Annotated in this window: 57 protein-coding genes and 1 riboswitch (1 of these 58 only partly in view); of the genes, 24 read left to right on the forward strand and 33 right to left on the reverse strand. The window is 52.3% G+C overall.

All coding sequences use genetic code 11. The features are described from left to right. Positions 1-247 precede the first annotated feature (247 nt). Both JW499_RS13855 and JW499_RS13860 read right to left on the reverse strand, forming a co-directional pair. The gene (locus JW499_RS13855; protein WP_205211169.1) at positions 248-1,033 is read right to left on the reverse strand and encodes a PhzF family phenazine biosynthesis protein; all 786 of its coding nucleotides are present in this window, start codon (positions 1,031-1,033) and stop codon (positions 248-250) included. A 70-nt stretch (positions 1,034-1,103) separates the two neighbouring features. Then, positions 1,104-2,294 (reverse strand): magnesium transporter, encoded by a 1,191-nt coding sequence (locus JW499_RS13860; RefSeq protein ID WP_205211170.1) that lies wholly within the window; start codon positions 2,292-2,294, stop codon positions 1,104-1,106. A 255-nt stretch (positions 2,295-2,549) separates the two neighbouring features. On the opposite strand from JW499_RS13860, the gene hpaD reads away from it, so the two are divergent. Together hpaD and JW499_RS22850 are read left to right on the forward strand one after the other, a co-directional pair. Beyond that, positions 2,550-3,476 carry a 3,4-dihydroxyphenylacetate 2,3-dioxygenase gene (hpaD, locus tag JW499_RS13865; protein WP_205211171.1) on the forward strand — a complete coding sequence of 309 codons (927 nt, stop codon included), beginning with the start codon at positions 2,550-2,552 and terminating at the stop codon, positions 3,474-3,476. A 175-nt stretch (positions 3,477-3,651) separates the two neighbouring features. After that, positions 3,652-5,421 (forward strand): substrate-binding domain-containing protein, encoded by a 1,770-nt coding sequence (locus tag JW499_RS22850; protein WP_205211172.1) that lies wholly within the window; start codon positions 3,652-3,654, stop codon positions 5,419-5,421. A gap of 93 nt (positions 5,422-5,514) precedes the next feature. On the opposite strand, the gene JW499_RS13875 is transcribed toward JW499_RS22850, so the two are convergent. Further along, positions 5,515-5,976, reverse strand: coding sequence for a DUF3237 domain-containing protein (locus tag JW499_RS13875; RefSeq protein ID WP_205211173.1), 462 nt, complete (start codon positions 5,974-5,976; stop codon positions 5,515-5,517). 289 nt (positions 5,977-6,265) lie between these two features. Here JW499_RS13875 and JW499_RS13880 point away from each other — a divergent pair, with 289 nt between their 5' ends. Beyond that, positions 6,266-7,279 carry a TRAP transporter substrate-binding protein gene (locus JW499_RS13880; protein WP_205211174.1) on the forward strand — a complete coding sequence of 338 codons (1,014 nt, stop codon included), beginning with the start codon at positions 6,266-6,268 and terminating at the stop codon, positions 7,277-7,279. 91 nt (positions 7,280-7,370) lie between these two features. Here the strand turns inward: JW499_RS13880 and JW499_RS13885 are convergent, their stop codons facing one another. Both JW499_RS13885 and JW499_RS13890 read right to left on the reverse strand, forming a co-directional pair. Then, positions 7,371-8,348 (reverse strand): 2-dehydropantoate 2-reductase, encoded by a 978-nt coding sequence (locus tag JW499_RS13885; protein WP_205211175.1) that lies wholly within the window; start codon positions 8,346-8,348, stop codon positions 7,371-7,373. Between the two features lie 22 nt (positions 8,349-8,370). Beyond that, complete coding sequence (locus JW499_RS13890) at positions 8,371-9,141, reverse strand: class II aldolase/adducin family protein (RefSeq protein ID WP_205211176.1); 771 nt, start codon at positions 9,139-9,141, stop codon at positions 8,371-8,373. 116 nt (positions 9,142-9,257) lie between these two features. Here JW499_RS13890 and JW499_RS13895 point away from each other — a divergent pair, with 116 nt between their 5' ends. Further along, entirely contained in the window at positions 9,258-10,241 is a 984-nt protein-coding gene (locus JW499_RS13895) for a LysR family transcriptional regulator (protein ID WP_205211177.1), read from the forward strand. Here the strand turns inward: JW499_RS13895 and JW499_RS13900 are convergent. Next, positions 10,222-11,967, reverse strand: a complete 1,746-nt coding sequence (locus JW499_RS13900) for a SulP family inorganic anion transporter (RefSeq protein ID WP_232846412.1) — start codon at positions 11,965-11,967, stop codon at positions 10,222-10,224. The genes JW499_RS13895 and JW499_RS13900 overlap by 20 nt on opposite strands. Before the next feature lie 121 nt (positions 11,968-12,088). Then, entirely contained in the window at positions 12,089-12,712 is a 624-nt protein-coding gene (locus JW499_RS13905) for a TetR/AcrR family transcriptional regulator (protein WP_205211178.1), read from the reverse strand. 132 nt (positions 12,713-12,844) lie between these two features. Here JW499_RS13905 and JW499_RS13910 point away from each other — a divergent pair, with 132 nt between their 5' ends. Further along, positions 12,845-14,872 carry an NADPH-dependent 2,4-dienoyl-CoA reductase gene (locus JW499_RS13910; RefSeq protein ID WP_205211179.1) on the forward strand — a complete coding sequence of 676 codons (2,028 nt, stop codon included), beginning with the start codon at positions 12,845-12,847 and terminating at the stop codon, positions 14,870-14,872. Positions 14,873-14,908: 36 nt separating this feature from the next. On the opposite strand, the gene msrA is transcribed toward JW499_RS13910, so the two are convergent. Then, entirely contained in the window at positions 14,909-15,379 is a 471-nt protein-coding gene (msrA, locus tag JW499_RS13915; protein WP_205211180.1) for a peptide-methionine (S)-S-oxide reductase MsrA, read from the reverse strand. A 316-nt stretch (positions 15,380-15,695) separates the two neighbouring features. Between msrA and JW499_RS13920 the strand changes: the two genes are divergently transcribed. Then, positions 15,696-16,340 carry a TorF family putative porin gene (locus JW499_RS13920; protein WP_205211181.1) on the forward strand — a complete coding sequence of 215 codons (645 nt, stop codon included), beginning with the start codon at positions 15,696-15,698 and terminating at the stop codon, positions 16,338-16,340. A 161-nt stretch (positions 16,341-16,501) separates the two neighbouring features. On the opposite strand, the gene gatB is transcribed toward JW499_RS13920, so the two are convergent. The 3 genes from gatB to gatC form a co-directional block, all read right to left on the reverse strand. Beyond that, on the reverse strand, positions 16,502-17,959 hold the full coding sequence (gene gatB, locus JW499_RS13925) for an Asp-tRNA(Asn)/Glu-tRNA(Gln) amidotransferase subunit GatB (protein ID WP_205211182.1): 1,458 nt from the start codon (positions 17,957-17,959) through the stop codon (positions 16,502-16,504). Between the two features lie 83 nt (positions 17,960-18,042). Next, complete coding sequence (gene gatA / locus JW499_RS13930) at positions 18,043-19,491, reverse strand: Asp-tRNA(Asn)/Glu-tRNA(Gln) amidotransferase subunit GatA (protein ID WP_205211183.1); 1,449 nt, start codon at positions 19,489-19,491, stop codon at positions 18,043-18,045. 38 nt (positions 19,492-19,529) lie between these two features. Beyond that, the gene (gene gatC / locus JW499_RS13935) at positions 19,530-19,817 is read right to left on the reverse strand and encodes an Asp-tRNA(Asn)/Glu-tRNA(Gln) amidotransferase subunit GatC (protein ID WP_205211184.1); all 288 of its coding nucleotides are present in this window, start codon (positions 19,815-19,817) and stop codon (positions 19,530-19,532) included. Between the two features lie 156 nt (positions 19,818-19,973). On the opposite strand from gatC, the gene JW499_RS13940 reads away from it, so the two are divergent. The 6 genes from JW499_RS13940 to JW499_RS22855 all read left to right on the forward strand — a co-directional run bounded on the left by JW499_RS13940 (position 19,974) and on the right by JW499_RS22855 (position 29,014). Then, positions 19,974-21,017 carry a rod shape-determining protein gene (locus JW499_RS13940; protein WP_091357716.1) on the forward strand — a complete coding sequence of 348 codons (1,044 nt, stop codon included), beginning with the start codon at positions 19,974-19,976 and terminating at the stop codon, positions 21,015-21,017. A gap of 19 nt (positions 21,018-21,036) precedes the next feature. Then, complete coding sequence (mreC, locus tag JW499_RS13945; protein WP_269814574.1) at positions 21,037-21,993, forward strand: rod shape-determining protein MreC; 957 nt, start codon at positions 21,037-21,039, stop codon at positions 21,991-21,993. After that, on the forward strand, positions 21,986-22,474 hold the full coding sequence (mreD, locus tag JW499_RS13950; protein ID WP_091357713.1) for a rod shape-determining protein MreD: 489 nt from the start codon (positions 21,986-21,988) through the stop codon (positions 22,472-22,474). The genes mreC and mreD overlap by 8 nt, the downstream gene beginning before the upstream one ends. Before the next feature lie 16 nt (positions 22,475-22,490). Then, the gene (locus JW499_RS13955; protein WP_205211185.1) at positions 22,491-23,177 is read left to right on the forward strand and encodes a Maf family protein; all 687 of its coding nucleotides are present in this window, start codon (positions 22,491-22,493) and stop codon (positions 23,175-23,177) included. Positions 23,178-23,372: 195 nt separating this feature from the next. After that, positions 23,373-24,857 (forward strand): ribonuclease G, encoded by a 1,485-nt coding sequence (gene rng, locus JW499_RS13960; protein ID WP_205211186.1) that lies wholly within the window; start codon positions 23,373-23,375, stop codon positions 24,855-24,857. Between the two features lie 2 nt (positions 24,858-24,859). Then, positions 24,860-29,014 carry a YhdP family phospholipid transporter gene (locus JW499_RS22855; protein ID WP_205211187.1) on the forward strand — a complete coding sequence of 1,385 codons (4,155 nt, stop codon included), beginning with the start codon at positions 24,860-24,862 and terminating at the stop codon, positions 29,012-29,014. 41 nt (positions 29,015-29,055) lie between these two features. Here the strand turns inward: JW499_RS22855 and yjgA are convergent, their stop codons facing one another. From yjgA to JW499_RS14030, 13 genes are all read right to left on the reverse strand, one after another. After that, a complete protein-coding gene (gene yjgA / locus JW499_RS13970) occupies positions 29,056-29,586 on the reverse strand; it encodes a ribosome biogenesis factor YjgA (RefSeq protein ID WP_205211188.1) in 531 nt (176 codons plus the stop codon). A 23-nt stretch (positions 29,587-29,609) separates the two neighbouring features. Next, positions 29,610-30,959, reverse strand: a complete 1,350-nt coding sequence (gene mgtE, locus JW499_RS13975; protein ID WP_205211189.1) for a magnesium transporter — start codon at positions 30,957-30,959, stop codon at positions 29,610-29,612. Positions 30,960-31,089: 130 nt separating this feature from the next. Next, positions 31,090-31,359: an HPr family phosphocarrier protein gene (locus JW499_RS13980; RefSeq protein ID WP_205211190.1), complete on the reverse strand. Its 270-nt coding sequence runs from the start codon at positions 31,357-31,359 to the stop codon at positions 31,090-31,092. Between the two features lie 16 nt (positions 31,360-31,375). Further along, the gene (rapZ, locus tag JW499_RS13985) at positions 31,376-32,233 is read right to left on the reverse strand and encodes an RNase adapter RapZ (protein WP_205211191.1); all 858 of its coding nucleotides are present in this window, start codon (positions 32,231-32,233) and stop codon (positions 31,376-31,378) included. A 5-nt stretch (positions 32,234-32,238) separates the two neighbouring features. After that, positions 32,239-32,697: a PTS IIA-like nitrogen regulatory protein PtsN gene (ptsN, locus tag JW499_RS13990; protein ID WP_205211192.1), complete on the reverse strand. Its 459-nt coding sequence runs from the start codon at positions 32,695-32,697 to the stop codon at positions 32,239-32,241. Between the two features lie 9 nt (positions 32,698-32,706). After that, complete coding sequence (gene hpf / locus JW499_RS13995; RefSeq protein WP_091357689.1) at positions 32,707-32,997, reverse strand: ribosome hibernation promoting factor; 291 nt, start codon at positions 32,995-32,997, stop codon at positions 32,707-32,709. Between the two features lie 59 nt (positions 32,998-33,056). Beyond that, entirely contained in the window at positions 33,057-34,571 is a 1,515-nt protein-coding gene (locus JW499_RS14000; protein ID WP_205211193.1) for an RNA polymerase factor sigma-54, read from the reverse strand. Positions 34,572-34,590: 19 nt separating this feature from the next. Next, positions 34,591-35,316 (reverse strand): LPS export ABC transporter ATP-binding protein, encoded by a 726-nt coding sequence (gene lptB / locus JW499_RS14005; protein WP_205211194.1) that lies wholly within the window; start codon positions 35,314-35,316, stop codon positions 34,591-34,593. Continuing rightward, positions 35,313-35,882, reverse strand: coding sequence for a lipopolysaccharide transport periplasmic protein LptA (lptA, locus tag JW499_RS14010; protein WP_232846413.1), 570 nt, complete (start codon positions 35,880-35,882; stop codon positions 35,313-35,315). The genes lptB and lptA overlap by 4 nt, the downstream gene beginning before the upstream one ends. Next, a complete protein-coding gene (gene lptC / locus JW499_RS14015) occupies positions 35,872-36,441 on the reverse strand; it encodes an LPS export ABC transporter periplasmic protein LptC (RefSeq protein WP_205211195.1) in 570 nt (189 codons plus the stop codon). The genes lptA and lptC overlap by 11 nt, the downstream gene beginning before the upstream one ends. Further along, positions 36,442-37,002 carry a KdsC family phosphatase gene (locus JW499_RS14020; protein WP_232846414.1) on the reverse strand — a complete coding sequence of 187 codons (561 nt, stop codon included), beginning with the start codon at positions 37,000-37,002 and terminating at the stop codon, positions 36,442-36,444. Further along, entirely contained in the window at positions 37,002-37,976 is a 975-nt protein-coding gene (locus JW499_RS14025) for a KpsF/GutQ family sugar-phosphate isomerase (RefSeq protein ID WP_205211196.1), read from the reverse strand. Before JW499_RS14025 ends, JW499_RS14020 begins: the two co-directional genes overlap by 1 nt. Before the next feature lie 95 nt (positions 37,977-38,071). Beyond that, complete coding sequence (locus tag JW499_RS14030) at positions 38,072-39,025, reverse strand: calcium/sodium antiporter (RefSeq protein WP_205211197.1); 954 nt, start codon at positions 39,023-39,025, stop codon at positions 38,072-38,074. Positions 39,026-39,284: 259 nt separating this feature from the next. Here JW499_RS14030 and JW499_RS14035 point away from each other — a divergent pair, with 259 nt between their 5' ends. The 9 genes from JW499_RS14035 to hisD all read left to right on the forward strand — a co-directional run bounded on the left by JW499_RS14035 (position 39,285) and on the right by hisD (position 46,000). Next, positions 39,285-40,094, forward strand: a complete 810-nt coding sequence (locus JW499_RS14035; protein ID WP_205211198.1) for an ATP-binding cassette domain-containing protein — start codon at positions 39,285-39,287, stop codon at positions 40,092-40,094. Continuing rightward, on the forward strand, positions 40,094-40,885 hold the full coding sequence (mlaE, locus tag JW499_RS14040; protein WP_205211199.1) for a lipid asymmetry maintenance ABC transporter permease subunit MlaE: 792 nt from the start codon (positions 40,094-40,096) through the stop codon (positions 40,883-40,885). Before JW499_RS14035 ends, mlaE begins: the two co-directional genes overlap by 1 nt. A gap of 3 nt (positions 40,886-40,888) precedes the next feature. Next, the gene (gene mlaD, locus JW499_RS14045) at positions 40,889-41,350 is read left to right on the forward strand and encodes an outer membrane lipid asymmetry maintenance protein MlaD (RefSeq protein ID WP_205211200.1); all 462 of its coding nucleotides are present in this window, start codon (positions 40,889-40,891) and stop codon (positions 41,348-41,350) included. Positions 41,351-41,390: 40 nt separating this feature from the next. Continuing rightward, complete coding sequence (locus tag JW499_RS14050) at positions 41,391-42,029, forward strand: MlaC/ttg2D family ABC transporter substrate-binding protein (protein ID WP_232846415.1); 639 nt, start codon at positions 41,391-41,393, stop codon at positions 42,027-42,029. Further along, the gene (locus JW499_RS14055; RefSeq protein WP_091357659.1) at positions 42,029-42,325 is read left to right on the forward strand and encodes an STAS domain-containing protein; all 297 of its coding nucleotides are present in this window, start codon (positions 42,029-42,031) and stop codon (positions 42,323-42,325) included. Before JW499_RS14050 ends, JW499_RS14055 begins: the two co-directional genes overlap by 1 nt. Positions 42,326-42,443: 118 nt before the next feature. Then, entirely contained in the window at positions 42,444-42,683 is a 240-nt protein-coding gene (locus tag JW499_RS14060; RefSeq protein ID WP_205211202.1) for a BolA family protein, read from the forward strand. Positions 42,684-42,705: 22 nt separating this feature from the next. Next, entirely contained in the window at positions 42,706-43,968 is a 1,263-nt protein-coding gene (gene murA, locus JW499_RS14065) for a UDP-N-acetylglucosamine 1-carboxyvinyltransferase (protein ID WP_205211203.1), read from the forward strand. 71 nt (positions 43,969-44,039) lie between these two features. Next, positions 44,040-44,696: an ATP phosphoribosyltransferase gene (gene hisG / locus JW499_RS14070; protein WP_205211204.1), complete on the forward strand. Its 657-nt coding sequence runs from the start codon at positions 44,040-44,042 to the stop codon at positions 44,694-44,696. Continuing rightward, a complete protein-coding gene (gene hisD / locus JW499_RS14075) occupies positions 44,693-46,000 on the forward strand; it encodes a histidinol dehydrogenase (protein WP_205211205.1) in 1,308 nt (435 codons plus the stop codon). Before hisG ends, hisD begins: the two co-directional genes overlap by 4 nt. A gap of 70 nt (positions 46,001-46,070) precedes the next feature. Here hisD and JW499_RS14080 read toward each other — a convergent pair whose 3' ends face one another. Then, positions 46,071-47,240, reverse strand: coding sequence for a S1C family serine protease (locus JW499_RS14080; RefSeq protein ID WP_205211241.1), 1,170 nt, complete (start codon positions 47,238-47,240; stop codon positions 46,071-46,073). Between the two features lie 95 nt (positions 47,241-47,335). On the opposite strand from JW499_RS14080, the gene JW499_RS14085 reads away from it, so the two are divergent. Then, positions 47,336-48,097 carry a Nif3-like dinuclear metal center hexameric protein gene (locus JW499_RS14085; protein WP_205211206.1) on the forward strand — a complete coding sequence of 254 codons (762 nt, stop codon included), beginning with the start codon at positions 47,336-47,338 and terminating at the stop codon, positions 48,095-48,097. Positions 48,098-48,205: 108 nt separating this feature from the next. Here JW499_RS14085 and JW499_RS14090 read toward each other — a convergent pair whose 3' ends face one another. Both JW499_RS14090 and JW499_RS14095 read right to left on the reverse strand, forming a co-directional pair. Then, positions 48,206-48,793: a Z-ring associated ZapG family protein gene (locus tag JW499_RS14090; protein WP_205211207.1), complete on the reverse strand. Its 588-nt coding sequence runs from the start codon at positions 48,791-48,793 to the stop codon at positions 48,206-48,208. A gap of 103 nt (positions 48,794-48,896) precedes the next feature. Continuing rightward, positions 48,897-49,637 carry a FadR/GntR family transcriptional regulator gene (locus tag JW499_RS14095; protein WP_205211208.1) on the reverse strand — a complete coding sequence of 247 codons (741 nt, stop codon included), beginning with the start codon at positions 49,635-49,637 and terminating at the stop codon, positions 48,897-48,899. 243 nt (positions 49,638-49,880) lie between these two features. Between JW499_RS14095 and acuI the strand changes: the two genes are divergently transcribed. Continuing rightward, positions 49,881-50,864: an acrylyl-CoA reductase (NADPH) gene (acuI, locus tag JW499_RS14100; protein ID WP_205211209.1), complete on the forward strand. Its 984-nt coding sequence runs from the start codon at positions 49,881-49,883 to the stop codon at positions 50,862-50,864. Between the two features lie 84 nt (positions 50,865-50,948). Here acuI and JW499_RS14105 read toward each other — a convergent pair whose 3' ends face one another. Beyond that, positions 50,949-51,254, reverse strand: a complete 306-nt coding sequence (locus JW499_RS14105) for a TfoX/Sxy family protein (RefSeq protein WP_205211210.1) — start codon at positions 51,252-51,254, stop codon at positions 50,949-50,951. Next, entirely contained in the window at positions 51,251-52,438 is a 1,188-nt protein-coding gene (locus JW499_RS14110) for an NnrS family protein (RefSeq protein ID WP_205211211.1), read from the reverse strand. The genes JW499_RS14105 and JW499_RS14110 overlap by 4 nt, the downstream gene beginning before the upstream one ends. Before the next feature lie 226 nt (positions 52,439-52,664). On the opposite strand from JW499_RS14110, the gene JW499_RS14115 reads away from it, so the two are divergent. After that, on the forward strand, positions 52,665-53,474 hold the full coding sequence (locus JW499_RS14115) for a cobalamin-binding protein (protein ID WP_205211212.1): 810 nt from the start codon (positions 52,665-52,667) through the stop codon (positions 53,472-53,474). Between the two features lie 30 nt (positions 53,475-53,504). Here JW499_RS14115 and JW499_RS14120 read toward each other — a convergent pair whose 3' ends face one another. From JW499_RS14120 to ppk2, 4 genes are all read right to left on the reverse strand, one after another. Then, the gene (locus tag JW499_RS14120; RefSeq protein ID WP_232846418.1) at positions 53,505-53,816 is read right to left on the reverse strand and encodes a hypothetical protein; all 312 of its coding nucleotides are present in this window, start codon (positions 53,814-53,816) and stop codon (positions 53,505-53,507) included. Between the two features lie 36 nt (positions 53,817-53,852). Then, entirely contained in the window at positions 53,853-54,437 is a 585-nt protein-coding gene (locus JW499_RS14125; protein WP_205211213.1) for a cob(I)yrinic acid a,c-diamide adenosyltransferase, read from the reverse strand. 69 nt (positions 54,438-54,506) lie between these two features. Next, positions 54,507-56,327, reverse strand: coding sequence for a TonB-dependent receptor domain-containing protein (locus JW499_RS14130; protein ID WP_205211214.1), 1,821 nt, complete (start codon positions 56,325-56,327; stop codon positions 54,507-54,509). Between the two features lie 36 nt (positions 56,328-56,363). Continuing rightward, a riboswitch (cobalamin riboswitch) is annotated at positions 56,364-56,583 on the reverse strand. 71 nt (positions 56,584-56,654) lie between these two features. Then, positions 56,655-57,108, reverse strand: partial view of a polyphosphate kinase 2 gene (gene ppk2, locus JW499_RS14135; RefSeq protein WP_205211215.1) — the 3' portion only. It continues 404 nt past the right edge of the window; 454 of the gene's 858 nt are visible here — the last part of the coding sequence; its start codon lies beyond the right edge, outside the window; its stop codon occupies positions 56,655-56,657.

The following is a 57,108-nucleotide window of genomic DNA, read 5'->3' on the forward strand; positions in this document are numbered from 1 at the left end:
ATGATCCGGTAGTTCGCGCAAATATCAGTGAGCCAGAGTTAGCGACTCAATCAGAGCTCGAACATAAGCGTGCATTTATTCTAAGTCAAAATCGTTTCATTGTTGACAGAGGGGAGTCCACATAAGCAAGTAGCGCAAGGCCTTTGCTCTTAATAGTGAGGGGGAAACTGACTGGCCGCCTATATGATCTGATGGCCATGCAATCGCGTTTCTATGGTTTCAGTTCGGCTGACGATCTACTGGGTTACTAAATCGTTATTATGCCTTCCATATAGGTTACCGCTTTACCTGATATGTGGACTTTATCGGCTGCGTTTTTGCAGAATAACGTCCCCTCTCTGGATGATAACTGCAACGCAGTCATCTGGTTACGGGATAGCTTCTCGGCCCAGTAGGGGATAAGAGAGCAGTGGGCGGAACCTGTAACCGGATCTTCCAGGATACTCGCCTGAGGGGTAAAGAAACGAGAAACAAAATCCACACTATCGCCTTTGGCAGTAACGATAATTCCTCCCGGATCCAGATTAATCTGGTCAAGAATACTCCTGTTTGGCTGTAAGCTGCGAATATCCGCTTCGCTATCAAAGACAAGGAGATAGTCACGGGCTTTAAGTACTTCGATGGGGGGAATATGCAAGGCATCCAATATCGCCTGAGGGGCGTTATCGGTTAATGGTTTTCGGGATGGAAAAATCAACGTAATCAAATCGTTATTAATTTTGACCGGGAGTTTGCCGCTTTCTGACTGGAAAACCAGATCTGATTTGCTATAGCCTAAGTGCTTTGTTATCACATGTGCTGCTGCCAGAGTGGCATGGCCGCACAGATCCATTTCAATTTCGGGCGTGAACCAGCGGATCTCAAAACCTTCTTTATTCGGAACAAAAAAAGCAGTTTCAGCCACAGAATTTTCCATCGCTATCTGTTGCATCAGCGCGTCACTGAGCCACTCTTTCAGTGGACAAACGGCGGCTGGATTGCCTCCAAATAGCCTGTCTGTAAAGGCATCAACCTGGAAAATAGTTAACTTCACTAGTGACTCCTTAAGGGGGAGAGATGGATGGAAGGTGGCCTTAACCCTTTTGCAAAGCTCAACTTACTGATTACATCAGCAGGCTGGTGGCGAGGAATAGCATCAGGCCCATCCCCAGGATATCGGTAAAGGTGGTGAGGAAGATACTGCTGGCCATTGCCGGGTCGGCGCCAAAGCGTTTCAGGGTCACGGGGACCAGTACCCCAAAAATTCCGCTGCCGATGCAGGCCCCCACCATGGCGACTAACACCACCAGTGCAAGTATCGCAGAATTTTCTGTGCCACTGATACCCGCGTAGATCCACATCGCCAGTGCAGCGACTAAACCAACAAAGAAGCCGTTCATGGCGCCAAGAATAATCTCCTTTCGAAGCACTCTGGAGACGGATATGTTGGCCAGCTCTCCCAGCGTCATACTCCTCAGCGTGATTGCCAGCGCCTGACAGCCGGTATTACCACTTTGTCCTGCAAGCACCGGCAGAAAAACGGCAAGCACGACAATACGGGCGATGGTGTCTTCAAACATCCCGACGACAAAGGCTGCGGCAAACGCGGTAAGCAGGTTGATCTGCAACCAGGGATGGCGCATGCGAAACGATTCAAGTATGGGGGTTGTGATGCGCTCCTCTTTATCCACACCCACCATCGATCCAGCCTGAGCACTGATCTCGGTGGCGACATATTCAAACAACCGCCAGCCATAGACCAGTCCCAGTAGCGTGCCCTCTTCATCGGTTACCGGATAGAGGCGATGACGTTGTAACAGGGCCGCGTTGACCGCTTCAGGCATCTCAACATCGGGTGTGAAGGCAAACGGATCTTGCGTCATTATCTGTTCAAGGGTCTGCCCGGGACTTGCGAGCAGCAGATCGCGCATCGCCACAACCCCCAGTAGCTTCTCGTCTTCATCGGTAACGTAGATATAGGTGATGGTGATTGAGGGATCGGTTCTGACAATATGATCCAGGGCGCTGGCTACGGTATCCTGTGGTGATAAGATGCCAAAAGCCTCAGTCATTAACCGCTCCACCGTACCGCTGAGACCCTCAAGTGGATGAGGGATATCACCCTTTTCATCATCGTAATCCGCTTCTGATGCCAGGTGCGACGCTATCTTAAGTGCAACATCCACTGGAAGCTCGCTAAGCGCACGTTCAATATTGTCGGGTGTTGTCTGTGCCAGCAGAGATGCGGCGATGGCCGGGTCCATATCAGCCAGGGTGATTGCGCTGGCGTCAGTCGCTCTGTTGTCTATATTCATATCAGAAACTCTCATTGCAGATCGTCAGCAGTTTATATCTGCGCAGCTAAACAATAGCCCAGATATGTGACATGCGCTATAAGAAGGTCTTTTATAAATCCTTTTAAATTCAATGTCTTTAATGCCCATGGAGAATATTGTGGGATATAATAGTTGCAATTTAGTTAATATGTTAACAAAATAGAGCGATTGAACTGATCGCCGTCCCCCTGATTAGCTGCGGTCTGTAGATAAAAAGTTAAGAGGAAACTGAAAATGGGTAAACTGGCTCTTGTTGCGAAAATTACGCATGTTCCCAGCATGTATCTGTCTGAACTGGATGGGCCACAAAAAGGGTCCCGTCAGGCGGCAATTGACGGACATATTGAGATTGGCAAGCGCTGCCGGGAGCTGGGTGTTGATACTATCGTGGTGTTTGATACCCACTGGTTAGTCAATGCGAATTATCATATTAACTGTGCGCCTCATTTTAAAGGGAACTACACCAGTGGTGAGCTGCCTCACTTCATCTCCAATATGGAGTTTGAATATGACGGCAACCCTGAGCTGGGAAAAATTCTTGCTGATGAGTGTTGTCAGCAAGGAGTCGAAACACTGGCCCATGATAAGACCTCGCTGGGGCCGGAGTACGGCACTATCGTGCCGATGCGTTATATGAATGAAGACCGCCACTTCAAGGTTATCTCTGTTTCTGCTTTATGCACCGTTCACTATCTGAATGATTCAGCCCGTCTGGGCTGGGCGATGCGTGAGGCAATTGAAAAACATTACGATGGTACGGTGGCATTTTTTGCCAGCGGCTCGCTGTCACACCGATTTGCGCAGAATGGTCAGGCACCTGAGTTTGCCAATAAAATCTGGAGCCCGTTCCTGGAGACCCTTGATCATGAAGTGGTTGAGATGTGGAAACGGGGAGACTGGAAAACCTTCTGTGAGATGCTACCTGAATATGCAGCCAAAGGTCACGGCGAAGGCTTTATGCACGATACAGCGATGATGCTGGGTGCGCTGGGGTGGAGTGACTATGAAGGTCAGGCTGAGGTGTTGACACCTTACTTCGGTAGTTCAGGAACCGGGCAGATTAATTGTGTCTTTCCTGTCACGGCGCAGACAGGTGCCGCAGTTCCGGGCCCACAGGCATCGGTCACCGAAAGTTTTGCATCGGGTTCCAGCCGTTTGTAAGTGAATAAGTTTTGTCCGAAGGGAGGTCTCTGGCCTCCCACATCCTCTGCTCAGCCCCTCTACGGTTAACATAGTCGCCTAATCCCCCCTCGTGTTTAACTCTTTGTAATATTTACGAAATCTATTCTGAGTAGAATGCCCGGTCTTGTTGCTGTGTCACCGCCGGAGTTGTATCGTGAAAACTACCCTGTTTGACCTGATTTGGAAGCTGAAGCGTGCCCTTGAGAAAGAGGGGCATAAGCCAATTGATCTGCATAAATTTACCGAGGATAGCGAATATCGCCGTACCATTCTGTTAAATGCAGATAGTAGTCAGTTTCAGTTCAGTGCCGGAATCCGGGCCATTTATAAGGATCTGCTGACAGATGAAGCGCTGGATCTGACCAAAGAGATCGATCTGCAACAAGCCGCGGTGGATGACCCGGATAAGTTTGTGGCAGCAAACGCTGGGCCGGAATCGCCAGCAGAGGTTAATGTAACGTCTGAAGCGAAAGGGCATAGCCGAATTGTTACGGGACTGATGGCGCTGATTCTGCTGGTTGCGCTGGTATCTGGTTGGCAATATTTTCAGCTATCAGAGCGTGGTGCAGCAGAGCCTCAGGGGATGGCGTCAAACCAGGTGGACGGTCGTCTGGCTGCTGAAAAAACAATATTCAAAGAGCAGATGCTGTTTCGCTTACATGGCTCAAATACCATCGGCGAGACCCTGGCACCGGAGCTGCTGAAAGCGTTTTTGACCGACCAGGGGGCAGAGGATATCCAGCTGCGAACAACCGCGATAGATGTAGAGAATAATCTCCTGTTCCATATGCCGGGGGATAACTTTATCTCGCGCATCGAGATGCAGGCGCACGGTTCCAGTACCGGGTTCAGATCGCTTGATCAGGGCGTTGCCGATCTGGCTATGGCTTCCCGACGGATTAAAGAGGTTGAAAATGAGCTGTTGTCAGGGCGCTATGGCGATCTGAAATCTAAAGGCACCGAGCATATTATCGGAATGGATGGACTGGCGGTGATCGTCAACCCGGCCAACCCGGTCAGCCATCTGAGTACCGCGCAACTGGCGATGCTGTTTTCCGGCACGGTTGATAATTGGTCCGCGTTCGGTGGGCCGGACCTGCCGGTCAGAGTATATGCCCGGGATGCAAACTCCGGAACCTGGGATTCCTTCAAATCGATGGTACTGAAAAAGCATGATAAAAAACTATCACCCAATGCCGAACGCATTGAGTCCAGTATCGAACTGTCAGATCAGGTGAGTAAAGAACCCGGCGCGATCGGCTTTATCGGGCTTCCTTATATTCTGCGGGCAAAAGCGCTGGCGATCTCCGATGAGGCTAATGCTCAACCGATCTATCCAACCTCTTTCACCATCTCCACCGAAGATTATCCACTGGTGCGTCGACTGTATATGTATGAACCTGCAACCGTGGCGACAGGCTCTGTGGTCGATCAGTTTATCCGCTTTGTGTTGTCGGAGAAGGGGCAGGATGTGGTAAAAGAGGCTGGGTTTATCTCGCAAAATGTCTATAAAACCCGACCAGTACTGAGCAATCAGCTTCCTGCAGAATACAGACAGCTGACTCAGAATGCGGAGCGACTCTCCCTTAATTTCCGCTTTCACAGTGGCACTATCATGCTCGATAACAAAGCCCAGCGGGACCTTGACCGGGTGGTGAAATATTTTGAAGACCATCCGGGACAATCCGCTATTCTGGTGGGTTTCTCAGACAGTATCGGAGAGCCCGCCGCCAATCGGCAGATCTCTCAACAGCGGGCGCAGGCGGTGGAACAGGCGCTGCTGGCGCGGGGTATCAATGTACAGTTTGTTGAGGGGATGGGGGAAGCGGTACCCATTGCGTCGAACATAACCCGTGCCGGGCGTCAGCGTAACCGCCGGGTAGAGATCTGGGTGCGCAGTCCGGATGCTGTCGCCGGGTATTAGGTTCATCTGATTCAGGTGCTGCCCGGCTGACAAGAGGTTCTGTGGGCGGCAATATCTTTCAGGTGTTTATACAATTCTGATGAGTTCGTTTTTCTACAGCACTTCGTAGAAGTTCATCTCTACCAGATCCGGTCTGCGTATTCCGGTACCGATAAACAGACGTTCAGTGATCCACCTCATGGATGGCGCATCTGTTTCAAATGTTGGACAGCAGCGGAAATATATCTCGGCAGGATCGACGGGCTCACCTTTGATCAGGCGTTCAGTGATTTCCGGTTCTGCGACCCGAATGGCCCGGTTGTGGACATAGATCAGTTCACCACTCGCCATCTCTAATACATAGTGAGCATCCAGGTCCGCCATACGTGGTGTCAGAATTAGCTGATAATCAGCGCCGCCGGGTAAAACTTTTCCCCTCCAGCCATCACCTTGTACAGTGCCGCCAATAATAGGAATGACCCTTCGTTGTCCATGTTGTGCATGTCCAATCTCCTGCGGAGGATCAACTTTTACTTTGAGTTCTGCAAAGTATCTGAGCTGTGGTGCGGTGTTCATTGTTTTCTCGCCTTTTTGGAGATCGGTTGTGTTTAAGCTTTACTGTGATTAATGACAGCGGATAACCCCTCAGCTTATCGGAAAAATATTGAGGGGAAGTACATTCCTCGATATTCTCATACATCGCTTTTTTTATTAATATATTAATTAATATTTTGTTTGGTATGTCAACAATGAATTGTTTTATCAGTATGCGTGATGGTGGGAGGGCATCACGGGCAGGAATCTACTCCGCTGACATCTGAACCAGAATTTTTTGTTCAACGAGCAACTAATCAGGAAAAAAGAGATGAAAAAAATAACAAAATTCTTAGCCTCTGCAAGTGTATGTGCCGGAATGTTTGTGTCACTCAGTGCCGCCGCTGTTACGACGCTTAAGGTGGGAACCTGGCTACCACCCACGGCACCGCAGAATGCTATTGTCTGGCCGACCTGGGCTAAGTGGGTTGAAGAGGCCACCGAAGGCCGGGTTAAAGTTGAGCTTGAGTATGGTCTGGGGCATCCCAAGTCGATGTTTGACCTGGTGGAGGATCAGGTTATCGACGCCAGTTTTACGGTTAACGGCTATGTGCCGGGTCGTTTTTCTCTGGGTAGCATCGCTGAGCTTCCGGGCGAAAGTTCTGATGCAGAAAAAGCCTCGGTCGCGCTGTGGAAAGTGCAGGAAAAGTATTTTAATCAGGCAAATGAGTATGATGGTCTGAAGCTGTTGGGGCTGTTTGTACATGGCCCTGGACAGCTGCACACCACTTTCCCGGTTAACTCACTGGCGGACCTGAAAGATAAGAAGATCCGTATCGGTGGTGGCGTTGCCAGTGAAGTGGCTAAGCGTCTGGAGGTCACCGAGGTGGCGGCACCTGCACCAAAAATCTATGAGATGATGCAGCAGGGCGTGGTTGAAGGGGTGTTTCTGCCAGCACTGGATCTTAAATACCTGCGACTGGCAGAAGTGTCCAAATATCTGACCGTCTTCCCGGATGGGATGTATACCACGACCTTTAGTTTCTTTATTAATCCGGATTCATTTGCTGCGCTGAGTGAAAAGGATCAGCAGGCGCTGATGAGCGTTTCCGGTGAGAAACTGTCCCGTTTAGCGGGTAAAACCTGGGGTGAAGCCGATGCCAACGGTTATGCTGCAGCCAAAGAGAACGGTATTGTAATCAACCGTCTCAGTGAGAACGACCCTATGGTGGTGGAACTGAAAGCAAAAACCGCCGATATGGCGGCTCACTGGATTGAAACGGCAAAGGCGAAAAACGTTGATGGTGCTGCTGCACTGGAGATGTTCCGTTCACTGGTTAAGTAACGTCATATAAAAGGCGTTTTTAAACAGCGTTGATATGAGGGTCTGCCAGTCTGTTTCGATCTGAAGCTGTCTGACAGACCCTTTTTTGGCACTAATCAGTATGTCGCTGACTGTTGTCCAGTTGCCGGATTAAACCGTAAAGTGCAGCGATATAGGGCACCTCTTTGCCGAGCTTTTCGGCTATCTCATAGACCACACCAATAAGGGCCTCATATTCCAGAGGCCGGCCCGCTTCAATATCCTGTAGCATTGAGGTTTTGAACGCTCCGAGCTTGCGGGTGGTTACGTTTCTCTCTTCCGGTGTTTGCTCCACTACGCAGCCAATTAGTTTGCCGATCTCCAGCGCTTCGCGCATTGCTTTGCAACAAAGTTGATTGACCAGTGGGTCATCAAGGATGCGATCTGCTGTCGCACGGGTCAGGGCTGAGACCGGATTAATAGTCATATTTCCCAGTAGCTTGTACCAGATATCCTGCTGAATCCTGGGCGATATTTTGACATTGAATCTTGCTTTCTCAAGGAGTTTACCCAGTCGTAATGTGGGCTCTGACGGCGCTCCATAGGGTTCACCAATAATCAGGTTATTGCCCATGTTCAGCTGGATCACACCCGGAGACAGTGCGGTTGCAGCCAGATGCACAACACAACCGATAACCTGATGGCTGGGGATGAACTTCCTCAGGTCTCCGAGTGGGTCGATGGTGTTGAGCAGGTGGTCAGCAGGAGCTCCCGGCAGACCATCAAAGAACCACCAGGGAACCCCATTCATCGCCAGAAGAACACGGGTGTGTTCTCCGATCAGAGGTTTTAGCTGTTTGATGACTGGATTCATCGAGGGTTGTTTAACGGCGATAACGATCAGATCCTGAACGCCGAGATTATCCGGTGCGGATATCGCTGTCACCGGATAAAAACGGGCTTGATCATCTTCTGTCAGCCCGATTCCGTGCTGCTGCAATGATTGCAGAGTGTCGCCCCGGGCAATCACTGAAACTGCTATCCCCGTAGCGCTAAGCCGCGCTGCAATCAGTCCGCCGATGGCACCTGCACCGAATACACATACATTCATATCAGGAGTCCTGCAAATCAGCTTAACGTTTGAAAGATGAGTCCTGCTTTTCTACGATTCGTTTCATCGCTGCAAATACATCTTCGCCCGCACCAAACTTAGGATCAAAGTTTAGTGAGTCTCTGGTGCACTTCTTCACGATCTCTTCAGGAATCTCACGTACTTTACCCATCGCCATTGAAGCACATTGTACTTCACAGGCACGACTTACCAGCCACATCAGGGCAAATGCCTGTGCCAGGCTACCGCCGATCACGACAGGACCGTGGTTACGTAACATCAGAATTGGCTTGTCACCCGCGCTTTCAAGGATACGTGCTCCCTCGTCCAGGTGTACAGTAATCCCTTCGAATTCGTGGTAGGCCACTTTATCGTGAAGTTGAGCCGCATAAAAGTTGCTGTAGGAAAGCCCTTCTTCCAGGCAGCAAACTGCCAGGGTCGGGGTGGTGTGAACGTGCATCACGCAATGGCCATCAGGTACTTTGTCATGGATCTGGCTGTGGAAAGTGAAACCGGCAGGGTTGATCGGCCAGTCAGAGTGACCGATGATAGTGCCGTCAACATCGACTTTAACCAGGTTTGAAGCGGTCACTTCACTATAGTGCAGGCCAAATGGGTTGATCAGGAAGTGCCCTTCCTCACCAGGTACACGCAAAGAGATATGGTTGTAGATCGACTCATCCCATTTCAGATAGGCAAAAATGCGGTACATCGCAGCCAGGTCGACCCGGGCATTCCACTCGGCTTCGCTAAATCTGGAAGGGCGTTCATAGTAACGATTGGACAAAGGCATACTGTTTCCTCATATTTATTTTGTGATGCATTTGATTAATATATTAATGAAAATAGCCACAATAAAAAGCATAATAAATATTATTCAGCTCTATATTTTTCTTATATGGTTTCACTATGAATACAAAGCAACTGGTCTATTTCCTTAAAACCGCTGAACTGAGCAGCATTGCGGCTGCAGCGCGTGAGCTGGATATTGCCCAGCCGAGTATCAGTCTGCAGCTGGAAAACCTTGAGCATGAGCTGGGCACCTCTTTGTTTGATCGTGACTATCGGGGCGTCCGGTTGACTGAAACTGGACAGCTGTTCCGGGTTCATGCTGAATCAATTTTACGCCAGGTCGATCAGGCAAAGCTGGATATCCGGCAAACCGAAGAGGAGCCCGCTGGTCGGCTGGCACTGGGCATGACTCAGCCGATCGGCAATGTGGTGTCCGTGCCGCTGCTGACACTGGTGGAACAACGCTATCCTAAAATAGAACTGGATCTGTTTGCTGGATTGTCTTACAACCTGTCGTCACAGTTGCTCAGCGGTGAGATTGACCTGGCCATCTCATCACCGGACGGCAGTGATATGAAACAGTTGACCCGGGAGATACTGTTGCGGGAGAAACTCTATCTGGCGATGGGCGCCAATCCGCGAAACAGCTCACATGAGGCGCTTCGCAATCGGTCTCAGATTGCCTTTGCAGAGCTGGCTGAGCATGAGGTAATTGTCACCGGACGGCAGGACTCGCTGGGATATCTGTTACGTCAGTACGAACAGCAGACAAGTGTTAAGGTGCGACAGAAACCTGCTTTCGGTCAGTTGATGACAACCCTGCGGTACGTTTCGGATGGTTATGGCATGCTTCTCAGTCCCTCCTCCTCTTTTTATCATCTGGAGGCGATAGGGCAGATCCATGCACTTGAAGTTATCGAACCCTCTATGGAACGGGATGTGTATATTTCTACGGCGGCAAACCGCCCTCGCAGTTCGCTGATACGTGCAGTTATTCCTCTGATTCATGAAGTTGTCCGGCAGGAGCATCGTGCTGGTCACTGGCGCGGTGAGCTGCAGACAGGAAACCAAGGCCAGGGGGTTACCTCGGGCATTCCGTAAATATTTTTTTACTACACTCTTTACAGACCTGTTGGTCCAGTCGGGGCACGCAGTAACTGATGGCCTGATGTGCGGTGTCGAATATGCGCTGTGACCCCAGTTTATCAAGAAAACCCTTTGCCCTTATCTCATCAATGATGGTTCCTTTCAGTGAGCAGATCACTAACTGGATTCCCCGCTTTTCCAGCCTTGATGACTCTTGTGCGAGAAACTCTATTCCTGCCAGATCGATGAAATTGATCCCTTTCGCATTGATAATGATGTATTTGAGTGTGGGCCCTCCGGCGGCAGTGCTTTGTTGCAGCACACTCTGGATATGATCAATCGCGCCAAAAAAGAGTGAGCCGTCGATTCTGAGAATCTTTATCTGCGGACACTCCTGAAGATTATATCGCTGTATGTTGCGGATAATCCTTTTCGGTTCGTTCTGAGTCGGCGCGACATTGATGATAGAGGGTCGGGACGTTCTTTTCAGATAGGCAACCAGAGAGATTAATACACCCAGGTAGATGGCAAACTCCAGTTCAATAAACAGTGTTGCCAGCAAGGTGACGATGAAAATGGCGGTTTCACTGCTGAACCGAAAAATAGGGATGATGTTCTTAATATCGATAAGATTCCAGGCGATAAGAATAATCGCCCCTGCCATCGCTGGAAGCGGCAGGTAACCGGTCAGGTCGGGCAAAGAGACCAGTACCAGAGTAATCATGAGCGCTGTAAATATGGCTGCCAGTGGTGTTTTAGCCCCGGCATCGAAGTTTGCCCCCGAGCGGGTGAACGACCCGGACCCGGCGAAACAGGAAAACAGCCCACCGACCACATTTGCCAGCCCCTGGCCGATAAACTCCTGATTGCCATCGATTCTTTGATTAGAGCGCAGTGCGATCGCCCGCGCTATCGAGACCGCTTCCAACAGGCCGAGCATCGCTATTGCCAGTGCGCCCGATGCCAGTTGGCTGAACTCATAGAGGGAAACATCAGGTAGCGCGAAAGCGGGCAGAGAGCCGGAAAGTGCCCCTATCATATTGACGCCATGCCCCTGACCATCAATTAACCAACACAAGCCACTACCCAATAGCATAGCGATCAGAAGATTGGGCCAGCGCGGCAGCAGCTTTTTAATCACCAGTGCTGAGATCAACGTGGCAATACCGATTATCAATGCGTAGGTATTTGCCTGAGACAAATGCAGAGTGATCGTACGGATCTCCTCTGGGAAGGAGAGACCAGCGGCAACCGGCAGGTCGGTAAGATGTTTCAACTGGCTGGTTGCGATCAGTATCGCTGCACCGGAGGTAAAGCCAAGAATCACCGTGTGGGAGATGAAATTGACCACTGAACCCAGCCGTAATATCCCGAGTGCCAGCTGAATCAGTCCGGATAACAGGGTAATCGTCAGGACTGTATTGATATATAAGTCGCTGTTGCCTGGGTCGGTGATCCCGGATGCTACACTCATAACGACGATTGACATCGGTGCAGCCGGGCCCGTTATCAGGTGGCTTGATGAACCAAACAGTGCAGCCACCATGGCTGTAATGATCGCCGTGTATAACCCATATTCAGGCGGCATCCCGGCAATCAGAGCGTAGGCAACACCCTGGGGCAGCACCAGTACCGCACCGGTTAATCCGGCGAACAGATCGCCCCTTAATGTCTGGCTATTGATGGTGCGTCCCCAGGTTATGAAAGGCAGCCATCGTGCAATCGAGCGCATATTACTCATCGTTACCTGCAGGTGTCGGAACAGCGTTTAACCACATCAGCCAGAATCGTTTCAACTGACAACCAGGAAGAGTGAGATAAAGACACTTTCCCGCTCTGTCAGACTGGTCTTCTCCAGGCCGTTAAGCGGTGGTCTGATGCTTTAACATCATATTCACTGCCGTATTGGCCATCTCTTCCAACTGACTCTGTTCTGTGTAGATGCCGTCATTCAACAGACGGCACAGCCCATGTAGCGTAGCCCAGTATACCTGTGCTGTGCGCAGCACTGAATCACCTGTCTGAATAACATTCTGCTGACACAGTTGTTCAATCCAGCTGAGCCAGCTTTTGAAGTGTTGTCGGGAGCGCTCCAGCAGTGAGTTAGTCGGGGTTCCGTTACGCCAGATCTCACGGCCAAACATCAGGTCATATTGCTCCCGGTGTTGATAGGCGAGGGCGATATAGGTATGTACATACTGGGTAAACGTCGTTGCCAGTGGCTCGGGTGATGCACTGGTCCTCACTTCCTGCAGCAGTGTTTCCACCCGCTCAAATCCCTGCTCAGCAATGGCACACAACAGGGTGTTCTTATCTTTAAAGTGGTGGTAGGGAGCGGTACGGGATACCCCCACGCGATCCGCAAGCTTGCGCATCGAAAGGCTTTCGGTACCGCCCTCTGCGATCATCTCTGTTGCTGTAAGCAGCAGTGATTGATAGAGGTCGCCATGATGGTAGTTGTGCTGGAGGGGAGCGGTCTGTTTCATCAGGTTAATTTATCAATCAATCTTGACAGTGTCAAAATATCGCTCTATCTTGACGCTGTCCAGTTTGGTTTTTCTGTTACTTCTGCAGGAATGCTGAAACGATGAAACAGAATAAATAGAGAGGAATCTTGCATGACAATCCCTTCAACCGATTATCCCCATCTGTTAGCGCCGCTTGATCTGGGATTCACCACGCTGAAAAACCGGGTGTTGATGGGGTCGATGCACCTTGGCCTTGAAGAAGCTCCGAATGGTTTTGAACGGATGGCGGCCTTTTATGCCGAGCGGGTAAAAGGCGGCGTTGGATTGATTGTCACCGGCGGCATTGCGCCTAACCCTGAAGGTGGGGTGGTTGCTGGCGGGGCGATGATGGTGACTCAGAAAGATGTAGATAACCACCGGATTGTCACCGACAGAGTGCATGCGGAAGGCGGCAAGATCTGCATGCAGATCTTGCATACCGGGCGCTACGCCTACAACCCGAAACTGATTGCCCCGTCAGCGTTGCAGGCACCGATTAACCCCTTTCCACCCCATGAAGTGACCACTGACGAAATTGAGCAACAGATACAGGATTTTGCTCGTTGTGCCGGGCTGGCGCAGCAGGCCGGTTATGATGGCGTCGAGGTGATGGGGTCTGAGGGTTATTTTATTAATCAGTTTATCGCCCGCCGTACCAATCACCGGGATGATGAGTGGGGTGGTGATTATGACAACCGGATCCGCTTTGCGGTTGAGGTGGTGCAGCGTATCCGGCAGAGGGTGGGAACCGATTTTATTATAATTTTCCGGCTGTCGATGCTTGATCTGGTGGAGGGGGGCAGTAGTTATGATGAGATTGTCACCCTGGGGAAAGCGATAGAGCAGGCCGGAGCAACGATCATTAATACCGGAATCGGCTGGCATGAAGCGCGGATTCCAACTATCGCCACAAAAGTGCCCCGGGCTGCGTTTACCTGGGCCACGGCTAAAGTTCGTAAGGCCTTGTCGCTGCCGGTGATCACCTCAAACCGGATCAATATGCCTGAGGTGGCTGAACAGGTACTGGCCCGGGGAGATGCGGATATGGTTTCGATGGCTCGTCCGTTTCTGGCCGATCCTGAGTTTATCCGTAAAGCGGAAGAGGGACGCAGTGATGAGATCAATACCTGTATCGGTTGTAATCAGGCCTGCCTGGACCATATTTTTGCCGGCAAGCTGACCAGCTGTCTGGTAAACCCCCGTGCCTGTCATGAAACTGAACTGATTATAACGGCTGCGGATAAGACTAAAAAGCTGGCGGTCATCGGTGCCGGACCTGCCGGGCTTGCGTTTGCCACAACCGCTGCACAACGGGGGCATGAGGTCACCCTGTTTGAGGCGGCATCAGAAATTGGCGGGCAGTTTAATATCGCTAAGCAGATTCCGGGTAAGGAGGAGTTTAATGAGACTTTGCGCTATTTCAGACGCCGGATCGAGCTGGACGGAGTCCGCCTCAAGCTGGAGCACCGGGTAACGGTAGATGAGCTGCAACAGAGCGATTTTGATGAGGTGATTATTGCGACGGGTATTATCCCCCGCGTTCCTGATATTGAAGGCAGGAATCACCCAAAGGTGTTGAGCTATCTGGATGTTATCCGGGGAGCAAGGGTTGGTGCCCGTGTAGCGGTGATCGGTGCCGGAGGGATCGGCTTTGATATCAGTGAATATCTGACCCATCAGGGAGTATCAACCAGCCAGGATATTCCCGCCTTTATGCGTGAATGGGGGGTGGATATGAGCCTGCAGGCCCGGGGTGGAGTAGAGGGTATTGAAGCGGCCCCGGAACCTGCTGCGCGCCAGATCTTTCTGTTACAGCGTAAAACCTCCAAAGTGGGCAGTGGACTGGGTAAAACGACCGGGTGGGCACACCGTCTGGGTCTGCAAAAGCGGCAGGTGGAGATGATCGGCGGTTGTGAGTATCAGCGTATCGACGAGGCGGGTTTGTACCTTAAAGTGAACGGTGTAGAGCGACTGCTGGCAGTAGATAATGTGGTTCTCTGTGCCGGCCAGGAATCTCTGCGAGAGCTGGCTCAGGGGCTGGATAAACCTTATCACCTGATCGGTGGAGCGGATCTGGCCACCGAGCTGGATGCTAAGCGGGCGATAGATCAGGGCACCCGGTTAGCGTCAACGATCTGAGCTCCATCGATAAAACCGGGAACGCCCGGTTTTATCTCAGATAGAACAGCCGCCGTGGCCGTTTTTGGCATGGTACTGCTGGTGGTACTCCTCTGCCCGCCAGAACTGTGCTGCGGGGGTGATTTCGGTCACGATCGGATTACCAAAAATGCCACTTTTATCCAGCACTACTTTACTTTGTTCCGCCATAATGCGCTGATGATCATTATGATAGAAAATGGCTGAGCGGTACTGATCTCCGATATCCGGCCCCTGACGATTGAGAGTGGTTGGGTCGTGCATCTGCCAGAAAATGTCCAGCAGGGTGTCATAGCTTACCTTCTGATCGTCAAACTCCAGCTGTACCACTTCGGCGTGGCCGGTTGTTTTGTTGCAAACGTCCCGGTAGGTCGGGTTCTCTGTATGACCGCCCATGTAACCTACTGCGGTTGACGTCACCCCGGGGGTGCTGGCAAAGCGTGATTCAACTCCCCAAAAGCATCCTGCTGCAAATGTTGCGGTTGGCATGCTACTGCTCCTGTTTATTTCTGAACGATTGATCTTCACCTATAGATAGATGTTAGACGGATTTTGACCTTTTGGGATCATTTTTATTTCAAAAATAATGAAAATGACACTCTGATGACGCTTATGTTAAAAAATGGTGCGTCGCAGCATTTAATGCGTTGTTATGGTTCTCTTGCTCTGCGGCTGATTCAGGCTGATCTTATGTAACCCTATGAAAAATAATTGATTAGCACGCTATTGGCGTGCTGCTTACTGTGCTTTGTTCAGTTAATAACTCTTTTGCTCTGCAAAAAGACTATCTGTAAGGGGAACGTCAATGAACAAGTTTACTAAAACGCTTATCGCTTCTGCTCTGCTGTCCGCGTCTGCTGCCAGTTTTGCCGGAGTTTCGGCAAACGTCGGTGCCATGAGTGATTATTGGTTCCGCGGTCTGGATCAGTCCGGTGATGGGGGTAATGCCAGTATGATGGGAGGACTGGATTACGAAAGCGATATGGGTTTCTATGCGGGCACCTGGCTGGCATCGCTGCCAAGTGATCTGGAATATGATCTGTATGGTGGTTATAACGGCTCCTATAAAGATTTTAGTTATGGTGTTGGCGTTATTGCCTATCTGTACGACAAATATGATGGCGACTACTTTGAATACAATCTGAGTGCGGGTTATGGGCCGATCTCCGTGTCATACAATATTGGTACGCTGGATGAGCCCGGTGCTCCTGATGTGGATTACACCTTTGCCAGCATCACCGGTGAGTATGAGGGTGCTTACCTGACGTACGGTGTTTACGGTGATGATGTCGATGGCTCCTATTTTGAAGCAGGCTATGGTATGACCTATGAAGGGCTGGATATGTCAGTTGCGGCAATCTTCCCGGATGACGACAACTCTGCCAATGCCTGGGTCAGTGATACCGACAAGCTGACTTTTACTATCAGCAAGAGCTTTGATCTGTTTTAAATAGTTTGGTTTAAAAGGAAGGGCTTTACACTCCTTCTTCGTATTTAACGTAAACTGGTTCACCCCGGCAGCGATGTCGGGGTATTTTTTCTGTACTGTTTTCATGAAAAAGCCGGTCAGCACTGTGAGCGCTGACCGGCTTTCAAGAGTGCTATTGAGGATCAGCTGTTGGCTAAAGCATCCAGCTTCTGTTTCAACAGTCCCTGCACCTGCCCCGGGTTAGCTTTGCCCTGAGACGCCTGCATCACCTTGCCCATAAAGAAGCCGATCATCTTGCCTCGCTTATCGGGCTCTGCACTGACGTACTGATCAACCTGAGGCTTATTCGCCGCGATCACCTCATCCACCATCGCTTCGATGGCTCCCGTGTCGGTCACCTGTTTCAGGCCTTTTGCTTCGATCACTTCATCTGCGCTGCCTTCGCCAGCCCACATCGCTTCAAACACCTGCTTGGCTATTTTGCCTGTAATGGTGTTGTCTTTAATCCGAAGCAGCAAACCCCCTAGCATTTCTGCGCTGACCGGAGACGCTGTGATCTCGGTATCATTCTGGTTGAGATGCTTTGACAGCTCGCCCATCACCCAGTTAGCGGCCAGTTTGGCATCAGCCGCAATGTTGGCGGTGGTTTCAAAATAGTGGCTCAGATCCCGGTAGGCTGACAGCACCATCGCATCGTATTCACTCAACTGATATTGCTCGATAAAGCGGGCCTTACGGGCATCCGGCAGCTCCGGCAGGGTGCTGCGCAGTTTTTCCACATACTCGTCATCGATGACGATCGGCAACAGATCAGGGCAGGGGAAGTAGCGGTAATCGTTTGCTTCCTCTTTGCTACGCATCGAACGGGTTTCATCTTTATTGGCATCATAGAGGCGGGTTTCCTGAGTGATGGTTCCGCCATCCTCCAGCAGATCAATCTGTCGTTCGATCTCGCCCTTGATCGCTTTCTCAATAAAGCGGAAGGAGTTGATGTTTTTGGTTTCGGTGCGGTTGCCGAACTTTTCCTCGCCCTTGTAACGTACCGAGACGTTACAGTCGCACCGGAAAGAGCCTTGCGACATGTTGCCGTCACAGATCCCCAGGTTGGTAACGATTGAATGGATCTTTTTAACGTACGCCACCGCCTCTTCAGCGCTGCGCATATCCGGCTCGGAGACAATCTCCAGCAAGGGGGTACCCGCCCGGTTCAGGTCGATACCGGTCATGCTGGGAAACTCTTCGTGCAGCGATTTACCGGCATCCTCTTCCAGGTGGGCACGGGTAACGCCGACACGCTTGGTGGTGCCGTCTTCCAGTTCAATATCCACATGACCGGTGCCAACAATCGGGTGGAACAACTGACTGGTCTGATAGCCTTTGGGCAGATCCGGATAGAAATAGTTTTTCCGGTCAAACACCGAGGTGTAACCGATCTCTGCATCGATAGCCAGGCCAAACAAAACCGCCATCCGCAACGCTTCAGCGTTAAATACCGGCAATGTGCCTGGCAGTGCCAGATCGACGGCACAGGCTTGTGTGTTGGGTTCAGCGCCAAACGCGGTGCTGGCGCCGGAAAATATTTTGGACTTAGTCGCCAGTTGGGCGTGAATCTCAAGCCCGATGACTGCTTCCCATTCCATTTTGTAAACCTCTTAGTGCAGCTGCTTTAAGGTGATTGCCCTGGCGCTGCTACGTTATATTCTGTTTCGCCTCTGTCCGCTGTTCAGCGGGCTGGAGTCTGACGGTGCCATTCGGTCGCTTGCTGGAACTGATGGGCAGCATTCAGCAGACGTTGTTCAGCAAAATAGTTGCCGATCAGTTGCAGGCCGACGGGAAGTCCGTTGGCAAAGCCGCAGGGGATCGACATGCCCGGCATACCCGCCAGGTTCAGGGAGATGGTGAAAATATCTTCCATGTACATCGCCACCGGGTCTGAGGTTTTTTCCCCCAGTTTGAAAGCCGGATGTGGCGTGGTGGGCCCCATGATGATATCGACTTCCGTTAGCACGTTAACGAAATCCTGCTGGATCAGGCGGCGGATCTGCAACGCCTTTTTATAGTAGGCATCATAGAATCCCTCGGACAGGGCATAGGTGCCGACCATGATGCGGCGTTTAACCTCTTCACCAAACCCTTCACCGCGACTGCGTTTATACATATCTTCCAGATCAACCGGATCGTTGCAACGGTAGCCGTAACGGACTCCATCAAACCGCGACAGGTTGGAGGAGGCTTCTGCCGGAGCGATGATATAGTACGCGGGAATAGCCAGATGACTGTTCGGCAGGCTGACCTCTTTGACCGTTGCCCCCAGGGCTTCGAACTCTTTGATCGCGGCCTGAACCTGAGCCGTAATCTGCGGATCGATCTCATCGGAGAAGTACTCTTTAGGCAGACCAATTTTCAGCCCTTTGAGTGAGTCATTCAGTGTCAGCGTATAATCCGGTACCGCTTTATCTATACTGGTGGAGTCTTTGGGGTCGAATCCGGCCATCACATTCAGCATGATCGCGGTGTCTTCCGCGGTGCGGGCCATCGGGCCGCCCTGGTCCAGTGATGAGGCGTAAGCGATCATGCCGTAACGGGAGACCCGGCCATAGGTGGGTTTCAGCCCGGTGATGCCGCACAATGCCGCAGGCTGGCGAATCGATCCGCCGGTATCTGTACCAGTGGCACCCGGTACCAGACCGCCCGCGATGGCCGCAGCTGAGCCGCCCGATGAACCACCCGGTACACACTCGGTGTTCCAGGGATTGCGGGCCGGTCCATAGAAGCTGGATTCATTGGATGAGCCCATGGCAAACTCATCCATATTGGTCTTGCCCAGACTCACTGCGCCGGCACGGTTGAAGTTTTCAATCACCGTGGCGTTGTACGGCGAGATAAAGTTATCCAGCATCCGAGATCCGCAGCTGGTGCGAACCCCTTCGGTGCAGAAAATATCTTTGTGGGCGATTGGCAGACCGGTAAAGGGGCCTGCGTCACCAGCGGCGCGGCGCTGATCAGCCGCCTGGGCCTGGCTCAGTGCCTGTTCTTCCGTCACGGTGATGAAACTGTTCAAAGCGCCATCTTCAGCCTTGATCCGGTCCAGGTAGCTCTGGGTCAGCTCAGTGCTGCTGAATTCACCAGCGGCTAACCCCTGCGCCAGTTCGGCGAGTGTCTTGTCTAACATAACGTGTGTAAATCCTTAAACGGGTGTCTGGTCCGAAATTATTCGATCACTTTAGGGACCTGGAACAGTCCTGCTTCAACAGCAGGGGCGACGGTTTGAAGGTGATCGCGCTGATTCCCCTCGGTCACCTCATCAATACGTAAACGCTGAATGGCGTCCATCGGGTGTGCCATCGGGGCGATATCATCGGTGTTGATGGCCTGCATCTGGTCGACCAGGTCAAGAATACTGCTGAGATTTTCAGCATATTCCTGAATATCTTGCCCGGCGATATTCAATCTTGCCAGATGAGCGATCTTTTCGACGTCTGAGCGGTCTAAAGACATTATTGGATTCTCATTGCTATGGAATTTGGTCTGATAACTAAATAAAGCGCTACGTTAACACATTTGCAGCTTGCCCAAAATCCCCGCCATTGCTACAGTGGGCCTGTTTTTTTGATCAAGTGAATGTGCAGTCGCACAATCTAAGGCGGACAACCGATGTTTAAGAAGATTCGAGGGCTTTTTTCCAGTGACCTTTCTATTGATTTGGGCACTGCCAATACCCTTATTTATGTTCGCGATAAAGACATTGTACTGAATGAACCCTCAGTTGTTGCAATTCGTCAAAGCAGCAATGGGGCACAGAAAACCGTAGCCGCAGTCGGTACCGATGCCAAGCGGATGTTAGGTCGTACTCCGGGTAATATTACCGCAATCCGGCCCATGAAAGATGGCGTTATCGCAGATTTCCATGTCACTGAAAAGATGCTGCAGCATTTTATCAGTAAAGTGCATGGTAACAGTTTCCTGACTCCCAGCCCCAGGGTTCTGGTGTGCGTTCCCTGTCAGTCTACGCAGGTTGAGCGCCGGGCCATTAAAGAGTCAGCCATGGGCGCCGGTGCCCGCGAAGTCTATCTGATTGAAGAGCCGATGGCGGCCGCTATTGGCGCCGGACTACCGGTGGATGAGGCGAATGGTTCAATGGTGGTGGATATCGGTGGTGGTACCACTGAGATCGCTATCATCTCCCTCAATGGTATCGTCTATGCGGAATCGGTACGGGTCGGCGGTGACCGGTTTGATGAGGGGATTGTGACCTATATCCGCCGTAACTACGGCAGCCTGATCGGTGATGCCACTGCGGAGCGGATTAAACAGGAGATCGGTACAGCTTATCCGACCTCTGAAACCCTGGAAATCGATGTGCGCGGGCGTAACCTGGCCGAGGGTATTCCCCGCAGCTTTACGCTCAACAGTAATGAGATTATGGAAGCGCTGCAAGAGCCTCTCTCGGCGATTGTGCAGTCGGTTAAAAGCGCGCTGGAGCAATGTCCTCCAGAGCTGGCATCTGATATTGCCGAACGGGGTATTGTGCTGACCGGTGGCGGTGCATTATTACGTAACCTGGATAAGCTGATCAGCGAGGAGACCGGTTTGCCGGTGATCGTTGCTGATGATCCACTGACCTGTGTTGCCCGCGGTGGTGGTCGTGCTCTGGAATTGCTGGATAAGCATGCCTTTGAGTTGCTTACCTTTGAATAAGTCTGAATGATCTGAATGGTTGATTTACCCGCTCAGATGGAGCCGTTCCAGCAGGAGGTGCTCCATCGCTAGTATATTTAGCAACGGGTCCTTACGGGCCCGTTTTGTCGTTCTGTTACTGCTATCGCTGGTGCTGATTGTGCTGGACCTGAAATGGGCCAGTATGCATCAGACACGTTCCTACCTGTCGCTGTTGATCACGCCGCTGCAATGGATTGTTGATACGCCTGCGCAGGTGGCTGATGACCTCAGTGATGTTCTGGTGACCCGTAGCCAACTGGCCGATGAAAACCGTCGTTTGCGCCAGGAGGCCCTGCTGTTAAAGCAGCGGGTGCAGCAGGTGTCGGCGCTCACCGCAGAAAATGTTCGCCTGCGTGAGTTGCTCAATGGTCGTCAGCGACTCGAACAGGACGTCTTCCTCACTGAACTGATTGGTGTCAATCCGGATCCATTTCAACATCAGATTATCCTTAACCGGGGCTCAGAAGATCATGCCTATGTTGGTCAGGCGGTGCTGGATTCCGGCGGTATTATGGGCCAGGTAGTTGAAGTGAGTCACTATACCAGCCGGGCGATGTTGATCACCGACTCGCGCCATGCGATTCCGGTTGAGGTTAATCGTAACGGCTTTCGCTCCATTGCGCTGGGAAATGGTTCTGTCAATCAGCTTGAGCTGGTGCATGTACCGGATACCGCCGATATTCGTGAAGGCGACCTGCTGGTGTCTTCCGGGCTGGGTGGACGTTTCCCGCGGGGCTATCCGGTAGCTAAAGTGGTCAGCGTGCAGCGAGACCCTGGCGAGCCGTTTGCGTTGGTCAAAGCGGAACCCGCCGCCATGCTGAATAAAAGTCGCCATATCTTGCTGGTAGATATGCCGCAAGCGCCGGAGCTGCCTCCCGAAAATAAACCGTTACACACTGAGAAACTAAAGCCTCAGCAGGCCGGTATCGACGTGCAGGAGAGTGAGGGTGAATAATCAGGGAGGCGGTGGCGGATCGATTATCCTGGCCACCTTTCTGGTGGGCTATATGCTCAGCCAGATGCCCCTGCCGCAATTTGCCGAGTGGTTCCGGCCTGAATGGGTAGCGATGATTCTCATCTACTGGGTGATGGCGCTGCCGGAACGGGTGGGACTGGGGACCGCCGCCCTGGTGGGGCTGGGACTTGATCTGATCAAGGGCAGCCCGATGGGGTTGAATATGCTGTCACTGCTGATTATCGCTTACCTGACATTGCTATTATACAAACGGTTGCGGATGTTCCCTCTGGTGCAGCAGGCGGTGATGGTGATGGTGCTGGTGGGCATCAATCAGCTGATCTTTAACTGGGTTCACAGCTTTATGGGAACCCGAAGCGACAGCCTAATCTTTCTGCTACCAGCCCTGATGAGTGCTGTTTTGTGGCCCTGGCTGTTTGTTGTTCTGAGAGGGTTGCGCCGGACTTTCAGGGTTTCCTGAGCTGGCGATACTTGTTATGACTGATTCTGATTACCCGGATACTAAGATTACTGAGATTAAAAAAACGGCTGCTGACAGTAGCGCTCCCGAATGTGGTGGCGTTTTAAATGGAGCCTTGGCTAATCGTCCCCCTCAGTTGGTGCTTGCGTCTGCTTCACCGCGGCGGGCAGAGTTGCTGCAGCAAATTGGTGTGAGTTGTAGTGTCAGGCCGGTTGATATCCCCGAGGTTGTCGGACCAGGTGAGCAGCCGCAGCAGTTTGTTGCCCGGCTTGCCCGGGAGAAAGCCTGCGCAGGGTTGGCCGATGCCGCAGAGGGAGCGATAGTGCTGGGGGCCGACACGGTAGTCGTCAGTGATGGTATGATCCTGGGTAAGCCTGTTAACCGGGAAGATGCGTTGGTTATGTTGCAGCAACTGTCAGGTTCCCGGCATCGGGTTATGACGGCGGTAGCAGTAACAAACCGGGAACGAATTCTCTCTCAGGTAGTCACTACAGAGGTAGAGTTCCGAACATTGAGTCGGGCTCAGTGCGAACGTTACTGGGATACCGGCGAACCCTGTGACAAGGCCGGGGCATATGGTATTCAGGGGTTAGGCGCGGTTTTTGTTGCTAGTATTAATGGCAGTTACTCGGCCGTGGTAGGCTTGCCACTGGCGGAAACGGCGGCGTTGCTGGAAAAATTTGGTATCCCGGTATGGCAATAGAGATCAGCCTCTGTCGGCTCTGATCACATGAATACTGTCTGCTACCTCTTAAGGTATGTGTTCAGTGTGCTTTCTGTGCGGGTATCTGGATTGGTGTGTTGTTAAATTCATGGCGATAAGGGTACTTGCTGGTTCAGGGTACAGTACCAGAGATGACTGATGGTGCCTGCTGATAGGGTCGCCTAGGGATGGATTATGAGCGAAGAGATACTGATTAACTTTACCCCCATAGAGACCCGTGTTGCCGTTATTGAAAATGGTATGCCACAGGAGATCTATGTTGAACGGGCGGAGCGCCGGGGCATAGTCGGTAATATTTATAAAGGTAAGGTAGTGCGGGTACTACCCGGAATGCAGGCTGCATTTGTTGATATCGGCCTCGAGCGGGCCGCGTTTATCCATGTGGACGAGTTGCAGCATCCCGAGGATGAAAGCAATGGAGGCAATGGGAAAAGCAGCCTGACCATCAATCGTTTGCTGCGTGAGGGACAGTCTCTGATTGTTCAGGTCACCAAAGATCCTCTCGGTACCAAAGGCGCCCGCCTGACCACCAATCTCTCGATACCCTCGCGATATCTGGTTTATATGCCGGGCAATGAGCATATCGGTATCTCTCAGCGGATTGAAGACAGTGAAGAGCGGGAGCGGCTGCGTAAAGCGGTTGAAGAGGTGGTGGCCGGGATGGGCGATCAGAACACCAGCGTGGGGGGCTTTATCCTGCGAACCGTCTCAGAAGGGGTTTCAGAAGCCGAGCTGAAGCAGGATATTCTGTTTCTCTGCCGTCTGTGGGAATCGATCTCCCGTAAAGTTGAAGAATATAATGCACCCTCCTGTATTTATGAAGACCTGCCCCTGAATATGCGGGCTTTACGGGATATGGCTCATGCCGGAATCGAGCGTATCCGGGTCGATTCAAAAGAGACCTTTCAGCGCTCTCAGCAGTTTGCTGAGGCGCTGGTGCCAGAGATCAGTGGCATCCTCGAATACTATCCTGGTGAGCGGCCTATCTTTGATCTCTATAATATTGAGGAGGAGATTCAGAAAGCGCTGGGCCGCAAAGTTGAACTAAAATCCGGCGGCTATCTGATTTTTGACCAGACCGAAGCGATGACCACGGTGGATATTAACACCGGGGCCTATGTCGGACATCGAAATCTGGAAGAGACCATCTTTAAAACCAACCTGGAAGCGGCCACTGCGATCGGTCGCCAGCTGCGTCTGAGAAATCTGGGGGGGATCATCATTATCGACTTTATCGATATGCTGGATGAGGACCATCAGCGCCAGGTGTTACGCACTCTGGAACGGGTGCTGGAAAAGGACCATGTGAAGTGTAAGGTGACCGGGGTGTCGGAGCTGGGGTTGGTGGAGATGACCCGCAAGCGGACCCGGGAGAGTCTCGAGCATATTCTCTGTGAGCCCTGCGAACATTGTCAGGGGCGGGGGTCGGTGAAAACGCCGGAAACTGTCTGCTATGAGATATTCAGAGAGATTCTGCGACAGCACCGCGCTTATGAGACCGACTCCTATCTGGTGCTGGCGTCTGATAAGGTGGTGTCGATGTTGCTGGATGAGCTTTCCGACCACGTGGCTGAACTTGAGGCTTTCATCTCTAAAACAATCCGTTTTCAGGTCGAACCGATGTATGGCCCGGAACAGTATGATGTGGTGCTGAAATAGTTGTGTCATCTATCGGGCGGGTATTAAGAGCGTTAAATCGCTGGCTGGGCTGGGTCCTGGTTATTGTCATCCTGACGATCGCGCTATTGACTGTTGTTGTCAGGCAGCTACTGCCCGGGGTCTGGGATTACCGCACAGATATTGAGCAGTACCTGAGTGGTCGCTTGCACACCGAAGTCACTATTGGCGAGATTAATGCCAGTTGGGAGGGCCGTTTTCCCCGGCTGTTGTTGCAGGATGTGGTGATTGCCGATCACCGTTCCCACAATATTGGTCGGATCGAGCTGGGGCAGTTGGTGCTGGGGCTCAATCCGGTCAGTAGTCTGCTCAAGTGGCAGCCAGTGCTCAGCAAGGTGGAGATCTGGTCGCTGCATACGCAGGTAAAGCTGGTGCGCTGGCCTCATCCGGCGACGACTGACGCAAGCACTGCAGCATCAGATTCCGCCACTGATCCCCTGGCAGCTCTCTGGTTGCAACCGCATATATTTTTTTACGATACTCAGGTTGATCTGACGCTGCCATCGGGTAAACAGCTGTTGCTGCAGAGTGAACGGATCAACCTGGAAAACAGTCGCCGCCAGCATCATTTCGCCGGGGAACTGCAGGTGACGTTTGAGCAACGCCTGGCGTCAGCCACGCTGCGAATTGAATCGGACAGCTATCAGTTTGATCCGAAAACCACCAACTTTGATTTTTATCTGAAACTGGCAGGGGTTGATACTCCGCTGCTGGATGCCGCCCGGGAGCTGTTTCCGGTACCCGAGACACTTGAACAGCTGGAGCTGGCTGCAGAGATCTGGGGAAATTGGTCTGAAGGGCGCCTTACCCGGGTGTTTGGCGGCCTCGATACCGGAAGGTTACAGCTGCTCACCGCGCAACAGGCGATGCCGGAACTGTCGATAAGGGATCTGACCACCCGCTTTGCCCTGTTACAGCCTGAGCGGCGCAACTTCCAGTTGCAGGTCGATGATTTTTCCGCCCTGATTAATGACCAGCCACTGGCGTTCCCACGGTTGGTGGTTAACCGTCAGCAGGGCCGGATCGCTTCGCTGGCGCTGGCGGAGTTTGATATTACAGCCGTCGGTCAGTTTATCGGCAAACAGCCGTTCCTGCCGGAACCTCTTAAGGAGGTGCTGGACCGGGTGGCTCCGACCGGAGTAATCCGTAACCTGGTGGTTGAGTGGCCCGAACCTCCATCGGCGCTAACGGCGGATTCTGATTCAGAGGGTGACAAGCCGGATAGCTCTGGGGTTGATAACCCGGTAACGCCGTTGGTTAACGCTCAGGGGTCTGAAATCCAGAGCACAGTCTCTCAAGGTTCAGTCTCTCAAAGCACAGTCTCTCAAAGTACAGTCGCCCTGAATGCTGAAACCGGTACTCCGGAAACAGCAGTGATCATGACGCAGGAGGAGACGCAGACAGAGTCGCAGACGAAAGCTTCTCCTGAGGATAAGGCGCAGGACTGGACTCAGCTGAGCCTGCAAGGGGATCTTGAGGATGTCGCCTTTAACGCTGCGTACGGTGCGCCGGCTATGTCCGGAGTGACGGGACTGCTGCAACTGGAGTATGCTCAGGAGGGCTTACAGGGGCGAATCGATCTGGAGAGTGATCGGATGGGGCTTCATTTTCCAGAGGTGTTCGATCAGGGCTGGGAGTTCAGTGCCGCTCGCGGCACCACCCATATCAGTCTGGCAAACAATACCCTGCACCTGAGCAGTGAGCATGTCACACTGCATAAATCTGGAATCAATGCCAGTGGCCGGTGGAGTCTCTATCTGCCACTGGAGCATGATATTCAGAGTGAGCTGACGCTGCTGATCGGCGTAAGAAACTCAGATGGCAGTCTGGCGCCTGAACTGATCCCTGACCATGAGATCGACCCGGGGATTAAACAGTGGGTGGCTCAGTCTGTTAAGCAGGGGCAGTTGAAGCAGGGGGGATTTGTGCTGCATACCGGTACCCGCAGTATCCCCTCGCGTCAGCCACCGACCGTGCAGATGTTTATGGATATTGCCGGGGCCGAGGTGGATTATCAACCTGGCTGGCCGGCAGTACGCGCAGCCGATGCTTCGTTACTGCTGCGGGATCAGGGGTTGGCAATCAGTGTCAGTGACGGGCTGATCCGCGATAGCAAAATAGAGCATGGCTGGGTCTATCTGCCGCCTGCGTCTCATGATCTGCATCTGATTGCCGCGGTTAATGGTGACAGTGCGGATATTGGCAAAACCCTGCTGGAAAGCCCTGTGCTGGGTGCCGGCAATGACGAGTTGCAGAGCTGGCAGCTCAGTGGTGCGGCTGATACCCGTCTGAAGCTTACGATCCCCTTGAATGGGGGAGAGCCGGCTGTTGATGTCAGCAGCGATTTTTCTGATCTGAAACTGGTATCTGCAAGCCGTGATCTGACTATCAGTAAACTGGCAGGGCGTATCGGCTATCAGAATGATGCCGGGCTGTATGCGAAGTCGCTGACGGGGAAGTTTTTTGATCATCCACTGAGTGCATCGATTGAAACAACCGGGAAAAAGCAGGCTGAGAGAATTACTGTGCGGTTGAAATCATCGATTACGATGGCCCGGTTGAGAGAGTGGAGCGGTATCGATATGCTTGCGGTGGCTCAGGGAGATCAGCCCTATGAAGCCGATCTGGATATCTGTATCCGTGCAGATTGCTCCGGGCTGACGGTGCGGTCAGACCTGAAGCAAGTAGCCCTTGAGCTCATTCCACCCTACAGTAAATCTCCGGGAGAGGCTTTACCCTTTCTGTTGCGCACCGATTTTGAGTCACCTCAAACCTTTAATATCAAAGCCGGTGACCAACTGAGCGGGTGGTTGCAACTTGAACAGGGGCGGTTTAGCCGGGGACAACTGGTATTGGGTATGGGGGATGCACGACCAACCGCTTATGAGGGGTTGGAGATCACAGGCCGTCTTAACCGGCTGGACTATGAACAGCTGAATACCATGCTGCAACGGGCAGGTATTATGACCGGCTCAGCCTCATCCGTTGCCAGCGATAGTCAGCGACAAATGATTGCGGTGCAGGGGAGCCTCGATGTAGCGGAACTGAGATACTCTGATCTGCTGATGAAAGATGCCAGACTTTCGCTCCATCGTCGTGCTGACAGCTGGGGTGTCGGAGTCTCGGGAGCCGACCTTCAGTTGCAGGTGACGGTCCCCGATAGTGCTGCGATTGCGCCGCAATTGCTGTTTGAACGGCTCAATCTTGACGCATTGCTCTCTCAGCGAACAGAGGCCGAGGATCAACAGGCAGTATTAATTCCAGAGCAGGTTGTTGCCGCCATTCAGCCGGGGGTGTTGCCCGATCTGGATATCGATATCCGCGATCTGATTGTGAAGGAGAAGCGCTGGGGAGGCTGGCGTTTTAATCTGCGAAACCGGGGCGATAACACCTATATCGAGAATATTGTGGGTCAGCTAACAGACCTCAGCGCCCGGGGCGATATCGTCTGGCGGCCGGGCGAGCCGAGTCAAAGTGAGATGACGCTCAGAATTGAAGCCAAGGACCTCGGTCGGGCACTGAAAAGTGCCGGATTTGCCAAAGTGTTGGAAACGGAAAAAACCGAGGCCGATCTACAGCTTCAATGGCCGGGGGCTCCATGGGAGTATGCGCTTGCCAGTTCCGATGGCAGTCTGAAGTTTGTCGCCCGCAACGGGCGCTTAATTGAGGCCGGTAGTGGTACAGGAATATTGCGGGTGTTTGGTATTCTCAATATGAATGCGCTGGGGCGGCGTCTGAAACTGGATTTCGCTGATCTGTTTGCCAAAGGTGTCAGCTTTGACCGGATGGAAGGGAATTACCGCATGGCGGATGGTGTGGCGTCTACCAATGAGCCTTTTGTGATGCGTGGGCCTTCTGTTGATATGGCGATGAGTGGCGATATCGACCTGGTAAACGAAACAGTGAATCAGCAGATGGCAGTGACACTGCCGGTAACCGATAATATACCGCTGGCGGCCGTGTTGTTGGGTGCACCGCAGATCGCCGGACTGGCATTTCTACTGGATAAGCTGATCGGCGATGAGGTTAAAAAAGAGTTTGCCACCGTGACATACACGATGGAGGGTGACTGGAGCGATCCGAAAGTCGAGCTGCTGCAGAAGCCTGAGGCCGCCAGAGAGGCGACCAATCTTAAATAGGGGAACACTCAGTCCCGATACGCTACCGCCTTACTTTGGGGTTATACGCCCGCTCTTTCACGCAGATATTTAAACAGTTTTCTCGAGGCGGCTGGCGGTTTATCGAGGCTGGCCTCTTTCTTCGCGTTGCGTATCAACTGACGGAGGTGCTGGATATCCGCACCGGAATCCTCCTCCAGATAGGCTTCCAGATCGGTATTGTCCCCCAGAATGAGGCGGTCACGCCAGCGTTCCAGCTTATGAAATACCTGTAGATGAGCCTGTTTACCGGCTTCAAAGCGGTCGATAGCAGTTTGAATTTCATCGGCATCTTCAGCCCGCATCAGTCGGCCGATATATTGCAACTGCCGTCTGATTGCTTCTGAACGGGGCTGCAGGCGTTGCGCCTCTTCTACCGCCGCCCGCAGGATATCACTCATCGGCACTTTGGATAGCTGCTCTTTGTTTAACTCAGGCAGCCGTGCTCCCAGCGCCTGCAGCTCTTCCATCTCCCGCTTGCGGCGGGTTTTTGATATCCACTCTTCATCAAATTCGTGGTCGTCGCCAGGGAGAAAATCGTCATTCTGACTCATATAGATCTCTTATGTGGTCGGCTCTAGCTATAGAAAAAAGTTGCCAGACCGAGGAATGCAAAAAAACCGACTACATCAGTAATCGTGGTTAACAAAACGCTGCCCGCCAGGGCCGGATCAATCCCCCAGGCTTTCAGAACGATGGGTAACATGGTACCAGCCAGGGCCGCTGCGAACAGGTTAATAATAATAGCACAGGCGATAATGATGCCGATGGTCAGATCCTGAAACCAGATGATGGCGATGGCGGCAACGACCAGCGCCCAGAGTATACCATTGAGAGCGCCAACTACCATTTCCCGGTTTAACAGCCAGCCAGCATTAGAGCGTTCAACATGTCCCAGCGCCTGTCCGCGGATCATCAGGGTCAGTACCTGACTGCCGGCAATGCCTCCCATGCTGGCAACAATCGGCATCAGCACCGCCAGTGCGACCACCTTGCCGATGGTTTCTTCAAACAGCCCGATCACTGCGGAGGCCAGAAACGCTGTAATCAGATTGATCCCCAGCCATACCGCCCGGCGCCGGGTCGTTTTCATGATCGGTGCGAAGGTATCCTCATCTTCGTCCAGACCCGCCATGCTCATCAGCGAGTGATCTGCATCCTCACGGATAACGTCGACCACGTCATCGATTGTGATCCGTCCCAGCAGTTGCCCCTCTTCATCGACAACCGGAGCAGATACCAGATCTTCCTGCTCAAACAGCTTCGCCACCTGGGTGTCTTCCATATCCGCCGGGATAGGGGATTTGTCGGTCACCATCATCTCCCGCACCGTGCTGGAAGGGTCGCTGACCAGCATCCGGGTGAGGGGCAGACTGCCGATATAGGTGTCTTTACGGCTGACGACAAACAGTGAGTCAGTCATATCCGGCAGTTCAGCGTGACGGCGCAGGTAACGCAGTGCTGCCTCAATGGTGATGTCTGGCCGGATGGTGATGGTATCGGTGTTCATCAGACCACCGGCGGTATCTTCCGGATAGGAGAGTATCTTCTCCAGTCGCTCCCGGTTCTGGTGATCCATCGACCGCAGCAGCTCATGCATCACTGTTTCCGGCAGTTGCTGCATCATATCGGCCAGATCATCGGTTTCCAGCGATTCGGATATCGCCAGAACCTCAGAGGTATTCATCTTGCTGAGAATTTCAGACTTTACATCGTCCCCCAGCTCCTGCAGCACATCCGCCTCAATATCTTTATGGATCAGGCTCCATAGCAGACGTCGCTCTTTCGGTGGCGATTTCTCTATCAGATGTGCAACTTCAGAGGGGCGCAGGGTTTTATTCAGGGTATAGCGTATCTGTCTGAAGGCCCCCTCTTCGAGGGCTGTATTCAGCTTATCCAGTTCGCTCTCGTTTGTGCTGGCGTTCATGGCCGGACCCCCGGTCAGACAGATAGAGACAGAATGCCTTACAGGCGGGCAGTAATTACCGGAATTACCGCAACATATTCATTTGTGAGGCATTATAGCGTATTGGTTTTAAAGGAATAGGGTGCGACGGTTATTCTTCTTCGTCAAACCGGTTATTGATCAGCAATTCGATGGCATCCATCGCCTGTTGCTCATCTTCCCCCGAGGTGGTGATCGTCAGTTCAGTGCCTTTACTGGCGGCCAGCATCATGACTGACATAATACTTTTACCGTCGACTTGACGGCCATCCTTGGTGAGCTGAATATCTGACGAGAATGAGCTGGTCACATTGATCAGTTTAGCAGCGGCACGGGCGTGCAATCCCAGCTTGTTGATAATGGTGATCTGTTTTTCCAGCATCGGTTAATATCCTTGGTCAATTGAGCTCTCGATGTCTAATCTGGACATTATCCATAGTTGCCCGGAAATGGCCAGCAAGACGTTCACTGAGAAATACCGAGCGGTGCTGGCCGCCGGTGCAGCCGATACCTACGGTGATATAACTACGGTTATTTTTTTCAAACAGAGGCAGCCATTTTTCCAGAAAGCCGGTAATATCGGCCAGCATCTGCTGTACTTCAGGCTGTTGCTCCAGAAACTCAATGACTGGCTGTTCCTGGCCGGTATATCCGCGCAATTCAGGGACCCAGTAGGGGTTTGGCAGGCAGCGTACGTCAAAGGTGAAATCAACATCCAGTGGAATGCCATGCTTATAGCCGAAAGACTCGAACTGCAGCGACAGCTCCTGCTCCTGGCGCCGGGCAACCCTCAGTTTGATGCTGTCTCTCAGCTCATAGAGCGACAGACGGGTGGTATCGATGCGGATTGCCGCCAGATCTGAGACCGGCTCTAATAACTGTTTTTCATAGCTGATTGCTTGTTGCAACCCCTGTGAGTCATCCGACAGCGGGTGTTTGCGGCGGGTGGCGCTGTAACGCTGTAACAGGGTCGTTTCTGAACTATCGAGATAGATGACTTCGCAATCCAGTCTGCGGGTTTCACGCAGACGTTTATAGATGTCCGGAAACTGTTTCAGATTGCTATGCTGGTTGCGGGCGTCGATGCTGACGGCAAGCTTATTCGGGTGATCCGGATCGCGGAGTATCTGATTGACCAGATCTGGCAATAGTGGTGCCGGAAGGTTATCGATACAGTAGAAGCCAACATCTTCCAGTGCCTGCAGAGCGGTAGATTTACCTGAGCCTGAGCGTCCACTGATGATGATCAGCTTCATCCGGTTTATTCCTGGCTTGATTCGGTCATGGCGTCGTAAAGCGCTTCTGCTGTGGTGGCGCTGCGCAGTTTTTCGCGAACCCTGGCCTGACTGAATAATTCGGCGAGTCTGGCCAGTGTTTGCAAATGCTGATCACAGGCCTCAGAGGGGACCAGCAGGACAAACAGCAGGTCGACTGGTTTACCATCCACCGCATCAAAATCGATCGGTTCGATGAGCTGAATCAGCAAGGCCGTGGCCTTTTGACACTCATCCAGACGGCAGTGAGGAATTGCCACGCCGTCACCGATACCGGTGCTCCCCAGTCTTTCCCGGCCTAACAGACCTGCAAAAATGGTTTCGGCTTCCAGTCCCGGATGTAGTTTTACAATCTCCTGGCTGGCAATTTCGAGGATACGTTTTTTGCTTCCTCCCTCCAGAGCACAGAGTGCTCCGGAGGGCGCTAATAATTCGGAAATTAGCATGTCTGATAGTTACTTGTGAGTTTTCATCTTTTCTTTGTGTTTGATGATCTGACGGTCAAGCTTGTCAATCAGGCCATCAATCGCCGCGTACATATCTTCCTGCTCATCAGACGCAAACAGCTGTCCACCGGCTACATGTACATCGCCTTCCGCTTTCTGGCGGGTTTTTTCTACGCTTAAAGTTACCTGTGCATTGGTAATATTGTCGAAATGACGCTCAAGTTTCTCAAATTTGGTCTGAACATAGTCGTTCAGTGAATCTGTCAGTTCAACGTGGTGACCCGTAATATTGATCTGCATGGTAATCTCCTAGTGTTGTTGTACCGGTGTGATAGCCGGTTCCCGTAAATATTAAGCCATTAAACCAGACGCTTGCGTTCATTAGAAGGTGGAATGCTAAGCGATTCGCGGTATTTTGCAATGGTTCTGCGTGCTACGTTGATCCCCTGATCCTCAAGCAACTGGGCAATTTTGTTGTCGCTTAAGGGTTTAACGGGGTTTTCGGCGCTCACAAGTTTCCTGATCAGCGCCCTGATCGCGGTGGATGAGCAGGTGCCGCCATTCACCGTTGTGACATGGCTGGAGAAGAAATACTTCAGCTCAAAAATCCCTCTGGGGGTATGCATATACTTCTGTGTGGTGACCCGGGAGATGGTTGATTCATGCATCTCAACCGCTTCAGCAATATCGTGCAACACCATCGGCTTCATCGCCTCTTCACCATGCTCCAGAAACGCCTCCTGGCGGGTGACAATCTCCCGTGCAACCTTCATCAGGGTGTCGTTGCGGCTCAGCAGGCTTTTAATAAACCAGCGGGCCTCCTGCAAGTGGTTTTTCAGATAGGTGTTGTCGGGACTGTTGTCGGCGCGCCGGATCAGATCAGCGTAACTGTCATTGATACGCAGTTTAGGTGCCACTTCCGGATTGAGTGTGACCTGCCAGATCCCCTTTTCTTTGTAGACCAGTACATCGGGGATGACATATTCGGCTTGCGAGCTGGTGATGATCGAACCCGGTTTGGGGTTCAGTGTTCTGATCAGGGCGATCGCCTGTAGTAACTGTGGTTCCCGGATCCGGGCTTTGCGCATCAACTGTTTATAGTCGTGGCTTCCCAACAGGTGGATATATTGAGTGACGATTTTCAGGGCTTCTGCGCGGTATTCGGTGCCTTCAGGAAGTTGCTGCAACTGAATCGCCAGACATTCACTCAGATCGCGGGCGGCAACGCCGGGAGGGTCAAACTGCTGGATCCGGCGTAACACCGCTTCGATCTCATCCAGTTCAATGCTGCTTAGCTGCTCATCTTCCTGGCTGTTGAAATGTTCGAGAATGGATTCCAGCTCTACGGTCAGGTAGCCGTCGACATCGATGCCGTCGATGATATTGGTGGCAATCAGCTGATCCACATCGCTCATGGGGGTCAGATTCAACTGCCAGTTAAGATGATCCTGCAGGGTTTCATCGGCGGTATCATTGGACTCCATCTCCATATCAGAGAAATCATGAGAGGAGGAAGATGAAGAGCCGGATGCGGTCTGAAAGGTATCTTCCCAGTTGCTATCTGTTGAAAGTTCATTAGGGATATCGTCGTTCCAGTCACTGTCAGCGGCCTGGATCTCTTCGGAGTCAGCCGTTTTGGCTGTTGCCGATACCGATTCATGGTTGCTGACTTCAGAATCGGCAGCATCCTGCTCTGAGCTGCTGTCAGCGGTAGTATCATCTTCACTGACCTCCAGCATCGGGTTCGATTCGAGAGCTTCCTGTATCTCCTGCTGCAGATCAAGCGTAGAAAGCTGCAGTAAGCGTATCGCCTGCTGCAGTTGTGGAGTCATGGTCAGATGCTGACCCATTTTTAGTTGTAACGCTTGTTTCATAGAAAGTCGCTTTTACCTGTTACAGCCTGAATTGCTCACCCAGATAGGCTTCCCTGACCTGTTGGTTCGCAAGTATATCCTCTGGCGTTCCTTCGGCAAGAATATAACCTTCACTTACAATATATGCCTGTTCGCAGATATCCAGCGTCTCGCGAACATTATGATCGGTGATCAGTACTCCGATTCCCTTACTTTGCAGATGTTTGACCGTTTGTTTGATATCACTGACAGAGATCGGGTCGACACCGGCAAAGGGTTCATCCAGCAGGATGAATGTCGGTTCTGTCGCCAGTGCCCGGGCGATCTCTACCCGCCGTCTTTCTCCGCCTGACAAACTCATTCCCGGGCTTTTGCTCAGATGAGTAATATGAAACTCCTCAAGCAGTTCTTCCATTTTCTGTCTGCGCTGCTGGCGGTTCAGCTCTTTGCGGGTTTCCAGAATCGCCATCAGATTGTCATGGACGCTGAGTTTACGGAAAATGGATGCTTCCTGAGGTAGATATCCAATCCCTTTTCGGGCTCTGCCGTGCATCGGTTCCCGGGTCAGATCCTGATGGTCAATTTTAATCCGTCCCTGGTCTGCATCAACCAGCCCTACAATCATATAGAAGCAGGTGGTTTTTCCGGCCCCGTTAGGTCCCAGCAGGCCGACAATCTGGCCGCTGTCGACACTCATAGATACATCTTTTACTACCGCGCGGCCCTTATAACTTTTTGCGAGGTTCAGTGCTTCTAATCGGCTCATTGGTTATTGAGATCCCCGGAGGTCGCTTCAGGCCCTGGCGTGTCATCCTGAGCTGGCTCCTGATCTGGGGCTTTTGGCTGGATAATCATCTGCACCCGCTGTCCGTTGGCACTGTTATCACTGAATGCATTGACTGTGCTTTTGTTCATATCATAGATAATCCGGTTGCCACTGAAGCTGTCGCTACCCTGAGAAACTTTAGCCTGGCCGGTGATTTCCAGCTCTTTGGTACGAATATTGTAATGCAGAACTTCTCCGTATGCATGAGTTACTTCTTTGTTGGCAGCGGGGCGTTGCTGGAACTCTGCCGGACCGCCTTTGGCGATGATGCTGGTGACACTTCTGCCTGACTGTCTCAGCTCAATGCTGTCGCCGGTCACTTTCATGCTGCCCTGAGTTAACAGGACATCGCCTTTATACAGTGTGATGCCGGTCTGATCATTGCGAGTGGCACTGTCCGCGGTGATGTGAATCGGCTGGCGGGCGTCATCAGGCAGGGCCATCGCCATAGGCTGCCAGCTTATCAGCATTGCGCATAAGGCTTTGGTCAGACTGTTAATCAACATGATATACCCCGGTTACTTCAGACAGGAGGTTAAGAATGCCACTGTCGGTGTTTATTGTCATGCCAACACTGGTGGTTGTGCCGGAGCTGTTTGAGATAACCACCCGGGCATCTGTACGGGCCAGGCTTTGCTGTGGCAGGATGGTTAAGGATTCGGTTTTCAGGGTGGTCGCCATCTCAGTGCCTGCGTTATCCTGAAACACCACCTGGCCATCGAGAATCACTTCATCATCGCTGTCGCTGATGATCCCTTTCAGGCTGCTGACGCTGCGGTTGGGCTGGTGGGCGTTATAGATCAACATCTCGGGATTGGTTACCACGGTTTGCTGCAAGCCGGGCTGGTGCTCCAACTGAGTGGATTTCAGCTGTTGTTGCAATATGCCGGTACTGCCATAGTCCCTGATCTGGCCATTAACAATGTAGTAATCAGCTAGCTGGTAGGCAGGATTGGGCTCTTTCTTGAGCCGGTCTGGGCGGCGCTCACTATCCATACCCAGATAGATAACGGCGGGTATCAGGATGGCGGCCGCGGCGGCCAGTCGTGCGCGTCCGGTCAGCATTCAGAGGTACTCGCGATACAGGGCTTCAAGCTTGCCCTGGCCTGCTAATATGGTTTCGCAAAACTCACGCCCAGCCCCTTTGCCTGCAGTCCGGCTGGTGCACCAGTCAGCGTGTGCCGCGACAAACTGGTGACCACCATTAACCGTTGCCCCAAAGGCGACGGCGCGAATGGCTGCCAGGTCAGGCAGATCGTCACCAATATAGGCGGTCTGTGCGGCGCTGAAACCGGTGTCTTGCCAGAGTTCCTGCAGGGCGGTGAGTTTATCCTCCCGCCCCTGATAGAGGTAATCGATGCCCAGCGCTTCGGCGCGCCGCTCTACCTGAGGTGAGCGGCGCCCGGTAATAATAGCGCTTTTGATGCCAGCCTGGGAGAGTAGCTTAATCCCCAGACCGTCCAGAGTGTTGAAGTTTTTTACCTCAGTGCCGTCAGCGAGAAAATTCAGTTTGCCATCGGTGAGTACGCCATCAACATCAAAGACCGCCAGTCTGATCTGTTTTAGCTGCTCAATCAGCGCTTCGCTCAGCCCCTGAGTCAGTTTGTCTGTAAAGATTGCAGGCATCAGATAACTCCTGCTTTAAGCATGTCGTGCATGTTCAGGGCGCCCACCGGGTGTCGTTCGGTATCGAGCACGATCAGGGCATTGATCTGTTTTTCCTGCATGATCTGCAGCGCTTCGGCTGCCAGAATGTCACTGGTGACCGTGGTGCACTGGGTTGTCATCACTTCAGTGATAGGGGTGTTTTTCATATCCACATCATGATCAAGGGTACGGCGCAGGTCACCATCGGTAAAGATCCCCTGGAGAACTCCGTCCCGATTGATGACAGTTGTCATGCCCAGTCGTTTACGGGTAACTTCCAGCAGGGCGTCATTGAGCATGGTGGAGTCGCTGACTCTGGGAATATCATCACCGCTGTGCATGATATCTGAGACTTTCAGCAGCAGGCGGCGACCCAGACTTCCGCCGGGGTGCGAAAAGGCAAAATCTTCAGCACTGAAGCCGCGGGCTTCCAGCAGAGCAATGGCCAGTGCATCACCGATGACCAGCGTGGCAGTGGTGCTGGAGGTAGGGGCCAGACCGAGAGGGCAGGCTTCCTGGCTGATGGTGACATTCAGATTAGCATCTGCGCTACGCGACAGTGTCGATTGCGGGTTGCCGGTGATGCTGATCAGAGGGGCCTTCATCCGCTTGATGAGGGGCAGTATCGCAAGTACCTCATTGGTTTCCCCTGAATTTGACAGCGCAATCACAACGTCTGACCGGGTGATCATCCCCAGATCCCCGTGGCTGGCTTCTCCCGGATGCACAAAGAAGGAGGGCGTGCCGGTGGAGGCCAGTGTGGCAGCGATTTTATGACCGATATGGCCGCTTTTACCCATTCCGGTAACGATCACCCGGCCTGTGCATTCCAGTGCCAGTTTACAGGCCTTTTCAAAGTCACCATCGAGGTAGGTGAGCAGGTCATTTACGGCATCCCGTTCCATCTCTATGGTACGCTTGGCGGATGCTAAAAAGTCCAGTTCGTTATTCATAGTGCTGTGGTTACCGCTCTGTGTTCATTGCGCCAGGGACTCTGTGTCGGGTTCGAAGCGCTCTGGCTAAAGCGGGCTGTCGCCCGGCCCGTGGATTAAGTGTTCATATTGTATAGCAGTGCAAGATAGCCTGCATAGGCTGCCAGCAACAAGCCCCCCTCAAATCGGGAGATCTTGGGTGGTCGCTGATAAAGCGCCAGGGCTGTCAATAACAGGGTCAGTCCCAGTGTGGTGCCATAGTCACGCCAGAGGACAACGGGCTCCAGTGTGATCGGAGCCAGCAGTCCCGGCACCGCCATTACTGCGGCAATATTGAAGATGTTTGAGCCGACGACATTCCCCAGTGCGATATCGGTGTGGCCCTTCAGGGCGCTGGCGACAGACGCTGCCAGTTCTGGCAGGCTGGTGCCGATAGCAACGATGGTCAGGCCTATAACGAGATCACTGACGCCGAGAGAGAGAGCGATTTCGGTGGCTCCCCACACCAGAAGCCGGGAACTGGCCGCCAGCAGAGTCAGGCCGGCGATCAGCCAGAAAATGGCCTGGCTGAGAGGAAGTTCCGGGATCTCATCCTCCTCTTCGTGGATCTCATCGCCTTCCGAGTTGCGTTGGAAACGGGTGAACAGGTAGAGGCAGCCAGCCAGTGACAGGCAGAGGAGTATGGCGTCCAGTTGTCCAAGGTAGAGATCATAAAGTACGCCGCCTGCCAGAAGTGTGATAACCAGCAACAGGGGGATCTCCTGTTTGAGCACCTTGGAGCGTACGGGCAGCGGGGCGATCAGTGCGGTAATACCCAGTACCAGACCTATGTTGGCGATGTTTGACCCCAGCGCATTACCCACCGCCAGGTCGCCAGCGCCGGTGGTGGCGGCCATCACTGAGACCAGAATTTCTGGCGCAGAGGTGCCGAAGGATACCACGGTCAGGCCGATGAGCATGGGCGACATGCCCGCATTTTTGGCGGTGCCGGCAGCGCCAATAACGAAACGGTCGGCACTCCAGACGAGAATAATAAAACCTGCTAATAAAGCGATAATGGGGTATAGCATCGGGTTGTTTGTTCAGCTTTGGTTAAAACGGAGGCCTATTTAATGAATAATCTGATTCATGTGCAAGCGCTAGTGACAGCTGTCGCTGATTTTATTCAAGTTTAATAGCAAGAGTGTTATAGTCTGCACGCTTTTTTTTATGGAAATATGGCGGTTCTGAGCCAATTGCATTCTGTCAAACGGTTTCAGGTTTTATCGGATGCAGGGGCAGCCTCATTAACCAGGAACTCTTTGCCGCCCTGATTGAGTCATCGTTACTATGGATTTTTTTGACGATATCATTATTGATATTAAACAACTTACCTTTAGCAGAGGCGAGCGCTATATCTGTAAGAATATGGATATACGCATCCCCCGGGGTAAAGTGACGGCGATTATGGGGCCCAGCGGTACCGGCAAAACGACTCTGCTGAAACTGATCGGCGGGCAATTGAAGCCTGATTCAGGTTCGATCTTGCTCGATGGTGATGATATTCCCCGTCTGGGGCGCTCAGAGCTGTTTGATGCGCGGGAAAAAATGGGCATGCTGTTCCAGAGTGGGGCCCTGTTTACCGATATGACGGTATTTGAAAATGTTGCCTTCCCTATACGGGTGCATACCAAACTGCCGCAGGATATGGTCCGCGATATCGTGTTAATGAAGCTCCATGCGGTTGGCTTGAGAGGGGCTGCAGAGCTGATGCCCAGTGAACTATCCGGAGGTATGGGGCGACGTGTTGCACTGGCCCGTGCGATTGCCCTGGATCCGGCGCTGGTGATGTATGATGAACCTTTTACCGGGCAGGACCCGATCGCGATGGGGGTGCTGGTAAACCTGATCAAGAAACTGAACCAGGCGCTGGGGCACAGTAGTATTATCGTTTCCCATGATATTAAGGAAACCCTCAGTATTGCTGACTATATCTACATTATTGCCGATGCCGATGTGATCGCGCATGGAACGCCGGAACAGCTGAAACAGAATGACTCTGATCAGGTGCGGCAGTTTATGCGAGGCTTGCCAGATGGCCCGGTGCCGTTCCATTTTCCGGCCAGCGATTATGAAACCGAACTGATGGAGGGGCGTTGATGACAACGATAGTCAATAATCTGGCTCTTCTTGGGCGCTTTGCGCTCGACAGAATCGCCGCCGTTGGTCGTTCCGGCATGATCCTGATGCATGCGATAGTTGCCCGGCCTCAGCCGCTGATCGCTTTCCCGCTGCTGATACGTCAACTGTACTCAGTGGGCGTATTATCCATGGTTATTATCATCGTCTCCGGGTTGTTTATTGGCATGGTGCTGGCTTTGCAGGGCTATACTATTCTGGTTGATTATGGCACTGAACAGGCTGTCGGACAGATGGTTGCATTGAGTCTGGTGCGTGAGCTGGCCCCTGTTGTGACTGCGCTGCTATTTGCCGGTCGGGCAGGATCTGCCCTGACTGCCGAGATCGGCCTGATGAAAACCACTGAACAGCTGTCCAGTATGGAGATGATCGGTGTTGATCCGCTGCGACGAATTATTGCGCCGCGTTTCTGGGCGGGTGTTATCAGTCTGCCGATTCTGACGATGATATTCAGTGCTGTCGGTATCTGGGGTGGATTATTAGTAGGCGTGGAATGGCTGGGAATCTATGAGGGGTCATTCTGGTCGAATATGCAGAACTCGGTCGACTTTTTTGATGATATAGGTAATGGCCTGATTAAGTCACTGGTGTTTGGTCTGGTGGTGACCTGGGTTGCGGTGTTTCAGGGGTACGATTCGGTGCCAACCTCTGAAGGTATCAGCCAGGCGACCACCAAAACGGTGGTCTACTCATCCCTCGCCATTCTTGGCCTTGACTTTATTTTGACCGCTTTGATGTTTGGAGATTTGTAACAGATGCGAAACCGTGGAGTTGAGTTGGGCGTCGGTATTTTTATGTTGGTGGGAGCCATTGCTCTGACTGTGCTGGCGATAAATGTGAGTGGTCTTAGTCTGACTAAGCAACAGGATACGTATAAGATATATGCCCGGTTTGAGAATGTCGGGGGGTTGACGGCCCGCTCTAAAGTGACAATGTCCGGGGTCACTATCGGCAAAGTGAGCAATATCACCATCGACCGTAAAAAGCTGATGGCTCTGGTGGAGATGGATATTGACGCCGATGTGGACTACCTGACATCCGATAGCTCGGCCTCTATTCTGACGGCGGGTCTGCTGGGTGAAAAATATATCGGTGTGACGACGGGGGCGGCTGATGATGAAATACTCAAAGAGGGAGACTTTATTGAAGATACTCAGTCATCCCTGGTGTTGGAAGAGCTGATTGGTAAGTTTCTTTTCAATCAGGCCTCTGAATAAAGTCAGTTGATAGTGTTGTAATGAAATGAGAGTTGTGGAAATGAGATATTTGAATCGTTGGCTGGTGTTGCTGACCCTGGTATTTACCTCTGTAACAGCGCAGGCTTCATGGGATGAGGCGCGTAATGCTGTTGAGCAGGCTTCAGCAGAGATGATGAAAGTGCTGGAAAACGAGACGCTTAAGGCGCCTGAACAGAGTGAGCAACTGATCAGTGAGATTGAATCAATCCTTAATCCGGTGGTGGATTTTGACTACGTTTCCAAACGGGTCATGGGTAAGTTCTATAACCGGGTGGATGAAAAACAGCAGCAGCTCTTTGCGACTGTATTCAAGGATACGATGGTGCGCACCTATGCTAAATCCCTGACAGGCTTCGATATTGTAAGATATGAAGTGGCGCCCGAAGGGCAGCCCAGTCCTGAGGCGGATAAACAGGTTGTCAGTGTCAACGTTTTCTCAACTAAGGGAGATCAGTACACTCTGGTTTACTACATGCTGAAGGAAGACAGCGGCTGGAAGCTGGTTAATGTGCTGGTCGATGGTATCAATCTGCGCCTTAACTTTAAAAATCAGTTTTCCGATATGGTGTCACGCACCAATGGCGATGTAGTCAAGGTGATTGCGGACTGGAAAGCGGCGGTGGCCGGCAATGGCAGTAATGGCAGTAAGGGCAGTTGATGAACGCTCAGGTTGAGATCAGTGAAGATACCCTTTTGCTGAAGGGCGACCTGTTGTTCAGTACCGTTCTCTCCGTGCGTGCTGCGCTGGAACAGGCGGTTGATCAGGCGCAGAAGCGTTGTATCGTTGATTTTGCCGGTGTTGGCCGTGTTGACAGTTCTGCGGTATCGCTGTGGCTTTGCCTGGAACGTAAAACCCGGTCACGTCAACTGACCCTCAGTGCGATTAATATACCCGATGAACTGAGCTCTATAGTACGCCTGGTGGGTCTTGAACACACCGGCCTGAATCCATAGCGGGGGCTGTCAGCGTATCGGTGAACGATGGCTGTGGCGCTACAGTCATCGCCTTTTGTTGCATTTTCCGCTATCATAGCCGGCCTGTTATTTTCCCCCATTTTCATTGGTATTGTGCATGCAAATCGAAGACGTAAAACAGATTCTGGAAGAAAAACTGGAAGGTTGTGAAGTATTCCCTGAAGGCGAAGGCTGTAATTTTCAGGTGACTGTAGTCGGGGATGTTTTTGAAGGGCTGCGGCCCGTTAAAAAGCAGCAGATGGTATATGCCTGTCTGGCGGATCAGATCGCTGATGGTAGTATTCACGCCCTGACTATCCGAACCTTTACCCGTGCCCAGTGGGCAGAACAGAACTGAAGCACATAGAGACCCTATTTTAATGGATAAACTGATTATTACCGGTGGTAACCGCCTGGAAGGTGACGTACGCATTTCCGGCGCGAAGAACTCAGCGCTTCCTATTCTGGCAGCGACTTTGTTGGCCGATGAACCGGTTACTGTCAGTAATCTGCCTCATCTACATGATATCACCACCATGCTCGAACTGCTGCGGCAGATGGGGGTGGAGCTGACTATTGATGAAAAGCTCAACGTTGAGATCGATCCCCGGTCCCTGACATCGACCATTGCGCCCTATGAACTGGTGAAAACGATGCGGGCATCGATACTGGTACTGGGACCACTTCTGGCTCACTTTGGCCATGCTGAAGTTTCCCTGCCCGGTGGTTGTGCGATTGGTAGCCGTCCCGTGGATCTGCACCTCAAAGGCCTGGAAGCGCTGGGGGCTGAGATTACTGTAGAAGAGGGGTTTATCCGTGCCACCTGCGATGGTCGGCTGAAAGGTGGTCGGGTGTTCTTTGATATTGTCACCGTGACCGGCACCGAGAATATCCTCATGGCAGCAGCGCTGGCAGAGGGACAGTCAATTATAGAAAACGCCGCCCGTGAACCGGAAATCGTCGATCTGGCGGAGTTTCTCATCGCTATGGGTGCCGATATCTCGGGTCATGGCACCGATACGATTACCGTCAACGGGGTCGCTTCGTTGAAGAGTTGCACCTATTCGGTGGTGGCGGACCGGATTGAAACCGGAACCTATCTGGTTGCTGCGGCGGCAACCCGCGGCCGGATTAAAGTGAAGAATACCCGTCCCGATATTCTCGATGCGGTACTGCAGAAACTACAGGAAGCGGGCGCTGAGATAGACTGTGGCCCGGACTGGATCAGCCTCGATATGAAGGGCAAGCGGCCAAAGGCGGTGAATATCACAACCGCGCCCTATCCGGCATTTCCCACCGATATGCAGGCTCAGTTTGCGGCACTGAACATTATTGCCGAAGGAGTGGGGGTGATCAAAGAAACAGTGTTTGAGAACCGCTTTATGCATATGCAGGAGATGTTGCGTATGGGGGCCAGAATCACGATCGATGGCAACACTGCGATTACCGAGGGGCGTGAAGTGCTGACCGGTGCGCCGGTGATGGCAACCGATCTGCGGGCCTCAGCAAGTCTGGTGATCGCGGCTATGGTTGCAACGGGGGATACGGTGATTGATCGTATTTACCATATTGACCGTGGCTATGAGTGTATCGAAGAGAAGATGCAGCTACTGGGTGCAAAGATCAGGCGGGTTCCGGGTTAACAGGAAATTCGCATTAACAGTGTAGGCTGTGTGTCTGGACTGAATTTTTAAGTGGTAACGAAACAGCTAATATGAAACAGAACCTGACCATTGCGCTATCCAAAGGGCGTATTCTGAAAGATACGCTGCCTCTGTTAGAGGCGGCGAACATTCTTCCGGCTGAGGATATTTTCAGCAGCCGCAAGCTGATTTTCGATACCAATCATGACAATATCAAGCTGGTCGTTATTCGTGCCACCGATGTACCAACCTATGTTGAGCATGGTGGTGCCGATATGGGGGTTGCCGGTAAAGATGTACTTTTGGAGTACGGCGCCAAGGGGCTGTATGAACCACTGGATCTGGATATTGCCAAGTGCAGGTTGATGGTTGCCGGTATGAAGGACGCGGGCGAAGTGGAAGGCCGGATGACGGTTGCTACCAAATTCGTCAATATCACCAAGGAGTTTTTTGCCCGTCAGGGGCGTCAGGTCGATATCATTAAACTCTATGGCGCGATGGAGCTGGCTCCGATTATGGGGCTTGCGGACCGCATCGTTGATATCGTGGATACCGGTAATACCCTGCGCGCCAATGGCCTGGTACCAATGGAAGATATCTGCTACGTCAGCTCCCGTCTTGTGGTCGGCAAGGCCGCTTTAAAAATGAAGCACCGGCAGATACAGCCGATTATTGAACAACTGGCCGCTGCAGTCGAAGCACGTAAAGAAAGGTCCGAACAGATATGACCAAACCAGAGATCTTAAGATTAGATAGTCAGCAGGCTGATTTCAAGGAACAGCTGGATAAACTGTTGGCATGGGAGTCGGTTTCCAATAAAGAGGTTAACCGCACTGTCGAGGATATTCTTGAACGGGTTAAAGCCGAGGGTGATGCCGCGGTGGTTGAGTTTACCAACCGTTTTGACCGGCTTAACGTCAGTTCAATGCAGGAGCTTGAGTTCACTCAGCAGGACCTGCAGCAGGCACTGGATAACCTGCCTGAAGATCAGCATAAAGCGCTGACTATTGCGGCTCAGCGGGTACGCGATTACCACGAACGGCAGAAAGGGGAGTCCTGGCAGTACCAGGAAGCAGACGGTACCTTGCTGGGACAGAAGGTTACGCCGATGGATAAGGCGGGCCTCTATGTGCCCGGTGGTAAGGCCTCCTATCCTTCATCCGTATTGATGAATGCGATTCCGGCCCATGTGGCCGGGGTGGAGGAGCTGATTATGGTGGTACCAACTCCGGATGGTGAAGTGAACCAGCTGGTGCTGGCGGCCGCTGCGCTGGCGGGTGTCAGCCGGGCGTTTGCTATCGGTGGTGCCCAGGCGGTTGCGGCACTGGCCTATGGTACCGAGACTATCCCTAAAGTGGATAAGATCGTAGGCCCGGGTAATATTTTTGTGGCTACCGCCAAGCGGGCGGTATATGGCGCGGTGGGAATCGATATGATCGCCGGACCATCTGAAATTCTGGTGATCTGTGATGGTCAGACCGACCCCGACTGGATCGCGATGGATCTGTTCTCGCAGGCGGAGCATGACGAAGATGCCCAGCCTATCCTGATTAGCACCGATGCCGCGTTTCTTGATCAGGTGAGTGCCAGCATTGAGAAACTGCTCCCCACCATGGAACGGCAAGCGATTATTGGTCGTTCACTGGCAGACCGTGCCGCGCTGATTAAGGTTACTGATCTTGAAGAAGCGGCCAGAGTGAATAACCGTATCGCTCCGGAGCACCTGGAACTCTCGGTCGAGGACCCTCAGGCGCTGTTGCCGTTGATCAAGCATGCCGGTGCTATCTTTATGGGCCGTTATACGGCCGAAGCGCTGGGAGATTACTGTGCTGGTCCCAATCATGTACTGCCCACCTCAGGCACCGCACGTTTCTCATCGCCTTTGGGCGTGTATGATTTCCAGAAGCGTTCCTCACTGATCATGTTTTCAGAGGCGGGCGCTTCTGAGATGGGCAAAGTCGCTTCAGTCCTTGCCCGCGGAGAGAGTCTGACCGCTCACGCCCGCTCAGCGGAGTATCGTATTAAGCGGTAATGTGCCGATAGGAAAGCGAAAAAAAAAGCCCTCAGGGGCTTTTTTTGTGCTGATCTGAACAGCCAGAAGCTTAGTTCTGGCCGTCGCTGTTTTCCGGCTCGGTACTAACCTCTGTCGCGCTGGGGCGTTCGGCGACGGTAATCTCCAGTTGCAGTACTTCGCCGTTGCGCCACACCTTGACCGGCAGTACCGTTCCCGGGGGCAGCCGGGCGACGCTGTACATCGAGTTGTAGCTGTTAATAATCTTCTTGCCACCGATCTCCAGGAGAATATCCCCGGGAAGTAAACCCGCAGTATGGGCCGGTCCATCCCGGAAAATACCCGCAATAATCAGCCCTTTAGTGTCTTTCAGTCCGAATGATTCTGCCAGTTCAGGGGTAATCTCCTGAGCCTCCACCCCAACCCAGCCACGCACCACCCGACCATGTTCGATGAGGTCCTGCATCACCTGCTTTGCCTGATCCGAGGGGATGGCAAAACCGATTCCCTGAGACCCGCCTGAGCGGCTGAATATAGCCGTATTGATGCCGATAAGGTTACCTGCGGCATTGATCAGAGCACCACCGGAGTTGCCGGGGTTAATCGCTGCATCGGTCTGGATAAAGTCTTCATAGGTGTTCAGACCCAGTTGATTACGGCCGGTAGCACTGATAATGCCCATGGTGACGGTCTGGCCAACGCCGAACGGATTACCGATAGCCAGCGCAACATCACCCACACGCAGGTTAGCCGATGAGCTGATCGTAATGCTGGGCAGGTCAGGAAGATCGATTTTAAGCACCGCAAGATCGGTATCCGGGTCGTTACCCACCACCTTAGCCGTGGCTTCCCGGCCATCTTTGAGTGCCACGACAATGCTGTCCGCGCCGGAAATAACATGGTTATTGGTGGCAATATAGCCTTCCGGGCTTAGGATTACGCCAGAACCAAGGCTGGATTGAATCCGTTCTTTGTTACTGTTCTTGTTGTAGTGCTTCTGAATATTTGGGTCGTTATAGAGTGGAGCGTTGTTATTGGGAATCACTGTACGGGTATAGATGTTAACTACACTTGAAGCGGCCTGATCAACCGCATCGGCATAGGAATAGGGCCCCTGCGCTGTGCCAGAGCGGTTATCCGCTTCATGGATCTGCACGGTATTTGTTTGTGGTGTAAACATATCTGGCAGATAGATGAGCAGTGCTACCGCGGCAATAATCCCGGACAGAATAGGCCAGATAAGAAAAGCCAAGCGTTGAATCAATTAAGGGCGCCTTATAAACAGTGGTAAAGTTGATCAGCTGTTTTAGAATTATACGGATAATAAACTGCTTTTGGGAATATAAAGAAAAGATTATGGCTGTATCACTGAAACAACTGGTTATTTACTGCAACACGCTGTTAACCCCTGAGAAATACAGGGATTATTGCCCCAACGGTTTGCAGGTTGAGGGGCGCGGGCAGGTACGACGTATCGTCTCCGGCGTAACCGCCAGTCAGGCCCTGCTTGATCGGGCGGTGGTGCTGGGCGCTGATCTTATTCTGGTGCATCATGGTTATTTCTGGAAGGGTGAGGCGGAGGTGATCACCGGCATGAAAAAGCGCCGGCTGCAAACATTATTAAATCATGATATCAGCCTGCTGGCATACCACCTGCCACTGGATGGGCATCCGCAACTGGGCAATAATGCCTGTCTGGCCGATAAGCTGGGATTACAGATTACCGGAGGGCTTGATCCTGACAACCCATTAAGCATCGGTCTGACGGGCCGCCTGCCGAGCCCGCTTTCAGTGGGCGATTTTAACCGTCAGATAAAGCAGGTGATGGGGCGGGAGGTGCTGCATATCGAGGGAGGACCTGAGCCGATTGAAACCGTTGGCTGGTGTACGGGGGCTGCCCAGGGGTATATCGAAAAGGCGGCGGATCTGGGACTGGATGCCTTTATATCCGGCGAGATATCGGAACCCACGGTTCACAGCGCCAGAGAACTGGGGATTCATTATTTTGCAGCGGGACACCATGCCACTGAGCGCTACGGTATTCAGGCGTTGGCAGAAGCGTTGGCACAGCAGTTTGATCTGGAACACCACTTCGTGGATATTGATAATCCGGTCTGATTGTCAGTACTCCCGGGTAGGGGATAAAAAAAGGTGATAAAAGAAAACCGGCATCAGCCGGTTTTCTATATCTGTTACTCTGTTGACTGTTCAACTGAAGAGGTTGGCTCAGGCAGAGCGTTTTTCATCGCTGTCGCGCAAGCTGTTACCGGGGACATGATCTTTCAGCAGGGGTGGAATCTCAATATCTTCATCCGTTTCTGATTTTTTCTTCAGCCCGTATTTCTCAGACAGAGTTCCCTCTTCGTCGGGGCTTTTAATCGCGTAGTCGCGGGGTGGTTCTACTACTTCCGGCTCATCCGCGGGTGTATCAACCTGTTCTGTTACCGTCGGAATCTGCTCTTTCTCTGCCTCTTCCTCTGGTTCCTCTTTAACCTGTTCGGAAATTTTCGGCTGAGGCTGACTGCTTAGCTGTGCCGGTGAGTGCTCACCCATACAGAGTGTTTCTGACCCCTGAGCCAGGTGCTGGTGAACCTGCTTGTAACTTTCAGTGAGATTGTTAACCAGTTCAGCCGTTTTCTCGAAGTGGCCGTTAACCTTCTCTTTGTATTCACTCAGGTCACGCTGGGCTTCATTGAGCTGATCGACCAGTTTTTGCTGGCTGGACGTGTCGCCGGAACGCCCCATCAGGTAGCCAATTAACGTCCCTGCAAGAAGGGTCACAATACCAATAATCCAGACGCTGCTCTCTTCCACGCTAACTCCTTAAATACTCTGATTCACAGCTGAAGAATAACGCAAATAACAGGCAAATCCTATGTTAATTTGGATCGGTGCGGTTCTGGTCATAGGGGCAGGCCTAAGCGCTGCTTCCCGCCTTATTTCGTTTTGCCTGATGCGTCATTTCAGTCAGGTAACTGACCTGCTCGGCGAGGACATCGCAGGCAAGGTCGCCGTTTTTTTGCTGCAGTGCGTTCAGAATACGGGTGTGCTGGTCAATAATGACCGAGCGTTCCATATAGCGCGATGTCACCATATTACTGATCGGTTGCAGCGCCTCAATAACGCTGAACATGATAAAGCTCAGCAGGGCATTGCCTGCTGCTTCTGCAATCAGACGGTGAAAGCGGACATCGGAGGCACAAAACTGCTCTGGCGCAAGAGTAATATCTTGTTGCTGCTCCAGTTCCCGTTGCAGCAGTTCAAGTTGCACTTCACTGATATGCTCTGCCGCAAGCCTCAGACAGTTGCTCTCCAGCAGTAAACGGGTCTGGGCGATATCCTCCATAGAGAAAGCATCCATGCTGACTAACAGTGTGGTAGCACTGGTGAGGGCATCACTCAGATCCATGGCAGAGGGGCGGTTGACAAAGGTTCCGCCGGTCGGGCCGCGGCGGGAGCGGATCAGGTTCTGGGCCCCCAGTCGTTTGAGCGCCTCGCGGATGGTCGGGCGGGAAACCTGGTAACGTACCGCCAGCTCACCCTCGGTGGGTAGGCGATCATCAGCCTTCAATGAACCATCGATGATGGCCTGACGGATCTGATCAGCAATCTGCCTGGGCAAGCTGCGCTGGGCAACGGGCTCTATTTCTAAACTCACGAATCTCTCCTACAGTAAGAGTGCGATTATTTCACATAAACGACTAATTGTTAATTTGTAAGACAAATTAAGATAGTGTAGATTGCTTTAATGTAAATTTGTAAGACAAATAGGCGGATGCACTTTTTAACCGGTTTTAAAAAGATTTGCGTGTCCGCAATGCCTTTTATCATCTGCATCAACAGATCTGATGGCTGGCAGCAATCACCCGAGAAACCATGACAAGGTAAAGTGAGGTAAATTATGTTTAACGCCCTGGTGTTGGAGCAGGAGGAGGGGAAAACCCTGTCAGCAGTCAAACAGCTTGATCTGAGTGATCTGCCCGATGAGGATGTGCTGGTTAAAGTGAGCTACTCCTCACTTAATTATAAAGATGGACTGGCGATCACGGGGAGCGGGAAAATCGTTCATACATTTCCCATGGTACCAGGAATCGATCTTGCGGGTGTCGTCACCGAGTCCCGTAGTCCGCAATACCAGGCGGGTGATCAGGTCATTATGACCGGCTGGAGTGTTGGTGAACGCTACTGGGGCGGATATAGCCAGTATGCGCGGATGAAGCCGGAGTGGCTGGTTAAACTGCCTCAGGGAATGGATGCCGCCAAAGCGATGTCTATCGGCACAGCGGGTTTAACTGCGATGCTCTGTGTGATGGCGCTGGAGGAGGGGGGAATTACCCCGGATCGTGGGACCGTAGTGGTTACTGGCGCGGCAGGTGGTGTCGGGAGTGTTGCGGTGGCGATTCTCAGTCAGTTGGGGTATACCGTCGCGGCGGTGACTGGACGGGAATCCAGCCACGAGTATCTGCGTGGCCTGGGGGCCAGCGAATTTTTGACCCGGGCTGAGATGGCTGAAGCATCGCGGCCGCTGGAAAAACAGCGCTGGGCAGGTGCCATCGACACTGTCGGGGATACTATTCTGGCCCGGGTGCTGGCTGAGACCGATTATCGGGGCACCGTTGCCGCCTGTGGTCTGGCGGGCGGTTACAAACTGCCAACGACGGTCATGCCGTTTATTCTGCGCAATGTGCGCCTGCAGGGTGTTGATTCAGTCATGTGCCCGGTAGATATCCGCACCCAGGCCTGGAACCGACTACTAACCGATCTGCCTGACAGTGCCTTAGGCGATATCTCCAGTGTGATCGGACTGGCCGATCTGCCCCAGGCAGCGGCGGATATTGTAGCGGGTAAGATTCAGGGGCGTACGCTGGTTGATCCCAATAAGTGAGATAGCGCTTCGCAGCTTGCCAGGAAAAACAAAAAGGAGATTTAAATGGCCTCCTTTTTTAGTTACTGAGCTTTTATTAAAGCGTTATGGCGGGGGGAGTTTTATCCCTTCTGCCTGAAACAGTGCTTCCAGTTCCCGGTAGCCTTCCAACTCTGTTAGTAAGCGGCTCTTTTCATGTTTAGCTATTCTGAGCCAGCTTTCGCCTTCAATGGCGCCAACCATCGCGTAGAGAAAGTTCAGGCTGGGAGCGGTACTGCACTCATTTTTGAGCCGGATAAAAGCCCGGATAGCGCCTATCTCTCGCAACGCTTCGGGAGTGTTGATGCCAACCTCTGTCAGCCAGGCTTCAGATTTTGGTCCTAATCCGGGCAGGTCTCTTAATCGGGTCATCCAAACTGTCCATCTAATCGGGGTTTCAACAGAATCGGAGTATAAGGGATCAGAAACAGCCCCCAGGCGATAATCCAGAGTCCACCGGAGATATGGATCGCCAGGCTGTGCAGTTCCGGAACCATCGGCATAAAGACTCTGACTGAGCCCGCAGCAACCATCAGGATAAACGCCATAACGGTTATTTTAGTCAGTTTTAATGGCCGTGCCGTATGGCCCAGCGATACCCGGGCCATCATGCCGAGCGTCATCGATCCGATCGCCCCGGCGGCGAACGCATGGGTGGCGATATAGGGCGATAACTGAGTTATTCCGCTGACCGCTTCAAGGGCAAAACCCAGGGGGATAAACAGATAGGCGACATGCAGAATCCAGATGAGCGGGTTGCGTCTCATGCGTGGTTTGAACCAGCCTGCCAGGCGAATCAGGTTCAGCACTGCGCTAAGTGCTGCAAGCAGAAGGGCAACAGAGTTGAACTGGAACAGGTTGGCGATGAGCCAGCCAAATGCTACCGGGATCACTGATTTCTCAATCCAGGTGAAGCGTTTTGCTTCAAATGCCAGTGCCCGTTCAGTAAAGAAAGGGATAACCCGGCCACCCATGACGACCATGACGACTACGATCAGTCCCAGTTCCAGATCCATTCCCTGAGCCAGAGTTGATTCAGTAATGCCCAGAAGTTGCAGGTGAATCAACAGATTAGCAAAGCTCATGGCGATCAGAATAACCGTGAAAATCAGGTTTTTGTAATTGCCGGAGCGGATGATCGGCAGCCCGATAGACAGGGCGACCAGCGGCAGAAACAACAGGTCGGTCACCGCGATTAATGGCGCAGGTAGCGGCACAATAAACTCGGAGATCAGTGGCAGCAGCCGGGCCGCCAGCCAGAACAGGAAGAGTCCTGCCAGTTTTGCGCCGAAGGGGGTCTGGATCGAGGTCCAGTTGCGCACCGCCGTCAGCAGAAATCCGGCAATCACTGCCGCGGCATAGCCAAATAGCATCTCGTGACCATGCCATATCTGACTGATCTGGTAATAGCGATAGGTCGCCTGACCTGATCCCAGCAACATCAGCCAGAGCAGCATCAGCAGCAGGCCCGAGAGCGCCGCGAATAAAAAGAAGGGCCTGAAGCCCAGGTTAAACAGAGCAAAGCGCTTGCCCTGATGGGGTTCCTGAATCTGCATAAAAATTTACTCACCCTGGTTCACTGTTCAAAGAACATAAAAAATAATGGTATCTGGTGCTTCAATGGCTGCAAGAGCATTTTTTCTCTGCCGGGTAGAGTAGAATCGGATCATTCTTAATGAGATTCTGTCCCGGCGAGTGTGTATGCGGTTCAAATTACCCGGTTTTATCCTCTTTGTATGCAGCCAGCTTTTATCTGTTTCAGCATCTGAAGCAGGTATCAGTGTGACAGATAACCGGGGGCGGGTGATTGATATTGCTCAACCGGCCCGGCGGGTTATCGCGTTGTCGCCGCATATTACCGAAAACCTGTTTGCTATCGGTGCCGGGGATTATATTTCCGGTGTGGTCAGTCACAGCGATTATCCTGCTGAAGCGTTGAATGTACCGGTGATCGGCGATTCTCAGAGCTTTAATCTTGAAGCGATTATCGCCCTGAAGCCTGATCTGGTGGTCGCCTGGGCGGGAGGTAATCCGCATCTTCCGCTGCAGCGCCTGGAACAGATGGGTATTCCTGTTTACTACTCAGATCCTAAAGTGTTCAGTGACATTCCCTATAACCTGCGGGCATTGGGGCAGCTATTACAGCTACCTGAAGGCGAACATCAGGCGACGCTGTTTGAGGAACGTTTGCAAACACTACAGCAACAGTATGCTGGCAGAACCCGGTTACGGGTTTTTTATCAGCTCTGGAATCAGCCGCTGATGACTGTTAACCAGGGACAGATGGTGAGTCAGGTTATTCGCTTGTGTGGTGGGGAAAATCTGTTTGCCGGACATCGGGAGGCGATTCCCCGTCTGGGGGTAGAGTCGGTGCTGCTGATGGATCCGCAGGTGATTCTGACGGGGAGAAATCTCCCGGATGGCTGGGAGCAGCAGTGGCAGGCATGGCCCGCTCTGTCGGCCGCCCGGTATGGCCAGTTTTACCGTCTCAACGAAGATCTGCTATACCGTCCAACCATGCGCTTGCTGGACGGTGCACAGCAGATGTGTGAAGCGCTGCAGCAGGCGCGGATGGTCGTTGAATCGCAGTAGCTGTTCAGCATCAGGTGCACTTTCTGAGTATTACTCTGTCAGGCCTTTGAAAAACGATTTGGTGTCCTGTGCGGCTTTTTTGGTCGCATCCCACGCCGTTTCGGCACCTGCCTTGGTGCTGCAGGCTGCCCGCGCTGCGACGCATTTGGATTTACAGCCGGTCACGGCGGCTTCATCGGTCATATGTTTAACTTCGCACTTCGTTTCGCACCAGGTCTGCTCATCAGCGCAGTCTGCCTGAGCCAGTGGTGCTAAAAGCGAGGCTAAAAGGGCAATTGTCAGTGGAGCGATAAAACGCAACATATCGGTTTCTCTCTTTTGCTGTTTATATTGGTTAATCATAACCGCATCATAACATGCGGCCCCTGCGGACTTATGTTACCCGCCCTGTTGCTCAGGTTTATGAGCAGGTTTGCGCGGCTGCCATAATACTTCTTCACCGCCGCTCTGTCGTGCCAGTACCCGGGCAGCAACAAACAGCAGATCCGAGAAGCGGTTCAGGTAGGTAGCGCTTAACGGATTGACCATTTCCTGGTCGGCCAGTTCCACCATCCGTCGCTCAGCCCGGCGGCAAACGCTGCGGGCCTGATGGCACAGCGCTGCGGCCCGGTTGCCACCCGGAAGGATAAACTCCTTCAGGGGCGGCAGTTGGCTGTTGAGGGCGTCAATCTGTTGCTCCATCTGCGTTATCACTTCAGTGTTGATAACGGTGTAGCCCGGATCCGCCACAGCCAGCTCACCCCCCAGATCAAACAGATCGTTCTGGCACTGTAGCAGCAGTATCCTTAACGGTTCCTGAGCGGGCAGTTCAGCAATCAGAACCCCCAGCAGGCAGTTCAGTTCATCGGTATCCCCCAGCGCTTCGATGCGCGGGTGGTATTTGGTTACCTTGCTGCCGTTGGCCAGCGAGGTGGTGCCTTTGTCGCCGCTGCGGGTGTAGATTTTTGTCAGGCGGTTGGCCATCAGAGTGTCCTTTAAATAAAAAAGGCTGAATAAAACTATTCAGCCTTGGAGTGACTTGCTTCAGTTGAATTAAAAGCTATATCGGGCCGAAACGGTTAACAAGCGATCCTGATTATTATACCCGGGATTGGTTTGATACGCCTTGTCGAACAGGTTTTCAATCCGGCTTCCAAGCGTCCATTCAGGGGTTGCCTGATAGGCTGTATAGAGATTTACCACGGTAAAAGCGGGTAGTGAACTGCTGTTATCCAGGCTGGTATAGCGTTTACCCTCCCAGATGATTTCACTGCCAGCAGACCATTGATTGGCCGCGTAGCTCATCTGCCATTTAACTGTATCCTGTGGCCGGAAACGTAGTTTTTTCCCTGTCGCTGCATCTTTGGCATTCACATACTGATATGCCAGAGTATGGTTCCAGTGGCCATAACTTATCTGGTAACTGGCATCCACACCTTCGATTTCTGCTTTGTTGGTATTTTCCACTGTGGTGAAACTATCATTTATGCTGATCAGGTTGCGGATATTGGTTTTGTAGACACTAACTTCCCAGTTAGATACGCCATGACCTGAAAAGCTGATCTCTGTGGTTTCAGATTCTTCCGGTTTCAGGTCAGGATTTCCCTGATAGCCGAAGCTCAGAGGATAATACAGGTCATCAAAGGTAGGGGCTTTGAATGCTGTACCGTGGCTTATGGCTATTTTCACCGGTTTAAACTGGTAGGCGTATCCCGCACTGTAGGTGGTATTCTCGCCAAACTGCTCATCATCGGTAAAGCGGCCACTTAACTCAGCCTGATAGTGATCGCCCTCCTGGAGCAGGCCGACAAAGGCCGCTTTGGTGTCCCGGCTATTCACTGTATAGCTCTGTGTGCTGTCGGCCAGATTATCATTCAGAAAATCCAGCCCGGCGGAAATAGAGGTGTTGTTAATGTAGACCGTGTTAAGCCAGTTTACTTGCTGTCGTTCGGTGACATAGCGGGAACCATTCTTGCGGCTGATACCGTTACCGTAAGTCAGGTTGTCATCTTTGACATAGGCGGCGCTCAGGGCACTATCGAAACTATCACCCGAATACTGGATGTGGGCAGAGTAGAGTTCATTCTCAAAATCGGACTCGTTGCCTCCCCAGGTGGTGTCGAACTCGCTGTTACCCTGCCATTTTATGGCCTGGAGATTCAGGTCAACCCGCTCAGCTAACTGCTGGTCAATGGCAATATTCGCGGACAGATTGCGATAACCGTCTTTATCAAACTCTGCATCATCCTTAACATCGATCCCATCATGATGATCGGCCGAGAGTGCAACCGAGATGCTGCCAGTGTCACTATAGGGCTGAGAATAGGTGCCGGATAACTTATGTGTACCCTGTTCACCGAGAGTCAGGGCAACTGAGCCGGAGGCCTTTTGCTTACCCCTTTTAGTGAATATCTGGATAATCCCGCCAATGGCATCGGAGCCATAGAGGGCCGAACGGGGACCTCTGACAAACTCAATTTTTTCAATCTGATCCACCGGAATCAGTTCCAGACGAGTGCCTGCCGCTGTCGGTGTTCCAATGCGGATACCATTAACCAGAATCAGGGTGTGATCGGACTCAGTTCCGCGGGTGTAGAGTGCAGCAGACTGACCGCGGGCACCGCTGCTGGTGAAGTTAACACCGGGTAACAGGTTGATCGCCGCTTTAGCGGAATCCACCTGGGAGCGCTGGATATCTTCAGCAGTCACTACGGATACCGAGGCGATAGTTTCTGTAATCGGTTGCTCAATCAGGTTAGCGGATACAACAACAGTATCGAGGGTGTGTTGTTGTGTTGTTTCCTGCGCCATAGCCGTAGCAGAGATCAGCGCCGTGCCCATCAGCACTGCCTGATAAAGGGGGGATATTTTCATTGTACTTCCTGTTTAGTGCACCCACCGTGCACTTAAAGAGTGAACTGACTACTGGCCGGTCTCCGGGCTGGTAACCTGATCAGTATCTTGCTGATCCGTCACTGACGCCTTCCCATTACAGTGGCATATGTCAGTTTCGCAGTTACTTACCGTTGCGGGGGCAGCGCTGGAATTGCTCTGTTTAGAAGCGCACCAGACTTCCCGATTAACCCTGGCTGTTGTGTCAGCGTCGGGCACCAGTAGAACGAGGCGCTACTCTATGTTGCGGTTGCGCCCGGGTCAAATGAAAATGTGTCAGGTGTTTATGAAGGCAGCTAATCTATTCCTCTAGTCAATCTCAGGTATATGTTTTTTGCTGAACTGCGGTGTGCGATCCATAGCATCGGCAACGATATTGCTGTCCGGCGTCAGGTCAGTCTTTGTGTCTTTGTTTTCATAGGGCAGGGCGTTCAGGACGATTTTCATGACATTCAACCGGGCGCGTTTCTTGTCATCCGACATGATGGTTGTCCAGGGGGCAAACTCTGTATGGGTATAGTGGTACATCGCCTCTTTGGCTTTGGTGTACTCCTTCCACCGTTCTACCGATGCCAGGTCCATGGGGCTCAGTTTCCAGTGTTTCAGCGGGTCTTCACGGCGTTCATCGAAGCGTCGTTGTTGCTCCCGCTGATTCACCGAGAACCAGAATTTGAACAGACGTACACCACTTTCGACCAGCATCTGTTCCAGCATCGGTGTGTGTTTCAGAAACAGCTTGTACTCCTCTTCTGAGCAGAACTCC

The sequence above is a fragment of the Amphritea pacifica genome, assembly GCF_016924145.1.
GTDB lineage: Bacteria > Pseudomonadota > Gammaproteobacteria > Pseudomonadales > Balneatricaceae > Amphritea > Amphritea pacifica.

What these genes read in the sequence shown, in the direction of transcription:
- JW499_RS13860 (WP_205211170.1), bottom strand. Translation starts at nt 2,294, where the DNA reads ATGAATATAGACAACAGAGCGACTGACGCCAGCGCAATCACCCTGGCT.
- hpaD (WP_205211171.1), top strand. Translation starts at nt 2,550, where the DNA reads ATGGGTAAACTGGCTCTTGTTGCGAAAATTACGCATGTTCCCAGCATG.
- JW499_RS13875 (WP_205211173.1), bottom strand. Translation starts at nt 5,976, where the DNA reads ATGAACACCGCACCACAGCTCAGATACTTTGCAGAACTCAAAGTAAAA.
- JW499_RS13880 (WP_205211174.1), top strand. Translation starts at nt 6,266, where the DNA reads ATGAAAAAAATAACAAAATTCTTAGCCTCTGCAAGTGTATGTGCCGGA.
- JW499_RS13885 (WP_205211175.1), bottom strand. Translation starts at nt 8,348, where the DNA reads ATGAATGTATGTGTATTCGGTGCAGGTGCCATCGGCGGACTGATTGCA.
- JW499_RS13890 (WP_205211176.1), bottom strand. Translation starts at nt 9,141, where the DNA reads ATGCCTTTGTCCAATCGTTACTATGAACGCCCTTCCAGATTTAGCGAA.
- JW499_RS13895 (WP_205211177.1), top strand. Translation starts at nt 9,258, where the DNA reads ATGAATACAAAGCAACTGGTCTATTTCCTTAAAACCGCTGAACTGAGC.
- JW499_RS13900 (WP_232846412.1), bottom strand. Translation starts at nt 11,967, where the DNA reads ATGAGTAATATGCGCTCGATTGCACGATGGCTGCCTTTCATAACCTGG.
- JW499_RS13905 (WP_205211178.1), bottom strand. Translation starts at nt 12,712, where the DNA reads ATGAAACAGACCGCTCCCCTCCAGCACAACTACCATCATGGCGACCTC.
- JW499_RS13910 (WP_205211179.1), top strand. Translation starts at nt 12,845, where the DNA reads ATGACAATCCCTTCAACCGATTATCCCCATCTGTTAGCGCCGCTTGAT.
- msrA (WP_205211180.1), bottom strand. Translation starts at nt 15,379, where the DNA reads ATGCCAACCGCAACATTTGCAGCAGGATGCTTTTGGGGAGTTGAATCA.
- JW499_RS13920 (WP_205211181.1), top strand. Translation starts at nt 15,696, where the DNA reads ATGAACAAGTTTACTAAAACGCTTATCGCTTCTGCTCTGCTGTCCGCG.
- gatB (WP_205211182.1), bottom strand. Translation starts at nt 17,959, where the DNA reads ATGGAATGGGAAGCAGTCATCGGGCTTGAGATTCACGCCCAACTGGCG.
- gatA (WP_205211183.1), bottom strand. Translation starts at nt 19,491, where the DNA reads ATGTTAGACAAGACACTCGCCGAACTGGCGCAGGGGTTAGCCGCTGGT.
- gatC (WP_205211184.1), bottom strand. Translation starts at nt 19,817, where the DNA reads ATGTCTTTAGACCGCTCAGACGTCGAAAAGATCGCTCATCTGGCAAGA.
- JW499_RS13940 (WP_091357716.1), top strand. Translation starts at nt 19,974, where the DNA reads ATGTTTAAGAAGATTCGAGGGCTTTTTTCCAGTGACCTTTCTATTGAT.
- JW499_RS13955 (WP_205211185.1), top strand. Translation starts at nt 22,491, where the DNA reads ATGACTGATTCTGATTACCCGGATACTAAGATTACTGAGATTAAAAAA.
- rng (WP_205211186.1), top strand. Translation starts at nt 23,373, where the DNA reads ATGAGCGAAGAGATACTGATTAACTTTACCCCCATAGAGACCCGTGTT.
- yjgA (WP_205211188.1), bottom strand. Translation starts at nt 29,586, where the DNA reads ATGAGTCAGAATGACGATTTTCTCCCTGGCGACGACCACGAATTTGAT.
- mgtE (WP_205211189.1), bottom strand. Translation starts at nt 30,959, where the DNA reads ATGAACGCCAGCACAAACGAGAGCGAACTGGATAAGCTGAATACAGCC.
- JW499_RS13980 (WP_205211190.1), bottom strand. Translation starts at nt 31,359, where the DNA reads ATGCTGGAAAAACAGATCACCATTATCAACAAGCTGGGATTGCACGCC.
- rapZ (WP_205211191.1), bottom strand. Translation starts at nt 32,233, where the DNA reads ATGAAGCTGATCATCATCAGTGGACGCTCAGGCTCAGGTAAATCTACC.
- ptsN (WP_205211192.1), bottom strand. Translation starts at nt 32,697, where the DNA reads ATGCTAATTTCCGAATTATTAGCGCCCTCCGGAGCACTCTGTGCTCTG.
- hpf (WP_091357689.1), bottom strand. Translation starts at nt 32,997, where the DNA reads ATGCAGATCAATATTACGGGTCACCACGTTGAACTGACAGATTCACTG.
- JW499_RS14000 (WP_205211193.1), bottom strand. Translation starts at nt 34,571, where the DNA reads ATGAAACAAGCGTTACAACTAAAAATGGGTCAGCATCTGACCATGACT.
- lptB (WP_205211194.1), bottom strand. Translation starts at nt 35,316, where the DNA reads ATGAGCCGATTAGAAGCACTGAACCTCGCAAAAAGTTATAAGGGCCGC.
- lptA (WP_232846413.1), bottom strand. Translation starts at nt 35,882, where the DNA reads ATGTTGATTAACAGTCTGACCAAAGCCTTATGCGCAATGCTGATAAGC.
- lptC (WP_205211195.1), bottom strand. Translation starts at nt 36,441, where the DNA reads ATGCTGACCGGACGCGCACGACTGGCCGCCGCGGCCGCCATCCTGATA.
- JW499_RS14020 (WP_232846414.1), bottom strand. Translation starts at nt 37,002, where the DNA reads ATGCCTGCAATCTTTACAGACAAACTGACTCAGGGGCTGAGCGAAGCG.
- JW499_RS14025 (WP_205211196.1), bottom strand. Translation starts at nt 37,976, where the DNA reads ATGAATAACGAACTGGACTTTTTAGCATCCGCCAAGCGTACCATAGAG.
- JW499_RS14030 (WP_205211197.1), bottom strand. Translation starts at nt 39,025, where the DNA reads ATGCTATACCCCATTATCGCTTTATTAGCAGGTTTTATTATTCTCGTC.
- JW499_RS14035 (WP_205211198.1), top strand. Translation starts at nt 39,285, where the DNA reads ATGGATTTTTTTGACGATATCATTATTGATATTAAACAACTTACCTTT.
- mlaE (WP_205211199.1), top strand. Translation starts at nt 40,094, where the DNA reads ATGACAACGATAGTCAATAATCTGGCTCTTCTTGGGCGCTTTGCGCTC.
- mlaD (WP_205211200.1), top strand. Translation starts at nt 40,889, where the DNA reads ATGCGAAACCGTGGAGTTGAGTTGGGCGTCGGTATTTTTATGTTGGTG.
- JW499_RS14050 (WP_232846415.1), top strand. Translation starts at nt 41,391, where the DNA reads ATGAGATATTTGAATCGTTGGCTGGTGTTGCTGACCCTGGTATTTACC.
- JW499_RS14055 (WP_091357659.1), top strand. Translation starts at nt 42,029, where the DNA reads ATGAACGCTCAGGTTGAGATCAGTGAAGATACCCTTTTGCTGAAGGGC.
- JW499_RS14060 (WP_205211202.1), top strand. Translation starts at nt 42,444, where the DNA reads ATGCAAATCGAAGACGTAAAACAGATTCTGGAAGAAAAACTGGAAGGT.
- murA (WP_205211203.1), top strand. Translation starts at nt 42,706, where the DNA reads ATGGATAAACTGATTATTACCGGTGGTAACCGCCTGGAAGGTGACGTA.
- hisG (WP_205211204.1), top strand. Translation starts at nt 44,040, where the DNA reads ATGAAACAGAACCTGACCATTGCGCTATCCAAAGGGCGTATTCTGAAA.
- hisD (WP_205211205.1), top strand. Translation starts at nt 44,693, where the DNA reads ATGACCAAACCAGAGATCTTAAGATTAGATAGTCAGCAGGCTGATTTC.
- JW499_RS14085 (WP_205211206.1), top strand. Translation starts at nt 47,336, where the DNA reads ATGGCTGTATCACTGAAACAACTGGTTATTTACTGCAACACGCTGTTA.
- acuI (WP_205211209.1), top strand. Translation starts at nt 49,881, where the DNA reads ATGTTTAACGCCCTGGTGTTGGAGCAGGAGGAGGGGAAAACCCTGTCA.
- JW499_RS14105 (WP_205211210.1), bottom strand. Translation starts at nt 51,254, where the DNA reads ATGACCCGATTAAGAGACCTGCCCGGATTAGGACCAAAATCTGAAGCC.
- JW499_RS14110 (WP_205211211.1), bottom strand. Translation starts at nt 52,438, where the DNA reads ATGCAGATTCAGGAACCCCATCAGGGCAAGCGCTTTGCTCTGTTTAAC.
- JW499_RS14120 (WP_232846418.1), bottom strand. Translation starts at nt 53,816, where the DNA reads ATGATTAACCAATATAAACAGCAAAAGAGAGAAACCGATATGTTGCGT.
- JW499_RS14125 (WP_205211213.1), bottom strand. Translation starts at nt 54,437, where the DNA reads ATGGCCAACCGCCTGACAAAAATCTACACCCGCAGCGGCGACAAAGGC.
- JW499_RS14130 (WP_205211214.1), bottom strand. Translation starts at nt 56,327, where the DNA reads ATGAAAATATCCCCCCTTTATCAGGCAGTGCTGATGGGCACGGCGCTG.